Here is a 55,317-nt window from a genome sequence, read left to right on the forward strand (position 1 = left end):
ACCTCGCGCGCGCCCCCACACCTGCGGCCGCTCGGCGCCGCCCGCGCGGGCGGCGCGGCGCCCCCGCGCGCCCCCCCCCCCCCCCGCCGCCGCCCCCCCCCCCCCCCGCCCCCCCCGCACGGCGTGGGGGCGGTGCTCAAGGCGCTGGGCTGATCAGCGGGCCTGAAGCCGACGGGCCCGAAGCCAGAGGCTCTGATCAGTCGGCGGACGGACTGGTCCAGTCGGCCGGCACCTGGGCCAGCCGGACCCGCTGCGGGTGGTCGCCGACCGGGACGGACACCTTCTTCTGGCCGGTGGCGAAGTCGATGGCCGTGACCTGGTCGGTACCGCTCTCCGAGACGATGCAGGACTTGCCGTCACCGCTGACCGTGGCCCAGTAGGGCTTGGACGCGGTGACCAGCGGGCCCTCCTGGAGGGTGGTGCGGTTCACGACCGTGGCGTAGTCGTCCATCGTGCCCGCGACACACAGCTTGCTGCCGTCGGGGCTCATCGAAATACCGTGGTGGCGCGAGTCGTTGACGAAGGTGGTGCGGTCGTCGCTGGTCGCCGGGTTCTTCGGCAGGGTCTTGGTGCGGGTGATCTTGTCGGTGGCCAGGTCGTATTCGAAGAAGCCGTTGAAGAACGACACCTGGAAGTACAGCTTCGACTCGTCCGGCGAGAACACGGCAGGCCGGACCGCGTCGGAGTAGTCCGTCAGACCGATCGCGTCCAGCTTCGGACGCATGTCGATCACCTTGGCCTGCTGGTACGTCGTCGCGTCGACGACGGTGATGCGCCGGTCGCCCTTCGTCCAGTCCAGCCACGGGGCGTCGGTCTGCGTGTTCACGTCGCCGATCGCCATGTTGTAGATGTACTTGCCGTCCTTGGTGAAGATGTTCTCGTGCGGCTTGTCGCCGGTCGCGAACTTGCCGAGCTGCTTGCCGGTCTCGATGTCCAGCACATGCACGGTGTTGGAGGTCGAGGCCGACACCGCGACCCGTCTGCCGTCGGGGGAGACGGCCATGTGGTCGGCGCGGTAACCGGACACGGGGAAGCGCCAGTTGATGTCTCCGGTGGCCAGGTCGATGGACACGACGTCGGCGAAGCTCGGCCGGGAGACCACCATCGAGGTGCCGTCGGGCGTGGAGTACATGTCGTCCACGAACTGGTCGTGGCCCTCGCCGACGCTGTTGCGGATCGCCATGAAGTAGATCCACTTGATCGGATCGGCGTTGATCTCCGCCATCCGCTCGTCCTTGTCGGGGACGACGTCGATACGGCCGATCTTCGCGAAGTCGCCGGAGGACTTGATGACGTCGGCGGTGCCGTCCCAGTTGTTGCCGACGAACAGCACCTCACGCAGGGCGGCGGAGGAGCCGGCGGCGGTGGCGGTGGTCGCGGGCGCGGTGACGGTCAGGGCGAGCGCGGCGGCTACGGAGCACAGGTGCCTGGGTCTGATGGCAGGCATGACTGCTCCCTTTCTCTGGGTGGGCGTCATGAGTGGGGCATGCCAAAGGGGGAACCGTGAATCTGAACACCAGTGCTTTCAGAATCAACTTACTGAAAAGTAAGGAAGGAGTGCCCTTCTCCACAAGACCGCGGACACGACAAAATTGGCCGTCGGGTCGGCGAAGTGCTGGGAGGACAGTGTGGCGGGCAGGATCAAGGCGCCCACCGGCCGCTACGGCGGCAAGTCGGCCGAGGAACGACAGGCCGAGCGGCGGCGCCGCTTCCTGGACGCGGCGCTCCAGATGTTCGGCGACGGTCCCGGCTACCGGAGTACGACGGTCGCGGCGCTGAGCGAGGCCGCGGGCCTGTCGACCCGTCAGTTCTACGAGGAGTTCCGCACCCTTGAGGACGTCTTGGCCGCCCTGCACCTCCAGGTCAACGGGTGGGCGCAGGAGGCCGTCCTGGCGGTGGCGGCCGACGCGACCGATCTGCCCCTCGCCGAACGGGCCACCGCGATCTTCCGCGCGTACGCCGCGAACGTCACGTCCGACCCGCGCCGCATCCGCATCACCTTCGTGGAGATCGTCGGCGTCAGTGCGCGCATGGAGCAGCAGCGCCTCGCCCGGCGCGCCCAGTGGATCGACCTCGTGTGCGCCGAGGTGGCGGCCGCCGTCGCCCGCGGGGAGGCGGCGCCCCGCGACTACCGCCTCGCCGTGACCGCGTTCATCGGCAGTGTCAACGGGCTGCTGCACGACTGGAGCGCGGGGTGGGTGGACGCGACCTTGGACGAGGTCGTCGACGAACTCGTCCGCCTGCTTCTCGGCATCATCCTTCAGCCGTCCGATCCGCGGATCGCCGGGGCCTGACGAGGAAGGGTCAGTCCTCGCCGCTCCCCTCGTCGCCGCCGCTGTCGGCCACGCTGCTGACGACCTTGAAGTCCTTGTCGAGATGGACGTCCGTCCGCTTGCCGTTGTCGAGCGTGACCTCGACCTCGTAGTACGCGTCCTCGTCGCCGACCTCGGTACCCGTGACCTTGCCGCCACCGGTGTGGTCCAGCGCGGCGGCGCTCGCCTTCTGGAGCGCGCTGCCCGTGATGGGCGGCTCGGAGTCGTCCCCGCCGGCGGTGGCCACGGCGAGTCCGGTGCCGCCGCCGATGAGCGCGGCCGAGATCACGCCCGCGACGATCCACTTGCCCTTGCGCTTCATGTCCGCTCCCTGTGCCCGCGCGGTGCGGTGCCGCCCTGTCGTACGGTCCGACCTGTGGTTCCAGGATGCGACGCGCCCGCTGAACGCATGCTGAACGAAGCTGAACGGGGATTCAGCCGAGCCGGTTCACCGCGTCGACGACGGGCGCAGCGCCGTCCTCGGCACGCAGGGCGTCGGCAAGTGCCCGGGCGCGACGGCGGTACGACGGGTCGCCGGTCGCCTGCCGCAGGGCCGCCGCCAGTGCCTGGGCCGAGAACCTCCGCAGCGGCACGGCCCGGGGCGCCACGCCGAGCGCGACCAGCCGGCCGCCCCAGAACCCCTCGTCGAACTGGATCGGCACGGGAACCGCCGGCACCCCGGCACGCAGCCCGGCCGCGGTCGTGCCCGCGCCGCAGTGGTGGACCACGGCGGCCATCCGCGGGAACAGGGCGGAGTGCGGTACGTCGTCGATGGTCAGGATGTCGTCGCCGGTGGCCTCCAGGCCGCCCCAGCCCCGCTGGACCACCCCGCGCAGCCCCGCCCGGCGCAGCGCGCCCACGACCTCGGCGCTCAGCCCCGCCGGATCCGGCACGGTCGCACTGCCCAGGCCCACGAAGACCGGCGGCGGTCCCGCGTCCAGGAAGTCCCGCAGCTCGGCCGGGAGCCGGGCCTCACCGTCGTACGGCCACCAGTAGCCCGCCACCTCCAGGTCCGGCCGCCAGTCGCGCGGGCGGGGCACCACCAGGGGGCTGAAACCGTGGAGCACGCGGCGCTTTCGCGTGCCCGGTGCGCTGCGGCGGGACAGTCCGAGCCTCGCCCGTACATCCGGTACGACCGCCGAGAAGACGATCTCGACGGCCAGGGTCACGCCGTGTCCGGCGATGTGGTTGCCGAGGCGCCCCAAGGAACGGCCGCCGAGCACCGGCGGCCCGAACTCCCGGGTGGGAGTGAGCGGTTGCAGGGGGAGTTCGATGGTGGGCAGCGAGAGGCCCTCTCCGATGGCCCGGCCCAGCGGTGCCGTGGAGGCGGACAGCAGCAGGACGTCGCTCGCCCGCGCCGCCGCCAGCATGTCGTCCGTCATCCGCCCGGCCAGTTCCCGCGCCAGGGCCACCACGCGCACCAGCTTGCCCACTCCGGTCGTGCTCCGGTGCAGACTCCGCCCGCGCGCGGACTCCAGCTCCGCCCGGGGATCCACCGGGAGCGGATGGAAGCGCACACCCGACGCCGCCACCAGCGGCTCGAAGCGGCCGTGCGTGACCAGGGTGACCTCGTGTCCGGCCCGGGCGAGGGCGTGTCCTAGGCCGGTGTAGGGGGCCACGTCGCCCCGGGAGCCCGCCGTCATGATCGCTACGCGCACTCGGCCAGTATGGCGGCGCGCACCGTGCCGCGCCCCAACGGATCGTGGGAAGGGATCACTTCAGGTCTGTCCCGTCCGTTGACTTCACCCCCTCGCGGCTCTAATTTCAGCGCCAAACGTTCGATGTTGCGAATGGCGTTCGAAATATCGGACCTCTCGTGCTTAGGAGCCGCATGTACCCCCCGCCCCGTATGAATCTCGTACGCCGCTGCAGATCCGCGGTCATACGCGCCCTCGTCCTCGCGCTCACCGCGTCGGCCGCCCTGCTGTTCACGGGACCGGCCCCGGCGCAGGCGGCGACGACGGCCCGTCAGATACCGGTGCCCGCCGCGCCCATGGGCTGGGCGTCCTGGAACGCGTTCGCCGCGAAGGTCGACCACAACGTCATCAAGCGGCAGGTCGACGCGTTCGTGGCGGCGGGTCTGCCCGCGGCCGGCTACCGGTACATCAACATCGACGAGGGCTGGTGGCAGGGCACCCGCGACAGCGCCGGCAACATCACCGTCGACGAGACGGAGTGGCCGGGCGGCATGAAGGCCATCGCGGACTACATCCACAGCAAGGGCCTCAAGGCCGGTATCTACACCGACGCCGGCAAGGACGGCTGCGGCTACTACTTCCCGACCGGCCGCCCCGCCGCACCGGGCTCGGGCAGCGAAGGCCACTACGAGCGGGACATGACGCAGTTCTCGAAGTGGGGCTTCGACTTCGTGAAGGTCGACTGGTGCGGCGGTGACGCCGAGAAGCTCGACCCGAGGACGACCTACCAGGCGATCAGCGACGCGGTGGCCGCCGCGACCGCCACCACCGGCCGCCCGCTCGCCCTCTCCCTGTGCAACTGGGGCTACTCCAACCCGTGGAACTGGGCGCCGGGCATGGGCCCGATGTGGCGCACCAACACGGACATCTTCTTCCACGGCGGCACCCCCTCGTACAGCAATGTGCTGACCGCCTTCGACCGCAACCTCCACCCCACGGCCCAGCACACCGGCTACTACAACGACGCCGACATGATGGTCGCCGGAATGCCCGGGCTGACCGCCGCCCAGAACCGCAGCCACATGAACCTGTGGGCGATCTCCGGCGCCCCGCTCCTCACCGGCCTCGACCTCACCACCCTCACCGCCGAGACGACGAGCATCCTCACCAACCCCGAGGTCATCGCCGTCGACCAGGACCCGCGCGGCCTCCAGGGCGTCGAGGTCGCCGAGGACACCTCCGGGCTCCAGGTGTACGGCAAGGTCCTCTCCGGCAGCGGCAACCGTGCCGTCGTCCTGCTCAACCGCACGTCGACCACCCAGAACATGACCGTCCGCTGGTCCGACCTCGGCCTGACGAACGCCTCCGCGACCGTCCGTGACCTGTGGGCCCGGCAGAACGTCGCCACCACCGGCACGAGTTACACCACCAGCGTCCCGGCGGGAGGCTCCGTGATGCTCACCGTCACCGGGGGCACCGAGCAGTCGGCGAGCACCTACAACGGCACGGCGAGCTTCTCCGGAGTCGTCGCCGGCAGCGCCGGTCTGAAGACGGTCGAGGTCTCCTACACCAACAACACCTCCGCCGCCCGGACCGCGACCCTGACGGTCAACGGCCAGACCTCCACCAAGGTCTCCTTCCCGCCGACCGGCGCCGGCCCGGGCAACATCTCCGTCAACGTCTCCCTCGCCAAGGGCAACACCAACACGATCTCCTTCTCTGGCGCCCCGACCCTCGAAGGGATCGTCGTACGGCCGCTGCCCGGCAGGAACGGCACGCTGATCACGGGCACCGCGTCCGGCCGCTGCGTCGACATCAACGACAACACCATCGCCAACGGCACCGACGCCCAGCTGTGGGACTGCGGCGGCGGCCAGAACCAGGTGTGGCAGTACAACAGCTCCCGCAAGGAGCTGGTGGTGTACGGCAACAAGTGCCTCGACGCCTACAACCTCGGCACCACCAACGGCACCCGTGTCGTCATCTGGGACTGCAACGGCCAGAACAACCAGAAGTGGAACCTGAACAGCGACGGCACCCTCACCAACGTCAACTCCGGGCTCTGCCTCGACGCGTACGGCGCGGCCACGGCCAACGGCACCAAGCTGGTGCTGTGGACCTGCAACGGCCAGGGCAACCAGAAGTGGACGGTGAGCTAGCTCAGCAGGACCGGGCGAGGCCCACGACAAGGACACCGAAGGCCAGGGCGCAGGCCAGCAGCCAGCCGGCCAGCAGCCGGTGCCGCAGCCGGCGGTACATCGCCTCGTACTCGTCCCGCAGTCTCCCGGCACGCTCCGCACTGTGCTGCCAGGAGGCGCGGGCGAGTGCGAGGTACTCCGCCTCGAACCGCCGCTCCACCTCACCCCGCTGAGCATCCGTCAGCCAGTGCAGCGGGGCGCTGAACCGCTCGGCCGCCGTCCGGCCTTCCTCGCGGGTCGCGGCGAGCAGCAGATGCCCCTCGATGTCGTTCAGGAACTTGTCCGTGATGCTCACAGCGTGGTCAACTCCCTCTCCGTCTCGGGCGCGTGATGCAGGTCGAACGCCGGGGATTCGGACCGGATCCGCGGCAGCGTGCGGAAGTTGTGGCGCGGCGGCGGGCAGGACGTCGCCCATTCCAGGGAGCGGCCATAGCCCCACGGGTCGTCCGCCTCGACCTTCTCGCCGTATTTCGCGGTCTTCCAGACGTTGTAGAAGAACGGCAGAAGGGACAGCCCCAGCACGAACGAGAAGACCGTCGACAGTGAGTTGAGCGTCGTCAGCCCCTCCACCGCCAGATAGTCGGGAATCCGGCGCTGCATGCCGTTCACACCCAGCCAGTGCTGGACGAGGAACGTGCCGTGGAAGCCGATGAACAGCGTCCAGAAGGTCATCTTGCCGAGGCGTTCGTCGAGCATCTTGCCGGTGAACTTCGGCCACCAGAAGTGGAAGCCGGAGAACATCGCGAACACGACGGTGCCGAAGATGACGTAATGGAAATGGGCGACGACGAAATAGGTGTCGGAGGTCGGGAAGTCCAGTGGCGGTGAGGCCAGCATGACGCCGGTCAGGCCGCCGAAGACGAAGGTGATCAGGAATCCGAAGGCCCAGAGCATGGGGGTTTCGAAACTCAGGGAGCCGTTCCACATGGTGCCGATCCAGTTGAAGAACTTCACACCGGTCGGTACGGCGATGAGGAACGTCATGAAGGCGAAGAACGGCAGGAGAACGCCTCCGGTGACGTACATGTGGTGCGCCCACACCGTGACGGACAGACCCGCGATGGCGATGGTCGCCGCGATCAGACCCATGTAGCCGAACATCGGCTTGCGGGAGAAGACCGGGATGACCTCGGAAATGATGCCGAAGAACGGCAGCGCGATGATGTACACCTCTGGATGGCCGAAGAACCAGAAGAGGTGCTGCCACAGCAACGCCCCGCCATTGGCGGCGTCAAAGACCTGCGCACCGAACTTGCGGTCCGCCTCCAGCGCGAACAGCGCCGCCGCGAGGACGGGGAAGGCCAGCAGGACCAGCACCCCGGTCAGCAGCACGTTCCAGGTGAAGATCGGCATGCGGAACATGGTCATGCCCGGCGCACGCATGCAGATGATGGTGGTGATGAAGTTGACCGAGCCGAGGATGGTGCCGAAGCCGGAGAAGGCCAGACCCATGATCCACATGTCGGCGCCTATACCCGGACTGCGGACCGCGTCCGACAGTGGGCTGTAGGCGAACCAGCCGAAGTCGGCCGCACCCTCCGGCGTCAGAAAGCCGCCCACCGCGATGAGCGAGCCGAACAGATACAGCCAGTAGGCCAACATGTTCAGCCGGGGAAAGGCCACATCCGGCGCGCCGATCTGCAGCGGCATGATCCAGTTCGCGAAGCCGGCGAACAGCGGCGTCGCGAACATCAGCAGCATGATCGTGCCGTGCATCGTGAACGCCTGGTTGAACTGCTCGTTCGACATGATCTGCAGACCCGGACGGGCCAGCTCGGCACGCATCAGCAGCGCCATCACACCACCGAGGCAGAAGAACGCGAACGACGTGACCAGGTAGAGCGTGCCGATGGTCTTGTGATCCGTGGTGGTCAGCCACTGGACGGCCTTGAAGTCTTTGATCCTCTTCACGCCCCGCCTGTGTCCGCGGCCCACCCGCACGTCACACTCGACCGACGCGACAAGAATCACGGAAGCGGGTGTGACGATCCGGCGGGTGCCGGACACGAACGGAACATGAGCAACGACGAGATCTTCGCCGCTGCCTATCGCGAGCACTACTGGGCGGTCAGCCGCTACGTCGCGCGGCGACTGGACGGGCATACGAGTGAGGTCGAGGAAGTGGTGGCGGAGGTGTTCACCGTCGCCTGGCGGCGTCGGGACGACCTCCCGGACGCCGCGCTGCCCTGGCTGTACGGCGTGGCACGCAACTGCCTGGCGAACGCGGTACGCGGCTACGGGCGCCGTCGGCGACTGGTCGACAGGCTCGGCAACGACGACGCGGCGCACGGCCGGCACATCGAGGTCGGCCCCGACGCGGAGACACCGGGCGCCTGGGTGCACGAGGCGCTCGCCCGGCTCTCCCCGGCGGACCGGGAGGTGCTGCGCCTGACGGCGTGGGAGGAGCTCGGCATCGACGAGATCGCCGTCGTCCTCGGCTGCGGCAGCCGGGCCGCCTCGATGCGGCTGCACCGGGCCCGTCGGCGCCTGAGAGCCGAGATCGACCGCATGAGCCCAGCGACCGCAGCGAAGGAACACGGCCATGGCTGACGAACTCGAACTCCTGCGCCGCGCCAACCCGGTGCCGGCCGACGGACCGCACTTCGGCGACGGACCGCTGGACCACAGCGCCGAACGCCACCTCGACCGGCTGCTGCGGGACCGCCCCACCGCGCCCCGCCGCCCTGCCCGAACCCGACTGGCCTGGGGCCTCGCCGCCTCGGCCGTGGTCGCCGCGCTCGTGTCGGCACTGCTGCTCACCGGCCAGACCACCGCGCCCGCGGTCGCCGCACCCCGCCCGCTGGTCGTGCGGGCCGACTCCACCCCGGTGTCCCTGAAGACACTGGCCGAACGCGCGCGAGCCGACGCGAAGGACGGTGCGCCCGGGCTCCGCAAGGGCACGCACGTGCAGTCGTGGAGCATGGGGATGAGCGAGGACAAGCCGCCGATCACCCTCCCCGAGGAGCGCATCGTCCGCTGGAACGCCGACGACAGCCACACGGAGATCGTCGTGGCGACCGACCCGCGTCATCCGGGCCGGCCGGTCCTCGTCGAGGGGGGCGGTGAACCGCGGGTCGTCGACGACGGCCATGTCCTCAGCAGGCAGACGTACCCGCCGAGCTGGAGCGACGCCCCGCCCGCGGCACCGCCGCCGCACGACGCGGTACGACTGAGCGCGTATCTGGAAGAAGCGGTGCGTGCCTATCTGTCGGACCACAGCAAGCCGTTGAGCACGTCCGAACTCCTCGATGCGACCGAGATCCTGCTCGACCACTGGACCCTCGGTGCCCGCGAGTCCGCCGCGCTCACCCGGCTCCTGGCCGACACCGAGGGACTGCGGCCCGTCGGCCGGGTGACGGACCGGCTGGGGCGGAGCGGGCAGGCGTACGTGTACGAGACATCCGGCACCCGCCGCATGCTGATCATGGACCCCGGCACCGGCGCCGTCCTCGGCCTGGAGACGACCTTCACCCGGGCCGATCCCGAGTACGGCGTCAAGACGGGCGACGTGATGTCGTACAGCGCCTGGATGCGCTGATCACACCCCGAACTGCCGGGCCGCCGCCCCCACCGTCTGCTCCAGCAGCATGGCGATCGTCATCGCGGCCGCCAAGTCCCCCAGGGCGCCGAAGAGTTGCTCGGTGGTGGTGTCGGCCGGCAGCGGCACATGGCGCGAGGTGATCCCGGCCGTGCGACCTGCGGGCGCGGTCGCGAGACTGGGGTGTCCCGGGACCGGGCCGGCGGGAAATCGAGGCGACGGCTCGGGCGTCGGCTGTTAGCGTCGGATTCATGAAGGTCATCAGGCATACCCGCACCGCAGCCGCGCGAGCGACCAGCTCCTCGGCTGCCGACGCCTGATCCCATTCCTCCCGGCGGCCGGAAACGGACCGTCGGTGTGCGGACTTCGCTTTCACTTTCGTCGCATCTGTTCCGCGGCTCGTTCCGGTCCCCGTGACCCGACGACCCGAAGGAACACCGCGATGACCACCACGCCGAGCGGCGACCAGATCGTCCGCACTTTCATCGACTTCTTCCGCGAGCGCGGACACGAACTCATCACCGGCGGCACACTCCTGCCGCCGTCCTCCGACCCGGTGCTGTTCACCACCTCCGGCATGCACCCGCTCACGCCCCACCTGGAAGGGCGCCCGCATCCACAGGGGCGGCGGCTGGTCAACGTCCAGCGCTGTCTGCGCACCAGTGACCTCGACGAGGTGGGCGACCGGACCCATCTGACGGTGTTCGAGATGCTCGGCTCCTGGTCCTTGGGCGACTACGACCATTCACAGAGCCTGCGTTGGGGATACGAGCTGCTGCGCGACGGGTTCGGGGTGCCGTCGGAGCGGTTGTACGTCACGGTCTTCGGGGGAGACGACGAGGTCGGTCCCGACAGGGAATCCCTGCGCACCTGGCGGGAGTTGGGGCTGCCCGTCGAGCCGACCCGGGACGAGAACTGGTGGTCCCACGGCCCCGTCGGCCTCTGCGGCCCCGATTCCGAGATCTTCGTCTGGACCGGCGGCCCGGGCACCCCACCCCAGGGCACTCCCACCACCGACCCCAGGTGGGTGGAGGTGTGGAACCACGTGAGCATGCGCCATCGCCGGCTCGGGGACGGCGGCCTGCAGCCCCTCCGGCAGCCCAATGTCGACACCGGCATGGGACTGGAGCGGCTCGTGACCGTTCTGCAGGGCCACGACTCCGTCTACGACAGCGACCTCTTCGAACCCTGGACGAGGATCCTGCCGCCACTGTGGGACCTGGACGGCAGGTCACGGCGACTCGTCTGCGACCACCTGCGGTCCGCCATCGTCGTCATCGGCGACGGCGTACGGCCCACCAACACCGGACGCGGCTACGTCCTGCGCCGGCTGATCCGCCGCGCCCTCACCACCCTGTGGCGCGACGATCCCTCCCGCACCCTCTCCGACCTGCCCGAGGAGGTCCTCCGGCACACGCTGGACCACTTCCGTCAGTCCCGCGGGACAGGGCTGGTGCGCGAGGTGCTCCTGGACGAGGAACGGCGGTTCGGCAGGCTCCTGGAACGGGGGCGGCGGGTGCTCGGGAGGCCGGAGTTCGAGGGCCCGTTGAGCGACGAGGACTACCACTACCTCCATGACACCCACGGACTGCCCCGCGACCTCGTCACGACGCTGAGAACGCCTTGATCATGGAGAAGGTCCAGGTCAGCCGACAGGTGGCCTGGACCTTCGGCCGGTCCTTTCCTACTCGTCCCATGCCTCGATCAAGATCTGCCGGGATATCTTGCCGTCGCGCAGCGTGATCATCGACTCGGACAGGACGCGCACCCCGTCCGAGTACTGACAGGACTCGCTGTAGGCCGCGCGGTCCCCCTGGATGACGCACCCCTCCAGTTTGTGCGTCATGTCGCGGCTGTAGACGTCGAGGAGCATCTCGGCGATCTCGTTCCGGCCGTGCAGCACCTTGGGATGGCTGGGCTGGGCGTTGCGGTTCACGACACGCAGTTCCGCGTCGTCCGCGTACAGCGACAGAAGTGTCTCCGGGGTGTGTCCTTCGATGCCCCGGCGCAGTGTCTCGGTGTCGAACGAGGGGCTAGTGGCGGTGCCCATGGTGACCTCCTCCGAGGCCCGCGGCAGGACGGGAGACGGCCGCGAGGACCTCTCCTGAAGAGCCTCCTCCGCCCCGCCGGACTCGGCAAGCGCAGTGGGGCCACTGGGCCTGACGGGTGAGCGCCGCCGGGCGGCCGTGTCCGGCGGCGGCCCGCCCGCGTTGCTGAAGGCATGATCTCAACACGACGTATCGCAGCCGCCGTTGGTCTGGCTGCCGGTCTCACCGGCCTCGCCGCCCCGCTCGCGAACGCGCACCCCGTGGACACCCGGACCGCGGGCGCCCGGCTGAACCCGATCACCACGCTCGACCAGCTCGCCCAGACCGGTATCCCCGAGCAGCACAAGCACCGGGTCCCGCGGGTGTCGCAGCAGTTGGGCGGCCCGCTCAACCAGATCAAGGGGCTGGCTCCGGCGCCGCTGGGCCGCCGATAGACCCCGACGCACCGCAAGGGCCGCCCGGATCGTGCCGGGCGGCCCTTCGTGTGTGCCGAGAGTGATCTGTTCCCTACCCGGCGGAGTCGGCGGGCGCCGACAGGAAGTGGAAGCCCGGCCTCGGGTGCATCAGGAAGTCGTGGTGGGAGATGTTCCACGCATAAGCGCCCGCGAGCGCGAACAGCACCCGGTCCCCGGCCCTGAGCCCGGACGCCGGCACCCGGCGGGCCAGCACATCCTTGGGGGTGCACAGCTGACCGGCCAGCGTGACCTGCTCGCCGGCCGCGACCGGGCGCGGCCAGGGGTGCGGCCAGGCGTCGACCGGCAGTACGGAACAGGGCTGGTCGTGGCCCTTCGTCGCCGGGGTCCGCAGATGGTGGGTGCCGCCCCGCACCACGGCGAACCCCTCGCCGTGGCTGTGCTTCACGTCCAGCACCTCGGTGGCGTACCAGCCGCAGTACGCCGTCAGCGCCCGGCCCGGCTCGATCCGCAGGGTCAGCTCCGGGTGCTCCTCGCTCAGACGGGCCAGCCCGCGGCCGTACGCCGCCCAGTCGAAGCGGCGCTCCGGGGTGCCGTAGTCGACGTGCATACCGCCGCCGACGTTCACCTCGGCGAGCGGCACACCGAGGCCCGTAGCCCAGGCCACGATCGACTCCGCCACCGCGACCTGCTCGGCCGCCTCCAGGCCGCTGGCCAAGTGGGCGTGGATGCCCCGCAGTTCGAGCTGCGGATACGTCCCGTCCGTGAGGGCGCGCACCACCTCGGCGGCCTGCGCCGGGTCCATCCCGAAGGGCGTCGGACGCCCTCCCATCGCCAGCGAGCTGCCCGCCAACGACCCATCCGCCACCGGCAGGTTGACCCGCGGCAGCACCGCGACCCGCCGGTCCGGCGCCACCCGACGCGCCGACTCGGCCAGCATGCGCAGCTCGTACGCGCTCTCCACGTGGAAGCGCTCGACTCCCGTCTCCAGTGCGGCCGTCACCTCGTCCGGCGTCTTGCCGGGACCGCCGAAGGCGAGCGGACGGCCCGGTACCGCCTTGGCGACGTGGGCGAGTTCGCCGCCGGAGGAGACCTCGTAGCCGTCGACGTAGGGGCCGAGCGCGGCGAGGATCTCCGGCTCCGGGTTGGCCTTCGCGGCGTAGTACAGCTCGACGCGCGAGGGCAGTGCGGCCCGCACCTCGGCGGCGTGGTCGCGTAGAGCCGCCAAGTCGTAGATGTACGCGGGGAGTTCGGCGGAAGGAAGGGACAGTGCGCGTTCGCGGACCGCGGGTGTCGGCTCGGTCATCGGGTGCCTCCGGTCGTGTCACGCAGGGCCTGGGCCCTGGTCAGGCCGCCGCCCAGGACGTCCTCGGCGAGCGGGGACGGCAGCCGGACGTAGCCGGCCTCGCGGTCGGCCTTGCGCTCCCAGCGGGTGAGCAGGTTGGCCTTGGCGGGCAGCGGTACCCCGGCGAGCAGGGCCGCCATCCGGGGCGGGCAGCCGAACCGCTCGCTGTACGACTCCAGCGTGGTGCGCACCCGTGCCCAGAGCGCGGCCTCCGCGCCGGGGTGCAGGTCGGCGAGGGCGGCGAGCAGTTCGGCCACGTGATTGACCAGCAGGCAGTAGACGACCCGGTCCCAGCCGCGCTGGGCGTCGTACGTCATCGGTGCCGCGACCTCGGGCGGCAGCGCGGCGAGCGTGTCGGCGTGGTGGTCGGGGACCAGCTTGGTGCCCTCCAGGTCGCGGAAGAGGACCTGGGCGGGCCTGCCGTCGTCGTCGACGCAGATCAGAACGTTCTGGAGGTGGGGTTCCAGGACGAGGCCGTGGTCGAAGTACGCGGCGAGGACGGGCGGAAGGAGGAGGTCGAGATACGCCGACCACCAGTCCAGGGCGCTCTGCTCGTCGGCGCCGTCCAGGAGCCGGGAGATGTGGGCGGCGCCGGTCGGGTACTCGTCGGCGACGGCGGCCGCCAGCAGGGGAGTGGTGCCCGGCGCGAGACGCTGCGGCAGGCCCTCGCGGACGATGACGCCGAAGCCCTCGAACAGCGCGCGGTCCGGCGTCCCGTCCGGGCCGGGCAGGGCCAGCGTGCGGTAGGCGGGCTCGCGCAGCACCGCGCTGCCGGGGAAGCGTTCGGCCAGATCGGCAAGGGCCGGGGCCAAAACGTGGGTGAGTGCGACGGCGCCCGACAGCTCGTAACTGCTGTTCTTGCGCAGGCAGTTGGTGATCCGCACGTTCAGGCTGAACTTCAGGAAGCTCTCACCGTCGTACAGGGTGCGCACCGACGCGGTGGCGGCGAAGGGGCGCCCGCCCGGGCCGAGGTCGATGACGTCGCCGCCGTCGAGGGCGGCGCGCAGCAGCGGGTGCTCGCTGAGCGTCTCGTACTGCCAGGGGTGCGCGGGGAGCAGCCGGTAGCCCTCGGGGACGTCCGTGCGCTGGCCGTCCAGTCCGTGCAGGGCCGACGGATCGGCGTGTTCCTCGGCGACGAGGTGGGCGCGCACGGCGAGATGCCGCAGCGGGAAGGAGGCGCCGACCTCCGGGGCGTACGCGGACCAGGCGCGCGGATCGCCGGTGCGGGCCTTGGGCGTGGGGTGGAAGCGGTGGCCGAAGAGGAGGGACTGCTCGGAGGAGAGGTAGGCGGAGAGCCGGTCACCCGCGGCCGAGGCTGCGGCCGAGGCCGAAGGCGATGCCGGGTCCGAGGCCGCTCGCATGGCCGCCAGCGAGGTCGCCACGGCCTCGTGGCTGGACGCGATCTGCTCCAGGAACTCCTCGTTGCGCACGCCCGTCCGCAGCGACAGTTCGTCGTGCGTGTACTCGGCGAGGCGCCGCCAGTCGACCTCGCTCCAGCCGCCGTCGCGCTGTTCGCTCACCGGCCCGGTGAACCGGTGTGCCCCCAGCAGCGAGGTCCGGCGCAGTGAGACACGGAGCAGGACCCCGCGCCGCGGCAGACGCAGCAGCAGTCGGCCGTCGGTGACCACGGTCTGGTGCTCGGGGCCGGACACCTCGCGCAGCAGGCAGTTGAGGAGGGTGTGGGCCACGGCCTCGTCGGCGGTGGGCAGGTTCGCGAGGGCGTTCGGGGTGCCGCCCTGCTCGGGCGGGGTCGAGAGCTGGGGGGCGCTGCCGAGCGAGTCGGTCAGGGAGGGCATCAGCGGCTCCGGCGGGTGCGGTGGTTCAGTGTGGGGAGGAGGGTCGCGAACACGGTGACGGCGGCAGCGGCGCCGCCTATGAGCACGGGTGCGTCCGGTCCGAAGCGGGCGCTGCCCGCCGCCGCGGCCAGACCGGCGGCGACCGCGCCGGCCTTGGAGAAGAATTCGAGCGAACCGAACATGCCGCCCGGCGCACGGCCCCTGGCGCAGTCGGCGGCCAGCACCGACAGGCACACCAGGCCCAGGGTGAGTCCCACGCCCAGCAGCAGTCGCACCGCGATCAGCGAGGTCAGCGAACCGGCGACGCCGTGTCCGGCGAGTCCGAGCGCGATACAGGTGAAGCCGAGTGCGATCCCGGCCCGCGGCCGGTCCCGGAAGGCGGCGTGCACCGCCAGCGCCGCCACCAGATAGACCAGGTGGGGCAGGGCGAAGAGCACACCGGACAGTGCCGACGAGGTCCCCGGGACCCGGTCGTCCACGAGCTGGATCAGATACGGGAAGGAGATGACCGTGGAGAACACGAAGGCGAACTCCATGGCGTACAGCACCTTCAGCGAGACCACCGGAACCACTTCGTCGACCGTTTCCGGCTCGGCCTTCGGCCGCTCGGCGGGCTCCGGTTCGGGCAGCGCCGCCAGCAGCAGGGCGGCCGTCAGCGGCAGTACGGCGAGCAGCGCGTACTGGCGGTGCGGGGACAGCCAGCCCGACAGCGAACCGACCACTATCGGTGCGACGACCAGTGCCGCCCGCGCGCTGCCCTGCATCAGGGTGAGCGCCCTGGACAGAGCGGGGCCCTCCAGGGCTGCGCCCAGATAGCCGTTGGACGCGGCGAACGTGCCGCCCAGGATGCCCTGCAGCACCAGCGCCACCGTGAACGTGGCCATCGAGTCCGCCCAGCCGGCGAGCAGGAAGGACACGGCGAGCCCCAACTGGGCGCGCAGCAGCAGCCGTTTACGGCCGAACCGGTCCGCGAGCCGCCCCCACAGCGGGGCGCCGAGCGCGCCGAAGACGGTCGGTACGATGTAGAGCACCCCCGCCCAGCGGGCCTGGCGGTCGCCCAGCTCCGGCAGGATCTCGGTGAGATACGGCGGCAGCCCCAGCGCCGCGAACGACGCCACGAAGTAGCAGCCGGCCACCGCCTGCACCTGCCCGCGCCCGAACCCGGTGCGCGGTATGCGCAGCGCCTGTGCGCTCATGCCGGACCACCGCCGGGCAGCAGGTAGTTGGGGCCGGTCGTGTAGTGCTTGTTGATGTCGGCCGCGCCCGAGCGCTCCTTGGACAGCAGCGTCCCGGCCGTCACCATCGTCTTCACCGGCAGCCGCGGCGCGTCCAGGACGCGGGCGCGCAGCACGGCACCGGCGTCGCCGCCGAGCCGGTCCACGGCCTCCGAGAGCCGGTCGCGGATCAGGTCCAGGAGGGCCGCGCGATGCTTCGGCAGCCCGAACGCGTAGGACCCCGCGCACAGATGGACGGTGATGGTCGCGAACACGTCCGCCACCGCCGCGTCGTCCGTGCCGAAGATCCGTGCGTCGTCGAAGCCCCACGGCCCGGGCAGCAGGGCGGACAGCCGCTCGGCGTTGATGCGCGGCCCGTCGTTGTCCTTGAACAGCAGCCGTACCTCGCCCGGCCGCAGCACCACTGAGATGTTCTGCTGGTGCGACTCCAGCGCGATGCCGTACCCGAACAGCGTGGTCTGCCAGTCGAACAGCAGCGTCAGACAGGCGTCCAGCAGGGCGAGCGGATCACCGCCGTGGAAGCGGTCGGCCAACTGCTCCACGACCAGCCGTCCGTCGGGCGCCTCGGCGAGGAGCGCCGCCAGCGGAACGACGGTCGCGTCGTCGAGCCCGGCCGGGTAGCGGCGGCACAGGACCGCCAGCAGCTCATGACCGGCGTGGGCGTACGTCGTCTCGTCGGCGTGCAGGATCGTGTCCCGGAAGCGGGGCTCACGGTCGATCACCGCCTCCAGCAGCCGCTGCCCCGCCGCGCCGTCGACCAGGGTGCCGGGCTTGACGGTCCGCTTGTTGCGCAGGCCCAACGTCGCGGTGGCGAGGGGCAGTTTGAGATGGAGGGCCGGATCCGCGACCGTGGCGACGGTACGCATCGACAGGGTCGGTATGACGTCCAGCCACGTACCGTCGGCGAGTACGGCGCCGTCCGGAAGGCCGGCCGCCGACAGGGCCGCGACCGTCAACGGGTGGACGGGCAGGGCCACATGAGTGTCCCGCAACCCGTCCAGACCCAGCGTCGCCGGAGTGGGCCAGATCTCCGGGAGCGTGCCGGTCAGGGTGACCGTCTCCCGGGGCAGGGCGAGCCAGCGCAGCACGAAACGCGGGTGGAACTCCGGGGCGTACGCCCGCAGTTGCTCCTCGGTCAGCCCGGAGCGGCCGCGCGCGGTCGGGTAGACGGGGTGGTCGAGTCGGGCGGCGAGCGTGTCGTACACCAGACTGCCGCCGACACCGGTCCCCGGCGCGAGCGACTCCAGGACCTCCGCCCGCGTCGCCGCATGCAGCCGTACGGTCGCCAGCGTCTGCCGGCACTCCTCGGCGAACGCGTCGAAGCCGTCCCGGTCCACGGGCTCGGCCAGCTCACGCAGCGTCCCGAGCACGGTGTCGTACGACGTCAGCCCGGTCCCGTCCGTCTCACGCACGAGCAGCGGCAGCCGGGCGGCGTACTCGCACTGGTAGCCGTCCTCCTCGACGGGCAGCAGCAGCGCGTCGCCGTCGGGCGTGGGCAGCCGCAGCCAGGTGCCGTCGGGTCGGCGTACCGGCGCGCTGCGGGTGCGCAGCCCGACGACGTCCTCGCGCAGCAGGGCGCTCAGCACACGGCTGAGCAGCTCCGCCTCGCAGGTGTCCGGCACGACGGGGGCGGTCACGGCTGGATCTCCCACTGCCGTTCGGCCAGGAAGGCCGCCACCGCCCGGTCCACCGTGCGCTGGTCGGTGCCGGTGGCGCGCAGCACCCCGAGATAGTCCCGGTTGGTCATGTACAGCTCGTGCCGCTCGCCCACCACCCGCAGCGGACGGTACGTCAGATGCACACCGTCGACGTCCAGATCGGCCGCGGCGGGGGCGCCCACCAGCGTGCCCGCGCGGTCGGCGCACGGGTACTCCAGGCGTGCCGCGCCGTCGCGGCGGGCGCCCAGGTCGGCCGGGAGCGGCTTGCCCAGATGGGTGCGCAGGATGTGCTCGAAGAGCGGGATCCGAAGCAGCCGGGCCAGCAGCAGATCGCACTGGTCGCCGATGGCACGGTAGTTGACCTCGATGATCCGCGCCCGCCCGTCGTGCACCACGAACTCGGTGTGACACGCGCCGAACCCGACGCCCAGCGCGTCCAGCTGCGCCAGGACCTGCGCGACGACCGGCTCGGGGTGGGCGGGGACGAAGGTGAGGCGTTCCTCGATGAAGTACGGCGGCGGCGACAGCTCGGTGTGGAAGCCGCCCAGCACATGGCGGACGTGCCCGTCGCCGAGGGTCTCCAGGGTGTACAGCTCGCCGGGGAGGTACTCCTCGACGACGAGTACGGCATCCGGGCGGCGCTCCAGGATCTCCTTGGCGTGGGCCACGAGTTCCTCGGCCCCCTCGACGAGGACGACGTCCTCGCTGGCCACGCCCTCACGCGGCTTGAGTACACAGGGGTACGGGGTGCCGGCGGGCGCGACCGGTTCGGTGAGCTCGGCGGACCACACCGTGTCCACGCCGGCCGCGGCGAGACGGCGGCGCATCTCGGCCTTGTCCTTGCAGCGCAGGGTGGCCCGCCAGTCCTTGCCGGGGAGTTCGAAGTAGGCGGCGGCCAGGGCGGCCTGGGTCTGCAGGTGGTCGCTGTTGGTGAAGACGGCGTCCGGCTTGTGATGCGTCGAGATGCGGGTGATCACGGCCCGGAAGTCCCGCACGTCGCACTCCAGGACCTCGATGTCCGGGTGGGCGCGGCGGTGCGCGTCGGGCTGGTCGGTGAGGACGGTGACGTCCAGGCCCAGGCGGGCGGCGGCGGGCAGGAAGCCCTCGGTGACGGCGTCGGTCGGGTTGAGGGCGAGCAGATACAGGCGCATGGCAGACAGACAACTTCCGCTGGCGGGTGGGGGGTTGGGGCGGACCGGACCGGTCGGGCACGGCCCGCCCCGAGAGGTGAGCGGCAGCTACTTCGCCGGGAGCTCCACGCCGGTGGCCTTCGCCACGTCCTTGAGCATCTCCTCGGCGGCCTGGACACCGATACCGGACATCCACGTCTCGTCCGGGACCTCGAAGACCTTGCCGTCCTTCACCGCCGGCAGGCTCTTCCAGACCGGGTTGGAGACGACCTGCTTCTTCTGGGTCTTGTCCTCGGCGTCGGCCGCGGTGACGAAGACCAGGTCGGCGTCGGCCTGGTCGATCTCCTCGGGGCTGACGTCCTTCATCGTGACCTCGGGGTCGGTCGAGACCTGCGACTTCGGGCGCTGGAAGCCGATGTCGTCCAGCACGACACCGCTGTAGGAGTTGGACTGGTACAGGCGGGTCGGACCGGCGATGAAGCGGACCACGGACGCCGTCGGCATCTTGCCGCCGTCCTTCTTCTTGACGGCCTCACCGAGCGCCTTGGCCTGCGTCTCGTACTCCGTCAGCTTGGCCGCGGCCTCCTTCTCCAGGCCCAGCGCCTCGGCGTGGACCTTGAGGTTCTCCTTCCAGACACCGCCGGTGGTCTCGGTGAACACGGTCGGGGCGATCGCGCTGAGCTTGTCGTAGACCTTCTCGTGCCGGACCTTGGACGACAGGATCAGATCGGGCTTGAGCGAGGCGATCTTCTCCAGGTTGGGCTCCAGCAGCGGGCCGACGTCGACGGTGTCCTTCAACTCGCCGTCCAGGTAGGTCGGGAAGCCGCCCGAGGTCTTGAAGTGCGGGGCGACCGCGCCGACCGGGTCGATGCCGAGCAGGGTGACGTCGTCCAGCTCACCGGTGTCGAGCACGACGACCCGCTTCGGCTGGGACTGGATCTTCACGTCGCCCATCACGGTCTTGAGGGTGCGCGGGAAGGCGGAGCCGTTCTTGGCGGCCTGGGCCGTGTCACCGTCCTTGGCGGAGTCCTCGCCGCCACAGGCGGCCAGGACGGCAGTACCGAGCACGACGGCGAGCAGCACGGCGATCAGCCGGCCGATTCCGCGCAGGGGAGATCGGTTGAACATGGGGGGTCTTTCTGTGAGTGGGGACGGATCAGGCGGTCGCGGCGGTGTGCCGCACCGCGCTGCTCTTGGGGACGACCAGCGGGGTGCCGGTCTCCGGGTCGGGAATCACCCGGCAGTCGACGTCGAACACGGACTTGACCAGCTCCGCGTCGAGGACGTCGGCCGGGGCGCCGGCGGCGGCGAGGCGGCCGTCCTTGAGGACCACCATGTGGTCCGCGTAGCGGGCGGCCTGTCCGAGGTCGTGCAGCACCATCACCACGGTGCGGCCCGCCTCGGCGTGCAGGGCGGCGACCAGGTCGAGGACGTCGAGCTGGTGCCGCAGATCGAGGAAGGTGGTGGGCTCGTCGAGCAGCAGCAGCTCGGTGTCCTGCGCCAACGCCAGCGCGATCCAGGCGCGCTGCCGCTGACCGCCCGACAGCTGGTCCACGGCCTGGTCGCGCAGGGCCGCCGTGCCGGTGCGCTCCAGGGCCTCGTCCACGGCCTTCTGGTCGGCGGCGGACCAGGGGCTCAGCAGCCGCTGGTGCGGGTACCGGCCGAGGCGTACCAGCGCTTCGACGGTGATCGCCTCCGGAGTGACCGGCTGCTGCGGAAGCAGACCCATACGGCGGGCCAGCGTCCGCGCGGACATCCGGTGGATGTCGGCCCCGTCGAGCGTGACGGTCCCGGCGGCCGGGGCGAGAAGCCGGCTCAGCCCCCGCAACAGGGTCGACTTCCCACAGGCGTTGGGCCCGACGATGGCCGTGACGGCACCGCCCGGCAGCGTCAGATCAAGCCCACCGACCACGGTCCGGTCGCCGTAGCGCAGATCGAGCCCCTGGGTGGAGAGCTGGTTGGCGGTGGCGGTCATGGGCGGCTCCTGGGGCCGGTGAGGGGCATGTGCGGCTTCTGGGGGCGGTCGGGGACATGCGCGGTTCTTGAGGGCCGGGGGCGGGTTTTGTGCGGGGCGCAAAGCTGACGGGGCGAAGTCATCTGCGGTTCGGTCATGCCGTTAAGGGGCGCGGGGAACTGCGCGACAAGCCACGACGGCGCCGCACCCGCCAGACGACCGATCGCGGCACCCCCCGAGGAGCGCACCGTCATCCGCGGCTCCTTTGAACGGGCGAGCTCTGCCGAAGCATCAGCACCAGCAGCCAGGGCGCACCCAGCGTGGCCGTAACCGCTCCGACCGGCAGCCCCTCGATCGGCAGCAGGTGCTGCACGACCAGGTCGGAGGCGAGCAGCAGCACCGCCCCGGTGAGCCCGGCCAACGCCAGCGACGCGGCGGTCGGCGGCCCGGTGACGAACCGCACCACATGCGGCACGGCCAGCGCCACGAACGTCACCGGCCCGGCGAGCGCCGCCGCCAGCGAGGCCAACACGACCGCGAGGACGAGCAGTTGGAGCCGGGCCCGGGAGGTACGCAGCCCGAGCGCGCCCGCCGAGTCGTCCCCGAGGTCGAGCACGGCCAGCTGACGGTTCATCACCAGCGCGGCGGCGAGCGCCGGCACCATGGCGCCGCCCGCTCCCCACACCTCGGTCCAGGTCCGCCCGTACACCGAACCGGTGGTCCACTGCAGCGCGGATCCGGCGAGCTCGGCCGGGAAGCGCACGATCATCAGGTTCACGGCGGCGGCGAGTCCGGCCTGTACGGCGAGGCCGGTGAGCACAAGCCGGGTCACCGCGAGCCCGGAGCCCCAGGCGAACACACCCAGCAGCAGGGCCGCGAGCAGCCCGCCGCCGACGGCCCCGAGCGGGATCAGCGACTGGGAGGCCCCGGCGGCGATCAGCGCGACCGCCCCGAGGGAGGCACCGCCCGCGATGCCCATGACGTCCGGCGAGGCGAGCGGATTGCGGAACAGCCGCTGCAGCACACAGCCCGCCGCACCCAGCCCGGCACCGGCGACGATCGCGGCCACCGACCGGGGCGCCCGGAACTGCTGGATCACCAGCACGTCGCCCGGATCGCCGAGCCCGACCAGCGCACGCAGCGCCGTGGTCGCGGGCATCGGGATCTCACCCGTCGTCAGGGACACGGTGAGCAGCATGAACAGCAGGGCCAGACCGGCCGCGGCGAACAGCAGGACGCGGCGCCGGACCCGGGCCCGGGCCGTGGACTTGGCCTGTACGGAGACGACCGCGGCGCTCATCGGGCCACCCTCCGGGCCAGCAGCGCCAGCAGCGGCGCGCCCAGGAACGCGGTGACGATGCCGACCTCCAGCTCCGAGGGACGGATCACCATCCGCCCGAGTACATCGGCCGCGAGCAGCAGCAGGGGACCGGCGATCAGACAGCCGGGCACCAGCAGCCGGTGGTCGCCGCCGAGCAGCGGCCGTACGAGATGGGGGGCGGCGAGCCCGACGAAGGCGACCGGACCGGCGACCGCGACCGCCGACCCGGCGAGCAGGACGACCGCGATGCCGCCCGCCAGCCGGATCCGGGCCACCGGAACGCCGAGCGCCTGGGCCGAATCGTCGCCCAGGGCAAGGGCGTTGAGGGCGGGGGAGACGGCCAGCGCGACGACCAGACCGAGCAACAGGGTCGGCAGGACCGGCCACAGCACGTCGAGGGTGCGGCCGGAGAGCGACCCGGCCAGCCAGAAGCGGGCCTCGTCCAGGGTGCGCTGGTTCATCAGCATCACCGCCGACGTCCAGGACAGCAGCACGAGTTGGAGGACGGTGCCGCCGAGCGCCAGCCGTACGGCGTCGATGTCCCCGGCGCGCCGGGCGAGCGCCTGCGCGAACAGGGCGGCGCCGGCCGCACCGGCGAACGCGAACCACACGTACTGGGCGGGGCTGTTGAGCTTGAGCGCGAAGATGGCGACGACGACCGCGAAACCGGCGCCCGCGTTGATGCCGAGCGTCGTCGGCGAGGCGAGCGGATTGCGGGTGATGCCCTGGGCGACGGCCCCGGCGACCCCGAGTGCGGCGCCGACCGCGAGCCCGATGACGGTCCTCGGCAGGCGCAGCCCGGTCACCACGAGGGCTTCGCGTCCGTGAGCGTTGCCGAACAGCGCGTCGGCCACCGTGCCCAGCGGCACCGGGCGGGCGCCGAGGGCGAGGCTCAGCGCGGTGCAGAGCACGAGGGCGGCGAGTCCGGCGAGGAAGAGCGGTATGTGCCTGAAGGCACGGAAGGACACACCGGTCGGTGCGCCCCGTTGGGTCGCAGTCACAAGCCGTGAGCTTAGGTTAGGCTTCCTTTATGTTTCAACTGCTGTGGGTTCACTGTGATGTGTGCGATAGATGATCACCCGCGGCGTGTCTGCCTGGCATTCTGAGCCTGATCGTGAGTGTAAGGTAAGCCTTACCTAGCCTGCATTCGCTGAAACCTTCGCACAGGAGCACCGATGTCCGTGGCCCCGACGACACCGTCGACCGGCGCCGTCGCGCATACGCTCGGTGATGTCTATGCACGGCTCACCGACCTCTGCGACGTCCTGTCCGTGCGGGTCGCCGAGCCCGGTGCCCGGGGCCCGCGGGATGGGGTGTCGGCAGCGGAACTGGTGAAGGACGAGGCCGTGCTCGACGCCTTCGTGGCGGCGGAGGCGGCCCGGATTCACGATCGCTACGGGACCGTCGTGCGCCGTCATGTCGCCGCCTCGCGCGCGCTGCACGACTACGCCTGGTCGGTCTCGCTGCTCATGAGCGGCGCCTGGTACCTCGAACGCCGAGTGCCCCGGATCCGGCCCGAGGACCTGCGACTGGACCTCGCCACGGCCGAGTTCACCGTGACGCCCGGCAGCGACCTCGCCTGCCTGGCCGACGATCCGGCGGCCGCCCTGCCCGGTGTATTGACGGTCCCTCATGAAGAGGCTCTGCGCGCCGAGTTGAGGGCCGCCGTCGCCGATCACATGAGTCCGCTGCTGGAGGCCATGGGCCCCGTCGCGCGCCGTGGCTCACGGGCCCTGTGGGGCATGGTCTCCGACGACCTGGTCTCCGGCATCTGGTACCTCGGCCGCACGCTGGGCCGCGAGGACGAGGCCGTGCGGGCGGCGACCCGACTGCTGCCGACCGCGGTGGCCCCGTACCCGAGCGGCGCCGACTTCCGTCACCTCACCACGGACGACGGCCGCCGGCACCCGACCCGCACCCGCGCCGGCTGCTGCATGTACTACACGATCCGCCCGGACGAGGCGTGCGCCACCTGCCCCCGCACCTGCGACGCGGAGCGGCTGCGCAGGCTCCAGGGCTGAGACGACCGAGACGGTCCGGACGGCCGGGGTCACCGGGGCAGCCGAGGCGGTCGAGCGGGTGCGAGGGCCGGTGACGGCTCGGCTCACTCGGCCGTCGCCAGGAACTGCGTCGCCGCCAGCTCCGCGTAGAGCGGGTCCTCGGCCACGAGTTCGCGATGGGTTCCCACCGCGCGCACCTGTCCCGCGTCCATCACCACGATCCGGTCCGCCATCGTCACCGTCGACAGCCGGTGCGCGACGACCAGCACCGTGGTCGTACGGGCGACATCGGCGACGGTGTCCCGCAGCGCCGCCTCGTTCACCGCGTCCAGCTGCGAGGTGGCCTCGTCGAGCAGCAGCAGCCGGGGGCGGCGCAGCAGGGCTCGGGCGATCGCGACGCGCTGCCGCTCCCCGCCGGACAGCTTGGTGCCGCGGTGCCCGACGAGCGTGTCCACACCACCGGGCAGCCGGGCGACCAGGCCGTCGAGGCGGGTCGTCTTGAGCACGCGGGTGACGGCGTCGTCGTCCGCGTCGGGGTTGCCCAGCAGCAGGTTGTCCCGCAGCGAACCCGACAGGACCGGCGCGTCCTGCTCCACATAGCCGATGGCGGACCGCAGTTGGGGGAGATCCCAGTCCGCCAGGTCCCGCCCGTCGAGGGTGATGGTCCCGGCCTCGGGGTCGTAGAAGCGCTCGATCAAGGAGAAGACGGTGGTCTTGCCCGCACCCGACGGGCCCACGAACGCGGTCATGCCCTGCGCGGGCACGGCGAACGTCACGCCGTGGTGGACGTACGGCAGGTCGTCGGCGTAGCGGAAGCGGACGTCGGCGAAGGCCAGCGCGGCGGGCTCCGCCCCGGCAGTGGGCAACGGCGCGGGCGCGGCGGCCGGTTCGGCGGGCAGCCGCAGCGCCTCCTGGATCCGGGCGAGCGCCGCCGAACCCGTCTGGTACTGCGTGATCGCTCCCACGACCTGCTGGATCGGCGACATCAGATAGAAGACGTACAGCAGGAAGGCGACCAGCGTGCCGACGTCGATCGCCCCGGTCGCCACCCGCGCCCCGCCCACCGCGAGCACCGTGATGAAGGCGATCTGCATGGCGAGCCCGGCCGTGTTGCCCGCGGCGGCCGACCACTTGGCGGCCCGCACGCTCTGCCGCCACGACTCCTCGGCGGCGTCGTGCAGGGTCCGCTCCTCCCGGTGCTCGGCCCCGGACGCCTTCACGGTGCGCAGCGCGCCCAGTATCCGCTCCAGCGAGGCCCCCATCACCCCGACCGCGTCCTGCGCCTGACGGCTGGCCCGGTTGATGCGCGGCACGATCACGCCGAGGACCGTTCCGGCGGCCAGGATCACGGCGAGCGTGACCAGCAGCAGCACCGGCTCCACCAGACCCATCATCACGACCGTCGCGACCAGCGTGAGCCCGCCCGTGCCGAGGCCCACCAGCGAGTCGGTGGTGACCTCGCGCAGCAGGGTGGTGTCCGAGGTGATACGGGCCATCAGATCGCCCGGTTCGCTGCGGTCCACGGCGGTGATGCGCAGCCGCAGCAGATACGACGACAGGGCCCGCCGCGCGCCGAGCACCACCGACTCGGCGGTGCGCCGCAGCACGTACGAGCCCAGCGCGCCCACCGCCGCGTTGGCCACGACCAGCCCGGACATGAGCAGCAGCGCACCGGTGATGGCCCGGTCATGGGACAGGTCGTCGATCAGTCCGCGCGCGACCAAGGGGAGGAGCAGCCCGGTGGCGCCGGTGACGAGCGACAGTACGGCGCCCACCAGCAGCGCCCATCGATGCGGCCGTACATATCCGAGCAGCAACCGCCACGAGGGCTGGGCGGTCGGCGTCTGGGCTGTGCTCACGGCGCTCCTCGGGAGTCGGGCGGAGCCTCAGGCTACGTCGGCACCGCCCCGCGGGGCTCCTCGGTTTCCACCCCGGACAGCCGGGCCATGACCTCATGCGTCGACTCGCACACCCGCACCCGCTCCAGATCACCGGCCCGCAGGAAACCCTCGTCACGCGCGTGCGTCAGAAAGGCCAGCAGCGGACGGTAGTAGCCGAACAGGTCGAGCAGCAGACACGCCTTGCGGTGCAGGCCCAGCTGCGCCCACGACAGGGCCTCGAACAGCTCCTCGGCCGTGCCCAGACCGCCCGGCAACGTCACGAAGGCGTCGCCCAGCTCGGCCATCCGTGCCTTGCGCTCATGCATGTCCGCGACGACCTGGAGCTCGGTGAGCCCCGTATGCGTGATCTCGTACGGCAGCAGGGCGCGCGGTACGACCCCGGTCACCGCGCCCCCGGCCGCCAGGGCACCGTCGGCGACCGCGCCCATGAGACCGGTGCGGGCACCGCCGTAGACCAGCCGCACGCCCGCCCCGGCCAGGGCGCTCCCGAGCTCGGCGGCGGTGTGCAGATGACCGGGGAGACGGCCGGGAGAGGCGCCGCAGAAGACCGTCACCGCGCTCACGGAGATGCCTGCGGTCGCGTCCGCCTCGGCCGGTCCGGTTCCGGAGGTCAGGCCCACAGCCCGTACCCCCTGGTCAGGATGTGGTGCGGGTCGTAGCGGTCCTTGGCGCGGACGAGTTCCGGCCAGTCGGGGCCGAAGTGGGCGCGCCAGTCGTCGGGCGTCATGGGCAGCGCCGAGACCGGGTGGAGGACGCCGCCGACGGCCGTGGCCCGCTCGTACAGTGCGCGGTTGGCCGCCACCAACCGCCGTACGACGCCCGGCCGGTCGGGCGGTGCCGTGCGCATCAGGGAGAGCAGGCAGAGGAGTTCGCCCGCGGGCCTGCGCAGCAGCGGGGCGTGCAGGGCGCGGCCGGACAGCGGGCGGAGCTGGACCGTTCCGCAGGTGCGCAGACCGCGCTGGGCGTCCTCGGCGAGCAGGGCCGGGACGAAGGAGGCCACGGCCTGCTCGGGGAGCAGCAGCGTGAGCCAGGGGTGCGGGCGGTGCCACTCGCCCGTGGCGCGCAGCAGACGCTCGTCGCGGTCGAGGCGGTGCAGATACTCGGCGTACGACAGGTCCGCGATCTCCTCGGTGTCGCGGTCGTGGTCGAGGTCGCCGACCAACAGCTCGTCGTCAGCGGGCGGTTGGCCGCAGCGCGGCGGGTCGGTGTGCGGCGCGACCGCCTCGATCATGTACTGCCAGCCGCCGCCGAGTGCCGGTCGCGCCTGCCCCGTGACATGGCTGAAGCGGGCGTCGCGGGCCAGCCGCCGCTGGTCGGTGAGGTAGGTGGCGGGGGAGTCGTGGTAGAGGCGGTAGCGGCGCACCCGGGCCGGGGCGGGCACCAGGGCGAGGGTGGCGCCGACGATCAGCGCGCACTGGCCGAGGCCCGCCAGGACGGCGCGGAACAGGTCCGGACGCCGGTCGGGCGCGCAGGTCAGATGCTCCCCGGTGCCCGTGACGACCTCCACCTCCCGCACCCGGTCGGCGACCAGCCCGTGCCGGTGGCTGGAGCCGCCGAAGCCGCCGGTGCTCAGCACCCCGCCGACGCTGCCGCCGAGATGGTCGGGCAGCACCGGGGGCGTGAGCCCCTCGGCGAGGGCGGCCCGTACGACATCGCGCCACGTCGCACCGGCCCCGGCGATCAGCGTCCGCTCGCGCGGCACACAGCGCACCTCGTTCAGCGCGGTCATGTCGACGACGTAACCGCCGTGCGCCTGCCCCTGCCCGTACAGCGCCTGTCCGCCGCCGCGGGCGGACACCGGCAGCCCGTGCGGACCGGTGAAGCGGAGGATTTCCTGGACGGCCGCGGCGGACGGGGCCGTGCGGACGCCGAGCGGACGCGAATCGACGATGTGGCCGAAATCGACGGCCGCTTCCTGCACGACCGGAGTTCCGTTCATGCCACACGCTCCAGCACACCGAAGCCCGGAACCGATTCCGGGACCGCACCCTCGAAGATTTCGCCGAACACCCGATGCTGGAGAAAGCCGTGCTCCGCGTGCCGTTCGGCGATCAGCGCTGTGATCCGTTCGAGTACATGCTCGGGGATGGGTTGCTCGTCGATGCTCCCGACGTCGAGGGAATACTTCGCGCAGCATTCGAGAACGGCCTCGAATCCGTTGACCGAGGCCGCCAGGAACCGTCGGCGCGGATCGCGCCAGAGCGTGGCCAGTTCATGGAGGAGGCCGGGACCGCAGGCGCCCGGGGTGAGCATCTCTTGGGCCCGGCGGGTCAGGGCGGCGACGTACTCGTCGCGCGCGGGCAGCGGGAGCAGACGGACCGTCAGCCGCCAGGACAGCTCGGACCGGCGCTCGCACAGCTCCCGCAGCAGCGAGATCGAGCCACCCTCGACGATCACCAGCGGGTGCGTGGAGGCCAGCCGTTCCACCAGCGCGACCAGCGCGTCCGTCGCCTCGGCCGCGGGCAGGTCGCCGTCGGCGAACGTCCGGTCGCCGAGCCAGTGCCGGTGCACGCCGGGTACGTCGGCCCCGGCGCGGGCGCTGGTGGTGGCCAGGTCGGTGAAGCACTGCAGACGGTCCGCGACGACCATCGGGGCACCGGTCGCCCGGGCCAGCTCGGTGGCCGCCGCGCTCTTGCCGACCCCGGTCGGACCGGCGATCAGATGGACCAACGGGCGGGCGGCGGGATGCGTTTCACTTTCGGCCATGGCGGGACTCCCCTTCCGCTGGGTGTGCCGGAAAGCGCGCTTTTCACGCTACGCACCCGAGCCCCACGTACTCACCCAGCGATGTGCCCGGATCGGGCAAAGAGACAGCCATAACCCTGAGGGCTTGTTAAAGATTAAAGCGTGTGGCGGTGAAGCGCTTAACCACGGGCACTCAATGGGGATGTGAGGGGCAGTCAGGCCTTCGTGCCGGACCGTTTTCTCAACGAATTCTTGACGTGTGCGATGAACCCGTCCCCGGGAGGATTCCCCATGAACTCCGACATGCTGCTGGCCGCCGCCGAAGCCCTTCCCGAACCCCGCGCCCACGCGCCCGCGAAGCCCGCCACCGTCCTCGTCGGCTACGGCGCCGTCGAGGAGCTGACCCGCTTCGCCACCGACCCCCGCTGGGCCGTGCATGTCCCCGGCCACCCCGTCGAGGTCCGCCGCGCCATCGAGCACGCCGTACGGCGCGGCGAGCGGGCGTATGTACATGTCTGCGGCGGCTCCAACGCCGAACCGCGCGGTGTGACCGAGGGCTTCGAGCTGGTCCGCGAAGGGCTGGACGGCGTGGTCGCCGCGGTCGGCGCCACCCTCGACCCCGTGCTGCGGGCCACGGCGGGGCTCGACCTGACCGTGCTCTACGCGGCCACCGTCCGGCCGTTCGACCAGGTCGGCCTGCGTACGGCCGTGCTGGCCGCCGACCATGCCGACGTGGTGCTCGTCGAGCCCGGCCAGCCCGGACTGTCGGCCCGGCATGTCGCCGAGACGCTGGTCCACGTGCCGCACCGGCTGCTGGCCCTCGGCGGCGCGGACGGCACGGACGGCCCGGACGAGGCCGCGCTCGCCCGGGCCGTCCGGGACTTCCTCAGGTGACCGAGGGGCGCCCCGCCCCGCGCTGAGCCAGCGCGGCAAGGGTCGCGTCCAGGTCGGCGGGGCGCGGGCGGTTGTGCGGCAGCTTCGACAGCAGCGCGGCCATGCCGCAGGTGTTGGTGAGCGCCGAAAACACCAGGCCGCTCGCGATCCCCGCGGAGAGCAACTGCCAGGCCGGGTGCAGCAGCCCGAGGGCCAGACCGGCCAGGACGACCGTGCCCGCGGTGAGGCGCACCTGGCGCTCCATCGCCCACACCGGGCGCCCGCCCGACGCCGGCCGGTCCAGCGGGTGCCCGCGCCCCGCCCAGTCCTGGGTGCCGCCCGTCAGGGTCATGGCCCGGATGTCGTGCTCGGCGAGGGTGTGGCACGCGTTCGCCGAGCGGGCGCCGGAGGTGCAGACCACCAGGAGTTCGCCGGACAGCTGCCGGAGTGCGGGCAGTGCCCTGTCGAGCTGGTGCAGGGGGATGTTCAGGGCCTCGGGCAGATGCCCGGCGGCGTACTCGCCCGGCGTGCGCACGTCGATGACGGTCAGCCCGGGCAGCCGGGTGCGGGCCTCGTCGGCGTCGATGGCGGGGGAGTTGAGCCGTGGGTTCATGGGGAGTGAGATCCTTTCGGGGGAGGGGGTAAAATACCCCTACGGGTATGGAGAGGAGTGATCGTGGAGCTGCAGTTCGAGGGCGATGACCTCAAGTCGGTGCTGAACCGTCTGCGCCGGGCGCAGGGGCAGATCTCCGGAGTGATCAAGATGATCGAGGAGGGCCGTGACTGCGAGGACGTCGTCACTCAGCTCGCCGCCGCCTCCCGGGCCCTGGACCGGGCCGGGTTCGCGATCATCGCGACCGGGCTGCAGCAGTGCCTCACCGACGCCGAGCGGGGGCAGCGGGACGGTGAGACGAAGGAGCAGATGAAGGCACGGCTGGAGAAGCTGTTCCTGTCGCTGGCGTAGTCGGCGCGGGCGGCACCGTCCCGGGCGTCATACGACGGCGTCGGCCAGCATGAACAGCGCCACCGCCAGCAGGGCGCAGGCGAAGATCCGCTGCAGCGTGCCGCCGGAGACCTTCTGGGCGAGGCGCTTGCCGTCCCAGGCGCCGAGCACCGCGGCCGCGGCGAACGGCGCGACGGCCGTCCAGTCGACCGGCGCCGCCGAGCTCGCCCGGGCCGCCAGCGCCACCAGCGAGTTGACGGTGATGACCAGCAGACTCGTGCCCACGGCGGCCCGCATCCGCAGCCCCACCACGTTCACCAGCGCCGGTACGGCGAGAAAGCCGCCGCCCACCCCGAGCACCCCGGTCACCGCACCCAGCCCCGCTCCGGCCCGGACGACCCGGCCGGAACGCACCGGCACCTCCTCGTGCCGTACGGCCGCGGACGGCCGGAGCATACGCACCGCGGCGACCGCGGCGATCACCGCGAACGCGCCGGTCAGCACTCCCGGAGGCAGCCGTCCGGACACCGCCCCGCCGACGGCGGCGGGCACCAGGCCGGCCGCGGCGAACAGTGCCCCGGCCCGCCAGCGCACCGTGCCCTCGCGGGCGTGCGCGACGAGCGCGGTCAGTGAGGTGACGGCGACGACGACCAGGCTCGCGGTGGCGGCCGCGGCGGGCGTGAAGCCGAGCAGATACATCAACGCGGGCACGGCCAGCACACTGCCGCCACCCCCCAGCGCCCCGAGCGCGAGCCCGGTGACGGCACCGGCGAGCAGACCGAGGACCAGGGCGCTCACCGGGGGTGGCCCGGGGCGTGGCACCTGGCGAGGTGGCCCGGGGCGTGGGCCCCGGAGAGGCGGCCCGCGCGCAGGGCTCGGGTGCGACCGGGGTGAAGGGCCGGGGTGGGCGCGACCAGTGACTCCCGTGCCTTCCCGTGGGCCTCACACACCACCGTGCGCCCCCGACTCCGCCACCACGGGAAGGCCCGCCTCGGCCCAGGCCCGCATCCCCCCGATGACGTCCACGACGTCCGCGCCGCGCGCCGTGAGCAGGGCGGCGGCCGCCCGGGAGCGCTTGCCGGAGCGGCAGATCGCGACGACCGACCGGCCCTGCGCTACCGGCGGCAGCAGCTCACCCGACGTCAGTGCGGACAGCGGCGCCAGCACGGCGCCCGGAGCGTGCCCCGCGGCCCACTCGTCGGGCTCGCGCACATCCACGAGCACGGAATCCGCCTCCGCCAGCCGGTGTGCCTCGGCCGCGGTGACGCGCGCCATGGGGAGCCCGGCGGCCTGTGCCGCCGCGAACCCGTCGTCGACGGCGACGACGTCGCGTCCCGCAGCGTCCAGCAGTGAGGCGGCGATGGCGGCCCGCATGCCGCCGGCGCAGTGCACCCACACGGTGCCGTCGGGTATCTCGGCGAGCCGGTCGCGCAGCTGGTGCAGCGGTATGTGCACCGAGCCCCTTAGGTGACCGGCGTCGCGCTCGGAGTCGCGGCGCACGTCCAGGACCACCGCATGGTCCTGTGCGGCCAGTTCGGCGAAGGTGCCGCGCGGGAAGGAGCGCGGCCGCTCACCCCGGCGGGTCCAGTCGGCGGGGGAGCCGGTCGCGGCTGCGGCCGGCCGGTCGATGCCGACCCGCACCAGTTCCCGTTGGGCGTCGGCCAGTTGGGCCGGAGTCTCGGCGAGCAGCGTGACCGGCTTGCCCCACGGCAGCAGCCAGGCCAGATAGGTGGCGAGCTGCCCCTCCGCCTCGAAGTTGAACGAACCGGCGACATGCCCCTCGGCGAACGCCACCCGGTTGCGCAGATCCACCACCCACTCCCCGGCGGCGAGCCGCGCCGCGATCTCCTCGGCGTCGGCCGGGCGCGGCGGCGTCAGGTCCACCGGCGCGGGACCCCGCGCGTTCGCCGGACCCATGTGCGCGTAGTACGCCGGGACGTCGTCGAGCCCCGCGAGCAGGTCGGCGACGAACGCGTCGACGTCCTTCACCAGGGCGTCGTTGACGGCACGCTCACGCCCGATCGTCGTCGTCGCCCCGCCCGCGGCCTGTGTGGCGGAGCAGAAGCTGCCGAAGCCGTGGGTGGGCAGCACCGCCGTCTCGTCGGGCAGTTCGGCGGCCAGCCGCTGCGCGGAGTCGTACTGCGCCCGCGCCAGCCGCCCCGTCAGCCGGGGCTCGACCAGATCGGGCCGCCCCACCGTGCCGATCAGCAGGGAACCCCCGGTGAACACGGCCACCGAGCGCCCGCTCTCCTCCAGGACGTACGAGGTGTGGTGCGGGGTGTGCCCGGGAGTGGCCAGGGCGCGCAGCACCAGACCGTCCGTGATCTCCGTACGGTCCCCGTCGGCGACCGGCACCCGGTCGAACCCGACCTGCGCGGCGGCCGGCACCAGGTAGACGGCGCCCGTGAGCCGGGCCAGCTCCAGACCGCCGGTCACGTAGTCGTTGTGGACGTGCGTCTCGGCGACGTGTGTGATGCGCACGCCCCGCCGCGCGGCGGCCGCGATCACCCGGTCGATGTCCCTGGGCGGATCGACCACCACGGCGCTGTGCGCGTCCCCCGCCAGATAGCTGCGGTTGCCGAGCCCCGGCACGTCGATGGTGTCGACGAAGTACACGGCAGTGCTCCTCTCCTGGTCCTCTCGTGCACCCCCCGGATGCATTACCCCCGGGGGTATATGCCAAAGATAGCAGCAGTACCCCGGGGGGTATTCCGGGATGGTGATCGAAAGGCGCGGATCGATGGCCGGAAAGGTGACGTGAAGAGCTCGGATCCAGCCCTTTACTGATCAGTCACATCTAGGGTCGGGAGTGGAACGAGAGCCGCCGAGGGAAGGGTGGAGCACCATGGCGCAGGAAGTTCGCGGCGTGATCGCACCGGGCAAGGACGAGTCGGTGCGGGTGGAGACGATCGTGGTGCCCGACCCGGGGCCGGGCGAGGCCGTGGTGAAGGTGCAGGCGTGCGGTGTGTGCCACACCGACCTGCACTACAAGCAGGGCGGCATCAGCGACGACTTCCCGTTCCTGCTGGGGCACGAGGCCGCGGGTGTCGTGGAATCGGTGGGGGAGGGCGTCACCGATGTGGCGCCCGGCGACTTCGTCATCCTCAACTGGCGCGCGGTGTGCGGCCAGTGCCGGGCCTGTCTGCGCGGCCGCCCCTGGTACTGCTTCGACACCCACAACGCCCGGCAGAGGATGACCCTCGCATCGACCGGACAGGAACTGTCCCCGGCGCTCGGCATCGGCGCCTTCGCGGAGAAGACGCTGGTCGCGGCCGGGCAGTGCACCAAGGTCGACGCGTCGGTGGCGCCGCAGGTCGCCGGCCTGCTGGGCTGCGGCGTGATGGCCGGAATCGGTGCGGCGATCAACACCGGCAACGTCGGCCGCGGCGACACCGTCGCGGTGATCGGCTGCGGTGGCGTCGGGGACGCCGCGATCGCCGGGTCACGCCTGGCCGGAGCGGCGAGGATCATCGCGGTGGACATCGACGACCGCAAACTCACCACGGCCCGCACCATGGGCGCCACGCACACGGTCAACTCCCGGGAGAACGACGCGGTCGAGGCGATCCGCGAGCTGACCGGCGGCTTCGGCGCCGACGTCGTCATCGAGGCCGTCGGCCGCCCGGAGACGTACAAACAGGCCTTCTACGCCCGCGACCTCGCCGGCACGGTCGTCCTGGTCGGCGTGCCGACCCCGGAGATGAAGCTGGAACTGCCGCTGCTGGACGTCTTCGGCCGCGGCGGCGCGCTGAAGTCCTCCTGGTACGGCGACTGCCTGCCGAGCCGCGACTTCCCGATGCTCATCGACCTGCACCTGCAGGGGCGTCTGGACCTGGCCTCCTTCGTCACCGAGACCATCGCGCTGGACGAGGTGGAGAAGGCGTTCGAGCGGATGCACCACGGTGACGTGCTGCGCTCGGTGGTGATGCTGTGATGGCTGCCCGCATCGAACGCCTCGTCACTTCCGGCCAGTTCACGCTGGACGGCGGCACCTGGGACGTCGACAACAACGTGTGGCTCGTCGGCGACGACCACGAGGTGATCGTCATCGACGCCGCCCATGACGCCGACGCCATCGCCGAGGCCGTCGGCGACCGGCGCCTCACCGCGATCGTGTGCACCCACGCCCACAACGACCACATCGACGCCGCGCCCGCCCTGGCCGACCGGACCGGCGCCACGATCTGGCTCCACCCCGACGACCTGCCGCTGTGGAAGCAGACCCACCCCGGCCGCGACCCAGACGCCCACCTCGTGGACGGGCAGATCATCGAGGCCGCGGGCGCCGACCTGACCGTCCTGCACACCCCGGGCCACGCACCGGGCGCGGTGTGCCTGTACGACTCCGGCCTGGGCGCCGTCTTCACCGGCGACACCCTGTTCCAGGGCGGTCCGGGCGCCACGGGCCGGTCGTACTCCCACTTCCCGACGATCATCGACTCGATCCGCGCCCGCCTGCTCGGCCTCCCGCCCGAGACCAAGGTCCTCACCGGCCACGGTGACCCGACCACCATCGGCGCCGAGGCTCCGCACCTGCAGGAGTGGATCGACCGCGGCCACTGAGCCCGGCCCCGCCGCGACCGGAAAACCCGTGGTCAGGGGCGGGACGCGACCGTACGATCACGCCCCATGACCACCAACACGCTCGTGACCCTGCATGACGTACGCGTCCTGCGCTGCGCTCCCGACGGCCCGCCCCTGGACGGCGAGAGCGCGGCGCTCGATCTCATCGGCGACGCCTTCGGGCAGGACGCCGCGCTGATCGCCGTGCCGGTGGAGCGGGTCGGGGACGAGTTCTTCCGGCTGCGGTCGGGCGTCGCGGGCGCGGTCATGCAGAAGTTCGCGAACTACCGGCTGCGCCTCGTCCTCGTCGGCGACATCTCCCACCACATCGCCGAGAGCACCGCCCTGCGCGACTTCGTCCACGAGACCAACAACGGCCGCGACATCTGGTTCCTGCCGACCTACGACGCACTCGACGCGCGGCTGCGCCCGGCCGGGTGACCCCGGAACACGGCCGGTAAAAGACGACAGAAGATGTCCGGCTTACCCGGCACCCTCGAAGACGACATCGCTCGCAGAGGGTCGGGAGGCCGGACATGTCACAGCCGCTCAAGGGCAGGGTCGCACTGGTGGCCGGGGCGACACGGGGAGCCGGACGCGGTATCGCCGTGGAACTCGGCGCGGCCGGCGCCTCCGTCTACGTCACGGGACGCAGCACCCGCACTCGCCGCTCGGAATACGACCGCCCCGAGACGATCGAGGACACCGCCGACCTGGTCACCGAGGCAGGCGGCGACGGCATCGCCGTACCCACCGACCACCTCGACCCGGCGCAGGTCCGCGCACTCGTCGACCGCATCGCGGACGAACAGAGCCGCCTCGACGTCCTCGTCAACGACATCTGGGGCGGCGAGAAGCTCTTCGCCTGGGACAGCCCCGTCTGGGAGCACGACCTCGACAAGGGACTCCGGCTGCTCCGCCTCGCGGTCGAGACCCACGCCATCACCAGCCACCACGCCCTGCCGCTGCTCCTGCGCCACCCCGGCGGACTGGTGGTCGAGATGACCGACGGCACCGCGCAGTACAACGGCGCCCACTACCGCAACTCCTTCTTCTACGACCTCGCCAAGGCGTCCGTGCTGCGCATGGCCTTCTCCCTCGGCCATGAACTCGGACCACGCGGCGCCACCGCCGTCGCGCTCACCCCGGGCTGGCTGCGCTCGGAGATGATGCTGGAGGCCTTCGGCGTGCGCGAGGACAACTGGCGCGACGCCCTCGAACGCGTCCCGCACTTCGCCATCTCCGAGACCCCGCGCTATGTCGGCCGCGCCGTCGCCGCCCTCGCCGCCGACCCCGAGGTGGCCCGCTGGAACGGCGAGTCCCTCTCCGGCGGACAGCTCGCGCAGGTCTACGGCTTCACCGACCTCGACGGCAGCCGCCCCGACGCCTGGCGGTACCTCGTCGAGGTCCAGGACGCGGGGAAGCCGGCCGACACCACGGGCTACCGCTGAGAAGACACCTGGTCGTTCGCGTGGACCGACCACCGCGCGGAGTGGCCCGGCGGGAGGCCCAGGTCGTCCCGCACCGCCGCGTAGTAGCCCTCACGCCCGGCGCGCTGCCGCTCCAGCAGCGACTGCCAGGCTTCCGGATCCCGTCGGCCGTCGCGTACGAACCGCTCCATCTCCATCGCCACCACCACCCAGGCCCGTGCCCTGTCCACCACCTCGGGGCTGCCCAGCATGATCAACGCCTCACCCGAGGGATCCCGGCCGGTGGTCGCGTCCGCCAGCAGCGGTGTGGCCTCCTCCAGGGACAGGGGATCCGGGTGCGGGTCGTTGCCCAGCCCGGCGGCGACCCGGTATGTCACCGTGACCGTCTTCTTCACCGACCGCGCGTAGTCGGCGTACACCGCCAGCCGCCGCTCCTCCCAACGCGCCGTCTGCTCCCGCCGGAACCGCATCCGGTCGCCCCGCACGACCACCAGATACGAACCGATCGCGCCGATCACGACGCCGAGGAGCGCGGGGAGTTGCTGAAGGAACGCGGACATGGACGCACGGTACCCGCCCGGTGATCATCTCGACACCTGCGTTCCCGCCGGACCGACCACGGACTGCGGGTCCGGTGTCAACTTCTTGTCCAGTCACGGCACTTGGGGACGGTCGAAACGGTCCGGTCGTGCCCTTGTTCGGTCGGCACGGGTCAGTCCCAGAGAGTTCCTCCCGGCGTGCCGACGGCGTGCGTACGGTCCCGGCACCGAGGCGGGTCGCCAGCACCGGCCCGCGCAGTCAACGGCATGCAATGGGAGGCGCTGTGGCGAGTGTGGAAGTGTCGATGAAGGAGATGATGGCGGGGATCGAGGGAGCTCTGGGAGCCGCTGTCGTCGACTACACCAGCGGAATGGCGCTGGGCACGCTCGGGGGGAGCAAGGACCTGGACCTGACCGTCGCCGCGGCCGGCAACACGGATGTCATCCGGGCCAAGGTCCGCACCATGGAGCAGTTGGGCCTCAAGGGCCGGATCGAGGACATCCTGATCACGCTGGACCGCCAGTACCACCTGATCCGCCTGGTGAAGGGTCGTACGGGTAACGGGCTGTTCCTCTACCTCGTCCTCGACAAGGCCCGCTCGAACCTGGCGATGGCCCGTCACCAACTCAAGACCGTGGAGGAGGCGATCGAGATCTAGCCCGCCCGAGGACACCTGTGACCACGCCTGCCCTACATGTGAAGACTTCTTCAAGTCACCACATCAGCATGGTTCCAATGTGGGTTCCTGCCGGGCCCGGGGCGTGGAGGATCGGCTTTCCGTAGGCGGCCTGTCGGTTGCGGCGGTGTCCCCGGACGCCGCCGCACCGCAGGCGGTCGCAGTCCCACCCCTTCCGACCAGGAGCGAGCATCCATGCAGGCCCCCCTCTACCAGGTCAAGGCGGAGTTCTTCCGCATGCTCGGCCACCCCGTGCGCATCCGGGTGCTGGAACTCCTCCAGCACGGCCCGGTGCCCGTACGGGACCTGCTGGCCGACATCGAGATCGAGCCGTCCAGCCTGTCGCAGCAGCTGGCCGTCCTGAGACGCTCCGGCATCATCGTGTCGATACGGGAGGGCTCCACCGTCCGCTACGCGCTCGCCGGCGGAGACGTCGCCGAACTCCTGCGTGCCGCCCGCCGTATCCTCACCGAGCTCCTCACCGGCCAGAACCAGCTCCTCACCGAACTGCAACAGGCCGACACCCCGGCCGCCCTGGACCGCACCGGGTGAGACCGCACGAGGGCACCGCCACTACGGTTCGGTCCATGACGGTCACGACGCGCTTCGCGGGGTACGGAGTTCTGATCACCGGCGCGGCCCGCGGCATCGGGGCCGCCACCGCACGCCGTTTCGCCGAGGAAGGCGCGCGCGTCCTGGTGACCGACAGGGACGGACCCGAGGCCGAGGAGACCGCGGCCGAGCTGCGGGACCTGGGGCTCGCGGCGCAGGCGCTGGCCTGCGACGTCGCCGACCGCGCGTCCGTCGAGGCGGCCGTCGCCCACGCCGTCGACGCGTTCGGCTCGCTCGACGTGCTGGTCAACAGCGCGGCCTCCTGCACACCCGACACCCCGCTCTTCGAGGACGGCCCGGACGAGGAGTGGGCCCGCGACCTCGACATCACCCTGACCGGTACCTACCGCTGCTGCCGCGCCGCACTGCCGCACCTGGCGGCCACCGGCCGCGGCGCCGTCGTGAGCATCGGCTCGGTCAACGGCCTCCAGGACTTCGGCAACCACGCCTACAGCGCCGCCAAGGCCGGCCTCGGCTCCCTCACCCGCACCCTCGCCGGGCACGCCGCCGCCCGCGGGGTCCGGGTGAACCTGGTGGTGCCGGGCACGGTGCGCACCTCGGCGTGGGAGGGGCGGGAGGCGGACCTCGACGCGGTCCGGGGGCTGTATCCCCTCGGCCGGGTCGGCGAGCCCGAGGACATCGCCGCCGCGGTCGCCTTCCTGGCGTCCCGCGACGCGGCCTGGATCACCGGTACGACGCTCACCGTCGACGGCGGACTTACAGCGGTGAACGCGGGGTTCCGCGAGGGGATACAGGGGACACAGCGGCGGCGAGCCACCTGAGCAGACGCACAGGTCGGCTCCCCGCCGGACAGGGCGGGGAGCCTGTGACGCGTACGGCCGCTTCCGGTGGCTACCGCGGCGCGACCGCGTCCTTGTTGCTGTTCGTGCCGTTGGCGCGGATCCGGTCCCGTACCAGCGAGATCCCGATGACCAGTGCGGCGACGAGCACCGAGAGCAGCACCTGACTGCGGCCACCGCCCTCGCTGTCGTCGGTGAGCATGTAGACGAGCACGAACGAGATCATCGCGATCGTCGCCCATGTCAGATACGGGAACAGCCACATCCGGACGACGAGCTTCTCCGGGCTCTCGCGCAGGATGATCCCTCGCATCCTCAGCTGCGAGAAGCAGATGACCAGCCACACGAAGAGGGCGACCGCACCCGAGGAGTTCAGCAGGAACTGGAAGACGGTGTCCTTCCACAGGTAGTTGAAGACGACCGCGACGAAGCCGAAGGCCACCGAGGCCAGGATCGCCGCCTGCGGCACGCCGCGGGAGTTCGTGCGGACGAAGGCCTGAGGGGCGTCGCCGCGCTGGCCGAGGGAGAAGGCCATGCGGGAGGCGGTGTACAGGCCGGAGTTGAGACAGGACAGCACGGCCGTCAGCACGACGACGTTCATGATCTGCCCGGCGTGCGGGATACCGATCGAGTCCAGGGCCGCCACGTACGAGCCGTGCTTCTCGATCGAGGGGTCGTTCCACGGCAGCAGCGAGACCACGACCAGGATCGAGCCGACGTAGAACACGCCCACCCGCCAGATCACGCTGCGGGTGGCCTTGGCTACGGCACGCCGTGCGTCCGGGGCCTCACCGGCGGCGAGGGTGACGATCTCGCTGCCCATGAAGGAGAAGACGACCAGCAGGATGCCGGTGAGGATCGTGCCGGGCCCGTTGGGCAGGAAACCGCCGTGCTCGGTCAGATTGCCGAAGCCGGTCGCGGCGTGGTCGGAGCCGGGCAGCACACCGAAGATCGCCAGGCCGCCGAGGACGATGAAGCCCGAGATGGCGACGACCTTGATGCCCGCGAACCAGAACTCGAACTCGCCGAAGGAGCCGACCGAGGCCAGGTTCGTGGCGGTGAGCACCACCATCACGATCAGCGCCCAGGCCCACTGCGGTACGGCTGGTACCCACCCTTCCAGGATCACGGCACCCGCGGTGGCCTCCACGGCGAGCACGACGACCCAGAAGAACCAGTACAGCCAGCCGATCGAGAACCCGGCCCAGCGACCGAGCGCCCGGTCGGCGTAGGCGGAGAAGGAGCCGGAGGACGGGTTGGCCGCGGCCATCTCGCCGAGCATCCGCATGACGAAGACGACCAGCGCGCCGACCAGCACGTACGACACCAGGATGCCGGGTCCTGCGGCGGCGATACCGGATGCGGAACCCACGAAGAGACCGGCGCCGATCACCCCGCCGATGGCGATCATCGACAGATGGCGGTTCTTGAGGCCGGCCCGTAGACCTGCCTGCTCCGGAGGCTGACCACCTGCGGGTGGAGCGGTGTCTGGGGCGAGAGAACCGGGGGGACGTGTAGTCATGTCGACATCCGTTGAGTGGTTGGGAGAGCTGTGCGGGGAGCGGGCGCCCGGGGCAGCGTTCACGGCATGGGGTGAGCCGTGTCACTTGCTGAAATGGATTTGCGCAAGCGTATGAGGGGCCATGGGGCGACGTGTTTGTGAAAGACGAACAAACTCGCCCGCAATGCCTGTGGGACCGGACAATGCGGAGTCGGCGTCGGGCGGCAGGCCTCAGGCGTTCGGCGGCAGCCGCAGCTGGAGCATGGCCAGCAGACGCTGGTCGGGACGGCTCAGATCGAGACCGGTCAGCTCCTCGGCCCGGCGAATGCGGTAGCGCAGCGTGTTGGGGTGCACATGCAGCTGGGCGGCGGCCTCCCGGACGTCACCGAGGGCGTTGAGGTAGGCCAGCAGGGACTCGGCCAGCCGGCCCTGGTGCCGGTTGTCGTGCGCCACCAGGGCGGTCAGCCGTGGATCCCGTATCTCGGGGTGGGCGGCGAACAGCGTCAGCATCTCGCTGATGAGCACCTCCGCCTGGATGTCGGGCAGCGCGGCGACCGCGGTGGGAAGGCCGGCGCTCATCATGGCGTCGAGGATGCGGTCGGCCTCCCTGCGTGACTCGGGGACGTCGCCGAGTGCGGGCACCAGGCAGCCGATCGAGCCGCGCAGCGGCAGGCCCAGGTGGCGGCGCGCGGCGTCGGTGATCTCCTGGCCCCAGCCGCGCAGCGTGTCCGTGTCGATACTGCGCGGCAGCTGGGGCAGGAGCACATAGATACGGGGGTCGAGCTGGGTGACCAACGCGCTGCGGTGGCGTGCGGCGATGTGCACCGAGATCAGGTTGGTGACCTCGGTGTGGGTCAGCTCCGGTGCCGCGCCGACATGGCTGGTCTCCGGCGCGGCGACGACCTCCGCGGTCCCGTACGAGAAGCCCAGGACGGCGGCCGGCAGGGTGGCGTCGAATCCCAGGTGCGTGGCGAGCGGCTGCGGCCCGGTGCTTCCCTCCAGCAGTCCGGCCAGCAGGGTCCGGGTGAGCGTCAGGTCCTCGGACAGTTCCCGGCGGCGCCGTACCAGGTGGTGTGCGGCGACCCGGGCGGCGCCCAGAAGTACCTGCTCCGAGTGGTCGGACAGGGGCGTCGAGCCCTCCTGCACCCAGATGGTGCCCAGCTGCCGGTCCCCGGACCTGATGGCCACCGCGAGCCGGCGGCGGATTCCCAGCTCCGGGTGGCTGTCGATGCCGATGACCTGGTCGCTGGAGTGCAGGTGCTGGAAGACGCCCCACGCGCGCAGCTTCGCCAGGTACGCCTCCGGTCCCTGCCAGCCGAGGATGGAGCGCCGCCGCAGGTCGTCGATCTCGTCGGAGTCGGTGGAGCGGGAGTAGGCCAGCACCCGGTTGGCGACGTCCTCGACGCTGACGATGCCGTTGGTGAGGATGGCCGTGGTCTGGGCGAGGGAGAACAGGTCGCCCTCGCCCGCCCCTTCACCGGGGTGTCCCGGAGGGGCGTCGTCCAGGGCGGCGCAGGCCAGCGCGTTCACCTGCTCCCAGCGCGCCTCACCGCGCAGTGAGAGCAGGGCCACCCCGGCCTCGGCGGCCGTCTCGCTGAGGGTCCCGGCCTGACCGGGACCGTCCAGCTTGACCACGACGGCGGCGGCGCCGTCACGAGCGGCGGCCCGCAGCGCGGGAAGGGCGGCCCGGCCACGGGCCCCGATGACGAGGACCAGCTCGCCCGGCCGGGCGGTCGGAGGGTCCTCGGGGTCGAGCAGGGCAACCCCCAGGATCTCGACGTCGAGCCCGGCGGGAGCGGCCTGCACCTCCACCAGGGAGTCACCCAGGGTCATCAGCAATTGGCGCAGGCTGACGCCGGCTGGGGGCGGTGACACCGCGGCCGGATCCATGAACGCCGCCTCTGCTGGGAACCATGGCGGACCCTGATGCTATCCGCCCGGGCGAGACGGTCCCCAGGGGGCGGGACACCCGTCGGCGAGCGTGGACCAGTGAGCCATTTGCGCAGGTCGACGGGGACCGGGTCGGCCGCGTAGTCACAAGTTCACCATTCGGTCACAGACCGAACAGCTCGGACAACCGATCCCGGGGTGCACGGGTCTAGCCAGCAGAGACCCAGACAGCACCAGGGAAAGGCCAGGCCATGGGGGACATACGCAGACGGCGCGCCGTCGCACTCGGCATCACCGGAGGACTCGTCGCACCGCTCGCGCTCACGCTCGCCGCCAGTCCGGCGCAGGCGGCGCCGAGCTGTACGACGCAGACCGGGCCGTATCAGAAGCAGGTGGAGAAGTTCCTCGGCCGAGCGGTCGACGGCAAGCAGTCCGCGGGCGACTGCAAGGCCATCCAGGCCTTCCAGACCAAGCACGGCATCACCCCGAACGCCGGCTACGCGGGTCCCGTCACCTGGGGCGTGATGGACCTCATGAACAAGCAGAAGGCCGTCGGCAACAACCCCAACAAGGACGGCAAGTGCCCCACCAACAAGGGCCGCATCGCCTGTGTGAACCTCACGCTCCAGCTGAGCTGGATCCAGGACGGCAGCAGGCTCGTGTACGGCCCGGTCCCGGTCCGCACCGGCCGTAACGGCTACGAGACCCGCACCGGCCTGAAGAAGATCTACTGGCGCAACATCGACCACGTGTCGACCATCTACAACGTGCCCATGCCCTACGCCCAGTTCTTCGACGGCGGCCAGGCCTTCCACTCGGTCGGCGTCAGCATGTGGAACCCGCCGGGCTCGCACGGCTGCGTCAACATGACCAAGACCAACGCCAAGAAGTACTGGTCGCTGCTGAAGAACGGCGACGACGTCTTCGTGTACGGCCGCAAGCCGGGCACCTGAGTCAGGACAGGCACCCGGCTCGCGAGTCGATGCCGGGGAGACGTCACGCCCCGGGGGCGTCCCCGAAGTCCGGGATCTGCAGCCTGACCCCGCCCTGCCGCGCCGACTCGTGCGCGATGATGCCCGGCAGGGTGTAGCGGGCCGCCACCCACGCGTTCACCGACGGCAGGGTGCGGGAGTTGACCGCGGTCACGAAGTCGTCGACCAGGAAGTGGTGGCTGCCTTCGTGGCCGTTGTGCAGGTTGTCGAACTCCCTCGGCAGCCGGGCGCGGTCGTGCACCGGCGCCGAACCCGAGGTGAAGGCGGCCCGCAGCTCCGGCGCGATGTGCTGGAGTGACGGATCGTCAGGAGACAGGGTGGGCTTGGGCTCCAGCAGCTCGCTGATGTCCTTCACACCCTTCTTGTCCTGCCACATGGCCACGGTCGCGAGCTGCTCCATGCTGGCCTCGGTGCCGAAGAACCGGAACCGCGACTCCCGTATGTGCGAGGGGTAGCCGACCCGCCGGAACTCGTTGGTGCGGAACGAGCCGCCGCCCGCGACCTCGAACAGCGCGGTCGCGTTGGACACGTCGTTGTCGAACTGGCTGACACCCCTGTCGAAGACGCCGTCCCCCCGGTCGTCCACGACCCCGATCGCCGAGACGCTGACGGCGTGCGTCTGCCAGGCGCCGAGCACCCCACCCACCGAGTGCGTCGGGTAGAGCAGCGGGGGATAGGAGGCGGTCGCCTTCCAGCTCTCGCCGCCGCTGTACTGGTACGCCTCGTAGAACCCCAGATCCATGTCGTGGACGTAGTCGCCCTCGGCGTAGAAGAGCCGCCCGAAGGCGCCCTCGGCGATCTGGTTGCGGGCGTGCACGGTCGCCGGGTTGTACTGGCTGGTCTCACCCATCATGTACGTCAGCCCGGTCGCCCGGACCGCCTCGATGACCGCCGCGATCTCCTCGGTGGTGATCGCCATCGGGACGGCGGAGTAGACGTGCTTGCCGGCGTTCAGGCCCTGGACCACCAGCGGGCCGTGGGTCCAGCGCTGGGTGAAGATCGCGACCGCGTCGACGGCCTTCGACTCCAGCATGGCCTCGTACGACGGGAAGGTGCCGGCCAGCCCCTGCGCTTCGGCGAGCTGCTCGGCCCGCTCGGGCAGCAGATCGGTGACATACACGTCGCTGACACCGGGGTGGGCCTGGAACAGCGTGGCGAACTGGCCGGAGAACTGGCCGGCGCCGACGATGCCGAGGGAGAACGTCATGTAAGGCATGCCCTTCACTGGTCGAGAGATCACTGCGAGAGGATCAGATTGATCTGGTCGTTGGTCTGGTCGAGGCTGCTGACGGACTTGCCGTTGCCGTAGATGTCCTCCATCGCCGGCATCATCAGGGCGGTCACGTCGGCCGCGTAGTTGGTGATCGGGTAGGAGAAGGTCCGGGAGTCCTTCTTGTCGGCCACGGGTTCGGTGAACGCGGTGACGTCGATGCCCTTCTTCTCGTAGGCGGCGATGGCGGCCTCGGTGCCCGCCGGGGTGGCGGGGAAGACGACACCGGCCTTGCCCACGACGCTCTGGCACTCGTCCGAGGCCAGGTACGCCACCCACTTACGGGCGTCGGCCTTGTTCTTGGACGCCTTCGAGATCGAGTCGGCGAGGCCGTTCATCATGGTGGCGCGCTTGCCGGTCGGCCCGACGGGCGTGAGCGCGCTCTTGATGTCGAGGCCCTTGAAGCCGTCGTAGCTGGAGATCATCCAGGCCCCGTCGAGGGCGGCCGCAGCTTTGCCGGCGGCGACCTGGGTGTTGGCCTGGTTCGACTGGATGTTGTAGTCGGAGAAGGGGGCCATGTACCCCTTCTTCGCCAGGCCGAAGTACCAGTCGATCACCGACTGGAAGGTCTTGCTGCCGTACTGGTACTCGGTGCCCCAGCGTGCCTTCTCCGTGTAGCTCCATCCGGCGGAGGCGGTGAAGGGGCTCCATTGGGTCTGGCCGTCGCCGAAGCCGCCGCCGTTGGTGGCCAGCCCGTACACCTTGACGTTGTTCTTGTCGAAGCCCGGCTCGTCACCCCGTCGGCCCTTGGCGTCGACGGTGAGATGGGCGATCGCCTTCTCGAAGGTCCCGCCGTCCTTCGGGTTCCAGGCCAGGGAGTTGAGCTGCCCGGCACCGAGCCCGGCGTCCTTGGCCATCTTGGCGTTGTAGAAGAGCGCGACGGTGTCCCAGTCCTTCGGGGTGCCGTAGCGGTGGCCGTCCTGGCCGATCCAGTTGGCGGCCAGGCCCGGCTGGTAGGCGGAGTCCTCGATGCCCAGGTCGTCCAGCGGCTCCAGCACCTTCAGATCGGCGAACTGGCCGAACTTCTGGATGTGGTCGGTGAACACGTCCGGCTGGGTGCCCGCGATGAACCCGGCGGTGAGCTTGGTCCAGTAGTCGCTCCAGCCCAACTGGGTGATCTTCACCTTCAGCCCGGGGTTCGCCTTCTCGAACCCCTTCGCACAGGCCTGATAGGCGGGCAGCTGGTTGGTGTCCCACAGCCAGTACGTCACCGTGTTCGACGACGCCCCGGTCGAGTCGCCCTGCGCACAGCCCGATGCCAGGGACAGCGTGAGCGCTCCGGCCAGCGCGGTCAGCGTACGAAGTCGCATCTTCCAGTCCCTCACTTGATCCCGGTGAAGCCGATGGTGCTGACGATGCGGCGGGCGAAGCAGGCGAACAGCACCAGCATCGGCAGCGCGGCGATGAGCGTCGCCGCCGTGAGCCCCGACCAGTCGACGCCGGTGGCGGGGGTCTGCGCCCGGAAGATCGCCAGGGCCACGGTCAGCACCCGCGAGCTGTCGCTGTAGGAGACCATCAGCGGCCAGAAGTAGTCGTTCCACGACGTGATGTACGTCAGCACCGACAGTGTGATGACCGGTGTGGACGCCATGGGCAGGATCAGCCGGAAGAAGATCCGCACCTTCCCGGCGCCGTCGAGCAGCGCCGCCTCCTCCACCTCGTGCGGGATGTTCATGAAGAACTGCCGCAGGAAGAACACCGCGAACGGCGTCATGAACAGGCTCGGCAGCGCGATGCCCAACAGGCTGTCCACCAGGTGGAGTTCCTTGATGAGCACGAAGTTCGGCAGCAGCGTGAAGACGGTCGGCACCATCAGCCCGGCCAGGAACAGCGCGAACACCTTGTCCCGGCCGCGCCAGCGCAGTCGGGCGAAGGCGTACGCGGCCATCGCGGAGAAGAGGATCTGGCAGCCGGTGATCAGGGTCGAGACGATCACCGAGTTGAGCAGATAGCGCCAGAAGTCCAGCCCGCCGCCGGCGCCTCCCTGGGCGACGGCCTCCTGGGCGGACTGCAGGCCCAGGGCCCGTTCGAATCCGCTGGTGCTCAGATCGACGGGGAGAAGATCGGCAGGGGCGGAGTTGAGGCCCGCGTTGGTGGACAGCGCGGTGCGCAGGATCCAGTAGAACGGCAGCAGGGTGATCAGGACGATCAGCGCCATCACGGTCCAGGCGAGGGCCCGGCCGGGGGAGAACCTGCGGCGCTGCGGTCGTACGGTCGGGGTGGGTGCGGTCACGGCGGCCATGTCGATGTCTCCTTCCCTCAGCCGAGATCCGTCTGGCCGGCCCGGGTGAGCCGGTACTGCAGGACGGTGATCGCGCTCAGCACGACCAGCAGCGCGACGGACATCGCGGAGGCGTAGCCGAACTGGAAGCGGCCGAAGGCGGAACCGTAGATGTAGTACTGGAGCACGTTGGTCGCGTTCGCGGGACCGCCCGCGGTCGTCACGGCGACCGTGTCGAAGACCTGGAACGAACCGATCACCGTCATGATCAGCACGACCGCGAGGACCGGGCGGAGCAGCGGCATCGTGATCCGCCAGAACATCCGCCACTCGCTCGCGCCGTCGACCTTGGCCGCCTCGTACATGTCGCCGGGTATCGCCTGGAGGCCGGCGAACAGCAGCAGCGCGGTGTAGCCGACGTGCCGCCACACGTTGATCAGGGCGATGGTGGGGATGGCCCAGGTCTCGTCGTTGAGGAACGCGATCCGGTCGACGCCGAGCGCGCTGATGATCTCGTTGCCGATGCCCAGCTGGGTGTCCAGGATCCACAGCCAGACCAGGCCCGCGACCACGTTCGACATCAGATACGGCGTGAGGACGATGCCGCGCAGCAGCGCCGACTGCGTCAGCCGGTGCAGCAGTACGGCGATGGCGAGTGCCGCCACCGTCTGCACGCCGATGTTGATGAGCACGTACTCGACGGTGACCGCCAACGAGTCCCAGAAGATCGGGTCGTGGACCATCCGCACGTAGTTGTCCAGGCCCACCCACTCCGCCGGCGTCAGCAGGTTGAAGCGGGTGAAGCTCAGGTAGATGCCGCGCAGCGTCGGCCAGAGCAGGAAGACGACGTAGCCCAGCATCGCGGGGGCGATGAACGCCGCGGCGAGCCGCCCGTCCCCCTGGTTCTCGCGGGGCGTCGGCCGCCGCGTCCTCGACTTCGTCCCGGTCCCGGCCCCCGTGGCGTCGCCCAATGGCAGACGCGACGGAGGGCTGCTGGAGGCGATGGTCATCGGGAGACTCCCTCGTCTGCGGCTCGCTCGTCCTCGGCCACTTACTTTTGTGGCGAAAGAATCCAGCCGTCAAGAGGTGCGGGAACATCTTCTGTGGGCCGCTCCGGTCCGCCTACAATGATCTGGTTGGTTTCATGAAGAAAAAAATCATGTGGGAGCCTGACGACCATGACCGCACTAGCCGCCAGCTGGCTTCCGCTCAGCCCCGGTGAACGCTCCGTGGCGATCGAGGTGCTCCTCGGCGGCCCCCTGTCGCGCACCGAACTGGCCCGGCGGCTCGACCTGTCCGCGGGCAGCCTCACCCGGCTGACCAAACCGCTGATCGAGTCCGGTCTGCTCGTCGAGGTCCCCGAAGCGGGCGCCCCGGCCGTGGTGCGGCAGGGGCGCCCGTCCCAGCCGCTGGACGTCGTCGCCGAATCCCGCTCCTTCGTCGGCTTCAAGATCACCGAGGACATGGTCTACGGCGTCGTGACCACCCTCAGAAGCGAGATCGTCGCCCGCCACGACCGCCCTCTGACCACGCACGATCCCGCCGGAGTCGTGGCACTGCTGGGGGAGATGACCGACCGGCTCGCCGGTGACCACCCCCGCCTCGCCGGGATCGGCATCGGTGTGGGCGGTCTCGTCGAGGACCGTGCCGTGGTGGGCGAGTCCCCCTTTCTGCACTGGAGCGACGTCCCGCTGGCCGAGCTGGTCGAGGAGCGCACGGGGCTGCCGGTCGTCCTGGAGAACGACGTGGCCGCCCTGGTCGAGGCCGAGACCTGGTTCGGTGCGGGCCGCGGCCTCGACCGCTTCGTCGTCCTCACCATCGGCGCCGGCATCGGCTACGGCCTCGTCCTCGGCGGAAAGCGGGTGCCGTACGCCGAGGAGGACCGCGGTTTCGGGCGGCACTGGATCGTGAACCCCAACGGACCGCTCACCCCCGACGGGGCGCGTGGCAGTGCCGTCTCACTGCTGACCATCCCCAACATCCGGTACCAGGTGCAGGCCGCCACCGGCCGGGACCGGACATATGAGGAGATCCTGGAGCTGGCCGCGGCGGGGGAGCCGCTGCCCGCCCGGGTGATCGAGGAGGCGGCCCGCGCGCTGGGCACCCTGGTCGCCCAGATCGGCAACTTCGTACTGCCGCAGAAGATCCTGCTCGCCGGAGAGGGGGTGGGGCTCATGGACGTCGCCGGCAAGACCGTGACCGAGACCATCCGCGCCCATCGGCATCCCCTCGCGGCGCCGATCGACCTGGAGACCAAGGTGTCCGACTTTCACGACTGGGCGCGGGGCGCCGCCGTACTGGCGATCCAGGTGCTGGTGCTGGGGGCGGCGGACGCCTGAACTCGGCGATCTGCGTTGACAGATGGACGTGATCAGCAACACGTCCGGTATGCCGGGTTTATGCGACCTTACTCACAGCGCCTTCACCTCTGGCGCCGTATGCTTCACAGCATGTCCACCACTGTTGAAATCGCCTCCGATCGATCGGCTGACGAGGTCAACGAGGAGATCCGGGCGCTGTGGCGCCGGTCGGGCGGGACACTGAGCGGCGAGCAGCGCGAGGAGTACCAGCGGCTCGTTCTGGAGTGGGCCGCAGCGGCCCCGCAGTCGGAGAAGGCGGCCTGACCGGGCGCCCCCGGCGCAGCCCTCAGCCCCCGCCTCGAAAACCTTCCTCGGCCTGCCCTCGGCCCTCATCTATGATCGCCTCGCCCCAGCGCGAGGCGATCGCCAGTTCGCGTGCCGGGTCCACCCTCGCGTGCCGGGTCCACCCGGAGCAGATGGCTGCCGCACGGCTGCCGTGAGTGCCGCGTCGGCCACTCCGTCCATGCCGCCCACGCAGTCCCAGGGGGGTGCCGGACCGCTCCCGCTCTCCGGCACCTTCCCGTCGTACAGCGCCGCCGAGCGACCGTCAGCCCCACGTCGCCGAGTAGTAGCGCCGGTACGCCTTGCGGTCCTGTTCCGCGCGGATGAAGCGGGTCGCCACCAGGGCGACCAGGCTGCCGGCGACCACCAGCAGGCCGGGGCCGACGTTCTTCGGGTCGGCGAGGCGGGCCAGCAGGGTCTCGGCGGACGTGCCGGCGATCGGGGCCGATGAACCGGGGGAGGCGTCGCCGGGGGCGATCGCGCTCTGGGTCGGGGACGTGGACGGGGCGGCGCCCTGCTGGCCCGCGCCGTTTCCCGCCGCGACCAGCAGCTTGACGTTCAGCGCGGTCAGCGCCTTGGTCACGGGCTGGAAGAACGTCGTACCGCCCGCTTTGCAGTCGCCGCTGCCGCCCGACGTCACGCCCAGCGCGATCCCCTCGGAGAACATCGGACCGCCGCTGTCCCCGGGTTCGGCGCACACGTTCGTCTCGATGAGCCCGGTGACCGTGCCCTCGGGGTAGTTGACCGTGGCGTTGACCGCCGTCACCTCGCCGTTGCGCAGCCCGCTGGTGCTGCCGCTGCGGAACACCCGCTGCCCGACGGCGGGATCCGCGGCGCCGGTGATCCGCACGCCCTTGCCCTGACCGATGGACACCACGTCGGCGCCGGCGCCCGCGTCCCCGCTCGCGTACTGCACCAGGGAGAAGTCACCGCCGGGGAAGCTCTGCTGCACGGTCTGCCCGATCTGCCGGCTGCCCTGGTTGTCGGCGAACCAGATGGAACCGTTCGGCCCGCAGTGCCCGGCCGTGAGGATGAAGTCGCGCTGTCCGTCGGTGACGTTGAAGCCGGCCGAGCAGCGCCCGGCGGTGGACAGCAGCGGCAGCGCGCCGTTGAGCCGCGTCGTGAACGTGCCCTCGGTGCGCTCCATCCGCACGAAGCCGCCGATGCCGCCCGCGACGTCCGTCATCCGGGACCAGTCGGCGGACGAGACGGTGCTGTCGCCCTGTACGACCACCTGGTTGGAGCGGTAGTCCATGACCCACGCCGTGCCGGGCACCCGGGGTGCCGAACGCAGCGTCGACGTCGCCGACTTGAACTCGTCCATGCTGTGGTCGACCATCTTCGCCTCGGCGCCGGCCTTGCGCACCTCGGCCGCCGCCTGCTCGTCGGTGACGGCGACGACCGCCTTCCCGTCGGCCCCGATCCAGGTGCCCGCCGTACGGGACGTGCCCAGCCGTGCGACGAGATCGCTGCCGGTGCCGGCCGCCGTGGCGGCGTAGGTGCGCGGGACGGCGGAGGGGTCCGGTGGTTCGCTCGCCACGGCGCGTGTGACCATCGTCCCCCCGAGGAGGAGTCCGCCGACGGCCGCCAGCCGTGTCACTCGCCGGACGAGACGTCGTCGTGCGTGCCTCATGCATGGCTCCCGAACCAGTACAGCGCGGCATCAAGGCCGCGGGGCCCTCCCGGAGTTGAGCACCCTCACTCCATACGTGGCCCGGCCCGCCCGTGTTCACCGCACAGGTGATCCTTCTCGCGACGGCTCCGCTCCGAGCACGGCCCAGCTGCGCTCCTCACCCCATATGGATGCCGGATCCACATACGGGCGCAGCAGCGTGGTGAGCACCGGATCGCCGTGCCCGTTCAGCTCGTCGGAGGCGATCTTGCGGGCGATCCCGGCGAGGAAGTCCGCCAGCTGCACCCGGGGGTCGAGTCGCGAGTGCACCAGCCGCAGCCCGCCGAAGCCGATCCCGGCCCGCCGGGCCGTCTCCTCGATCCAGGCGACACGGTCCGGCGTCAGCATGTTCTGCCGGTCGTGCACGAGACACACGGACCGTCCCCCCGCACTCCAGTGCGCGGCCGTTCTGACGATGGAGGGCAGCAGGGGATTGAGGACGGGAATGAGGGGCGGTCCGTCCAGCAGCCGGGCCCGATAGGAATCGGCGAGCGACCGGGATGCCGCGAGCTGCCGTAGCGTTTCCGCCAGTTCCGTACGGCAATGCGCGCGCCGCAGCACGCCCACCGTCCGGAAGAATGCGTCGATGGGCTCCTCGGGCGCACCGCCGTTCCTGACCCGCAGCAATTGGTTGGCGGCCGTCAGGAATTCCCGCCAGAGTCCGTCGCCGAAATCCCGCCGCCCGGCCCGGTACAGGCCGAGCGCCTCGGTACCGTCGCCGAGCAGCAGGTCGACGGCCCGGTCCACGACGAAGTACGCCTTCTCGACCAGATGCACCTGGGCGTTCCCGTGGATGGGCCCGGCGGGCGCGAGCAGCCATTCCAGTACCGCCCGGTGTTTCTCCCGCAGCAGATGGTTCGCCTTGTACTCCTCCGCGGGCGAGCGAATACGGTCCCGGATCTCCTGCACATACGCGCCGGCCGAATCCATGGGCATCCGCACACTGGCATGGGCGAACACATCGGTGTTCCCGCCGGTGAGATTCTCACCGTCCGACCCCGACTCGTCGCAGGCCACTTCCAGGAATGGGCCGACTGTCCCAGGCCACTCCCCGTCCTCGCCGTTCCCGGCCACCGCACAGCCCCCTATCTTGTGCTCCATGACCAGGATCCCGCACGAGACGTCCGGTGAACCAAATCCTTTTCGCGCCCTCACCCTCGACCGCCTGCGACGCCGTACGAGCATGAAGTGGCGCGCCTACCCCGAGGACGTCCTGCCGCTGTGGGTGGCCGAGATGGACGTACCGGTGGCCGAACCCGTCGTCCGCGCCCTCACCGAGGCCCTCGCGCTGGGCGACACCGGCTACCCGGCGGGCACCGGCTACGCCGAGGCGCTGGCCGGGTTCGCCGACAAGCGGTGGGGCTGGGACGGGCTCGCCGTGGAGCGGACGGCGATCGTGCCCGATGTGATGCTCGGTGTGGTCGAGATGCTCAAACTGGTCACCGGGCCCGGCGATCCGGTCGTCGTGAATTCCCCCGTGTATCCGCCGTTCTACCAGTTCGTCGAGCACATGGACCGGCAGGTGATCGAGGCCCCGCTCGGCGCCGACCTGCGCATCGACCTCGATGTGCTGGAGGGGGCCTTCCGGCGGGCGACCGAGGGCGGCCGTCGTGCCGCCTTCCTGCTGTGCAGCCCCCACAACCCGACCGGCACCCTGCACACCGCCGACGAACTGTCCGCCGTGGCCGCCCTCGCCGACCGCCACGGCGTGCGCGTCGTCGCCGACGAGATCCACGCCCCGCTCGCCGCGGGCGGCGCCGAGTTCGTGCCGTATCTGAGCGTCCCGGGCGCCGAGAGCGGGCTGTCGCTGATGTCGGCGTCGAAGGCGTGGAACCTGGCCGGCCTCAAGGCGGCCCTCGCCATCGCGGGCCCCGCGTCGGCCGCCGACCTGGCCCGGCTGCCCGAGGAGGTCAGCCACGGACCAAGCCACCTCGGCGTCATCGCCCACAGCGCCGCCCTGCGCGACGGCACCGGCTGGCTCGACGCCCTGCTGGCCGGCCTCGACGACAACCGGCGCCTCCTTGTCGACCTTCTCGCCGAACACCTCCCCGCGATCACCTACCGGCCGGGCGAGGCCACCTATCTCGCCTGGCTCGACTGCCGCGCCCTCGGCCTCGACGAGGACCCGGCGGACGTCTTCCTGCACCGCGGCCGGGTCGCCCTGAACTCCGGCATCCCGTTCGGCACCGGCGGCGCGGGGCACGTACGGCTGAACCTGGCGACATCGCCCGAGCTGATCGCGGAAGGGGTACGGCGGATGGTGACGGCACTCGGCTGACCCCGGCCGGCCCGGGCCCAGCACTTCGGTGCGAGCGTTTCGGTCCGGAGTCACCTCAGGGGCGTGAATTCCGGCAGGGTGAGGGCCGAGTGAGCCGGCCGTCCCGCCGCGGCGGGCATGGTGCTGAGCTTGCGCAGCATGTCGTTGCGCTGCTCCAGGGCCCGAGCGGTGGTGGGGAAGAGCGTGGCGTCGCCCTCGCCGATCTGGTCCTGGTTCACGGTCACGAACTCTCGGGTGTGGCGTTCGTAGGCGGCGAAGCCCGCGGCGGCGTCCCGGTGGGCCAGGGAACCGGCGAGCATGTACGCGCCGACGAGCGCGAGACTGGAGCCTTGCCCGGTGAGGAACGAGGGTGCGTACGCGGCGTCGCCCACCAGCGCGACCCGGCCGCTGGACCAGCGGGGCATGCGGATCTGGCTGACCACGTCGACGAACAGGTCCTCCGCGTCACGCAGGGCGGCGATCATGCCCGGGACTTCCCATCCCGCGTCGGCGAAGGCCCCGGCGACCAGGTCTCGTTGGGCTTCCGGGTCGCGGAACGCGTCGAAGGGCGGTTCCGGGCGGGCGAAGTTCAGGAAGGCGTGCACTTCGTCGTCGTCCCCCACGGCGTACAGGGCCGCGGCTCTGCCCGGGGTGTTCCACATCGTGATCTCGCGGGAGAGACCGAGGGTGTTGCGCATGGTAAACCCGGCGAAGCAGTACCCGAGATAGCGGTGGAACCGCTCCTCGGGGCCGAACACCAACGCCCGGGTACGCGAGTGCGGGCCGTCCGCACCGAACACCATGTCGAACCTGCGCCTGCCGCCCCCGCGGAAGGTGACGTCGACCCCGTGGCCGGACTGGTCGAGGGTGTCGATGGAGTCGTTGAACAAGAACTCCACGTCGTCACGGACCGCCGAATAGAGGGCCTCGGTGAGATCCCCGCGCCGCACCTCAAGGTCCCGTCCCGCGACACTGCCGGCGACGGAATGCGGGGTGACCGAGGCCACCTCGCCGCCGTCCCCGTCGAGGAAGGTGAAACGGCGCAGGTCGATGTGCGCGTCCCGCAGCCGGGGCAGGATCCCCATCCTGCGAACGACCTCCAGGGCGGTGCCGCGTACGTCGACGGGGTAGCCACCGCTGCGCAATGCGGGCGCCTTCTCCACCACCGTGACCGCGTATCCGTAGCGGTGCAGCCAGAACGCGAGGGCGGGACCCGCGATGCCGGCCCCCGATATCAGGACCTCACGGCGGGGCGTGGGCCGGA

At 71.1% G+C, this 55,317-nt stretch carries 53 protein-coding genes and 1 pseudogene (1 of these 54 only partly in view); 20 read left to right on the forward strand and 34 right to left on the reverse strand.

What is annotated here, in order from left to right; all coding sequences use genetic code 11:
- Positions 1 to 196: 196 nt before the first annotated feature.
- Positions 197 to 1,447 carry a YncE family protein gene (locus tag ACFWYS_RS41355; RefSeq protein ID WP_384781229.1) on the reverse strand — a complete coding sequence of 417 codons (1,251 nt, stop codon included), beginning with the start codon at positions 1,445 to 1,447 and terminating at the stop codon, positions 197 to 199.
- A gap of 181 nt (positions 1,448 to 1,628) precedes the next feature.
- Between ACFWYS_RS41355 and ACFWYS_RS41360 the strand changes: the two genes are divergently transcribed.
- Positions 1,629 to 2,294 (forward strand): TetR/AcrR family transcriptional regulator, encoded by a 666-nt coding sequence (locus ACFWYS_RS41360; protein ID WP_384781230.1) that lies wholly within the window; start codon positions 1,629 to 1,631, stop codon positions 2,292 to 2,294.
- A gap of 10 nt (positions 2,295 to 2,304) precedes the next feature.
- Here the strand turns inward: ACFWYS_RS41360 and ACFWYS_RS41365 are convergent, their stop codons facing one another.
- Both ACFWYS_RS41365 and ACFWYS_RS41370 read right to left on the reverse strand, forming a co-directional pair.
- A complete protein-coding gene (locus ACFWYS_RS41365; RefSeq protein WP_384781232.1) occupies positions 2,305 to 2,634 on the reverse strand; it encodes a hypothetical protein in 330 nt (109 codons plus the stop codon).
- A 112-nt stretch (positions 2,635 to 2,746) separates the two neighbouring features.
- A complete protein-coding gene (locus tag ACFWYS_RS41370) occupies positions 2,747 to 3,955 on the reverse strand; it encodes a glycosyltransferase (RefSeq protein WP_384781322.1) in 1,209 nt (402 codons plus the stop codon).
- 188 nt (positions 3,956 to 4,143) lie between these two features.
- Between ACFWYS_RS41370 and ACFWYS_RS41375 the strand changes: the two genes are divergently transcribed.
- A complete protein-coding gene (locus ACFWYS_RS41375; RefSeq protein WP_384781234.1) occupies positions 4,144 to 6,108 on the forward strand; it encodes an RICIN domain-containing protein in 1,965 nt (654 codons plus the stop codon).
- A 1-nt stretch (position 6,109) separates the two neighbouring features.
- On the opposite strand, the gene ACFWYS_RS41380 is transcribed toward ACFWYS_RS41375, so the two are convergent.
- Both ACFWYS_RS41380 and ctaD read right to left on the reverse strand, forming a co-directional pair.
- The gene (locus ACFWYS_RS41380) at positions 6,110 to 6,442 is read right to left on the reverse strand and encodes a hypothetical protein (RefSeq protein ID WP_384781236.1); all 333 of its coding nucleotides are present in this window, start codon (positions 6,440 to 6,442) and stop codon (positions 6,110 to 6,112) included.
- On the reverse strand, positions 6,439 to 8,058 hold the full coding sequence (gene ctaD, locus ACFWYS_RS41385; RefSeq protein WP_384781238.1) for a cytochrome c oxidase subunit I: 1,620 nt from the start codon (positions 8,056 to 8,058) through the stop codon (positions 6,439 to 6,441). The genes ACFWYS_RS41380 and ctaD overlap by 4 nt, the downstream gene beginning before the upstream one ends.
- A 105-nt stretch (positions 8,059 to 8,163) precedes the next feature.
- Here ctaD and ACFWYS_RS41390 point away from each other — a divergent pair, with 105 nt between their 5' ends.
- The gene (locus ACFWYS_RS41390; protein WP_384781240.1) at positions 8,164 to 8,697 is read left to right on the forward strand and encodes an RNA polymerase sigma factor; all 534 of its coding nucleotides are present in this window, start codon (positions 8,164 to 8,166) and stop codon (positions 8,695 to 8,697) included.
- A complete protein-coding gene (locus ACFWYS_RS41395) occupies positions 8,690 to 9,685 on the forward strand; it encodes a CU044_5270 family protein (protein WP_384781242.1) in 996 nt (331 codons plus the stop codon). The genes ACFWYS_RS41390 and ACFWYS_RS41395 overlap by 8 nt, the downstream gene beginning before the upstream one ends.
- Here the strand turns inward: ACFWYS_RS41395 and ACFWYS_RS41400 are convergent, their stop codons facing one another.
- On the reverse strand, positions 9,686 to 9,814 hold the full coding sequence (locus tag ACFWYS_RS41400) for a hypothetical protein (RefSeq protein WP_384781244.1): 129 nt from the start codon (positions 9,812 to 9,814) through the stop codon (positions 9,686 to 9,688). It lies immediately after the preceding gene.
- 313 nt (positions 9,815 to 10,127) lie between these two features.
- Between ACFWYS_RS41400 and ACFWYS_RS41405 the strand changes: the two genes are divergently transcribed.
- Positions 10,128 to 11,312: an alanine--tRNA ligase-related protein gene (locus tag ACFWYS_RS41405; RefSeq protein ID WP_384781245.1), complete on the forward strand. Its 1,185-nt coding sequence runs from the start codon at positions 10,128 to 10,130 to the stop codon at positions 11,310 to 11,312.
- A 57-nt stretch (positions 11,313 to 11,369) separates the two neighbouring features.
- On the opposite strand, the gene ACFWYS_RS41410 is transcribed toward ACFWYS_RS41405, so the two are convergent.
- Positions 11,370 to 11,735: a nuclear transport factor 2 family protein gene (locus tag ACFWYS_RS41410; RefSeq protein WP_384781247.1), complete on the reverse strand. Its 366-nt coding sequence runs from the start codon at positions 11,733 to 11,735 to the stop codon at positions 11,370 to 11,372.
- Positions 11,736 to 11,906: 171 nt separating this feature from the next.
- On the opposite strand from ACFWYS_RS41410, the gene ACFWYS_RS41415 reads away from it, so the two are divergent.
- Positions 11,907 to 12,167: a hypothetical protein gene (locus tag ACFWYS_RS41415; RefSeq protein ID WP_384781249.1), complete on the forward strand. Its 261-nt coding sequence runs from the start codon at positions 11,907 to 11,909 to the stop codon at positions 12,165 to 12,167.
- A 73-nt stretch (positions 12,168 to 12,240) separates the two neighbouring features.
- Here ACFWYS_RS41415 and ACFWYS_RS41420 read toward each other — a convergent pair whose 3' ends face one another.
- The 9 genes from ACFWYS_RS41420 to ACFWYS_RS41460 form a co-directional block, all read right to left on the reverse strand.
- Positions 12,241 to 13,452, reverse strand: coding sequence for a type III PLP-dependent enzyme (locus ACFWYS_RS41420; RefSeq protein WP_384781251.1), 1,212 nt, complete (start codon positions 13,450 to 13,452; stop codon positions 12,241 to 12,243).
- On the reverse strand, positions 13,449 to 15,287 hold the full coding sequence (locus tag ACFWYS_RS41425) for an IucA/IucC family protein (protein ID WP_384781253.1): 1,839 nt from the start codon (positions 15,285 to 15,287) through the stop codon (positions 13,449 to 13,451). The genes ACFWYS_RS41420 and ACFWYS_RS41425 overlap by 4 nt, the downstream gene beginning before the upstream one ends.
- A complete protein-coding gene (locus ACFWYS_RS41430; protein ID WP_384781255.1) occupies positions 15,287 to 16,483 on the reverse strand; it encodes an MFS transporter in 1,197 nt (398 codons plus the stop codon). The genes ACFWYS_RS41425 and ACFWYS_RS41430 overlap by 1 nt, the downstream gene beginning before the upstream one ends.
- Positions 16,480 to 18,159, reverse strand: a complete 1,680-nt coding sequence (locus ACFWYS_RS41435) for an IucA/IucC family protein (protein ID WP_384781257.1) — start codon at positions 18,157 to 18,159, stop codon at positions 16,480 to 16,482. Before ACFWYS_RS41435 ends, ACFWYS_RS41430 begins: the two co-directional genes overlap by 4 nt.
- Positions 18,156 to 19,331 (reverse strand): acetyl-CoA carboxylase biotin carboxylase subunit family protein, encoded by a 1,176-nt coding sequence (locus ACFWYS_RS41440; RefSeq protein WP_384781259.1) that lies wholly within the window; start codon positions 19,329 to 19,331, stop codon positions 18,156 to 18,158. Before ACFWYS_RS41440 ends, ACFWYS_RS41435 begins: the two co-directional genes overlap by 4 nt.
- Before the next feature lie 87 nt (positions 19,332 to 19,418).
- Positions 19,419 to 20,438, reverse strand: coding sequence for an ABC transporter substrate-binding protein (locus ACFWYS_RS41445; protein WP_384781261.1), 1,020 nt, complete (start codon positions 20,436 to 20,438; stop codon positions 19,419 to 19,421).
- A gap of 28 nt (positions 20,439 to 20,466) precedes the next feature.
- Positions 20,467 to 21,285 (reverse strand): ABC transporter ATP-binding protein, encoded by an 819-nt coding sequence (locus ACFWYS_RS41450; RefSeq protein ID WP_384781263.1) that lies wholly within the window; start codon positions 21,283 to 21,285, stop codon positions 20,467 to 20,469.
- Between the two features lie 229 nt (positions 21,286 to 21,514).
- Entirely contained in the window at positions 21,515 to 22,564 is a 1,050-nt protein-coding gene (locus ACFWYS_RS41455) for a FecCD family ABC transporter permease (RefSeq protein WP_384781265.1), read from the reverse strand.
- A complete protein-coding gene (locus ACFWYS_RS41460; RefSeq protein WP_384781324.1) occupies positions 22,561 to 23,553 on the reverse strand; it encodes a FecCD family ABC transporter permease in 993 nt (330 codons plus the stop codon). The genes ACFWYS_RS41455 and ACFWYS_RS41460 overlap by 4 nt, the downstream gene beginning before the upstream one ends.
- A 207-nt stretch (positions 23,554 to 23,760) precedes the next feature.
- Between ACFWYS_RS41460 and ACFWYS_RS41465 the strand changes: the two genes are divergently transcribed.
- Positions 23,761 to 24,606, forward strand: coding sequence for a (2Fe-2S)-binding protein (locus ACFWYS_RS41465; protein WP_384781267.1), 846 nt, complete (start codon positions 23,761 to 23,763; stop codon positions 24,604 to 24,606).
- A gap of 83 nt (positions 24,607 to 24,689) precedes the next feature.
- Here the strand turns inward: ACFWYS_RS41465 and ACFWYS_RS41470 are convergent, their stop codons facing one another.
- Genes ACFWYS_RS41470 through ACFWYS_RS41485 form a run of 4 tightly spaced genes read right to left on the reverse strand, consistent with a single transcriptional unit; the run spans position 24,690 to position 29,192 of the window.
- Entirely contained in the window at positions 24,690 to 26,444 is a 1,755-nt protein-coding gene (locus ACFWYS_RS41470) for an ABC transporter ATP-binding protein (protein WP_384781269.1), read from the reverse strand.
- Between the two features lie 32 nt (positions 26,445 to 26,476).
- The gene (locus tag ACFWYS_RS41475; protein ID WP_384781271.1) at positions 26,477 to 27,106 is read right to left on the reverse strand and encodes a TIGR00730 family Rossman fold protein; all 630 of its coding nucleotides are present in this window, start codon (positions 27,104 to 27,106) and stop codon (positions 26,477 to 26,479) included.
- On the reverse strand, positions 27,097 to 28,425 hold the full coding sequence (locus ACFWYS_RS41480; RefSeq protein ID WP_384781273.1) for an FAD-binding protein: 1,329 nt from the start codon (positions 28,423 to 28,425) through the stop codon (positions 27,097 to 27,099). Before ACFWYS_RS41480 ends, ACFWYS_RS41475 begins: the two co-directional genes overlap by 10 nt.
- A complete protein-coding gene (locus tag ACFWYS_RS41485; protein WP_384781274.1) occupies positions 28,422 to 29,192 on the reverse strand; it encodes an isopentenyl transferase family protein in 771 nt (256 codons plus the stop codon). The genes ACFWYS_RS41480 and ACFWYS_RS41485 overlap by 4 nt, the downstream gene beginning before the upstream one ends.
- A gap of 270 nt (positions 29,193 to 29,462) precedes the next feature.
- On the opposite strand from ACFWYS_RS41485, the gene ACFWYS_RS41490 reads away from it, so the two are divergent.
- Positions 29,463 to 30,065, forward strand: a complete 603-nt coding sequence (locus ACFWYS_RS41490; protein WP_384781276.1) for a transketolase — start codon at positions 29,463 to 29,465, stop codon at positions 30,063 to 30,065.
- Here the strand turns inward: ACFWYS_RS41490 and ACFWYS_RS41495 are convergent.
- Positions 30,058 to 30,657, reverse strand: coding sequence for a rhodanese-like domain-containing protein (locus ACFWYS_RS41495; RefSeq protein ID WP_384781278.1), 600 nt, complete (start codon positions 30,655 to 30,657; stop codon positions 30,058 to 30,060). The genes ACFWYS_RS41490 and ACFWYS_RS41495 overlap by 8 nt on opposite strands.
- Positions 30,658 to 30,720: 63 nt before the next feature.
- Between ACFWYS_RS41495 and ACFWYS_RS41500 the strand changes: the two genes are divergently transcribed.
- On the forward strand, positions 30,721 to 31,008 hold the full coding sequence (locus ACFWYS_RS41500; protein WP_384781280.1) for a metal-sensitive transcriptional regulator: 288 nt from the start codon (positions 30,721 to 30,723) through the stop codon (positions 31,006 to 31,008).
- 27 nt (positions 31,009 to 31,035) lie between these two features.
- On the opposite strand, the gene ACFWYS_RS41505 is transcribed toward ACFWYS_RS41500, so the two are convergent.
- The 3 genes and pseudogenes from ACFWYS_RS41505 to ACFWYS_RS41515 all read right to left on the reverse strand — a co-directional run.
- On the reverse strand, positions 31,036 to 31,785 hold the full coding sequence (locus ACFWYS_RS41505) for a sulfite exporter TauE/SafE family protein (protein ID WP_384781282.1): 750 nt from the start codon (positions 31,783 to 31,785) through the stop codon (positions 31,036 to 31,038).
- Between the two features lie 144 nt (positions 31,786 to 31,929).
- The gene (locus ACFWYS_RS41510) at positions 31,930 to 32,262 is read right to left on the reverse strand and encodes a rhodanese-like domain-containing protein (RefSeq protein ID WP_384781326.1); all 333 of its coding nucleotides are present in this window, start codon (positions 32,260 to 32,262) and stop codon (positions 31,930 to 31,932) included.
- Positions 32,260 to 33,603, reverse strand: a pseudogene (locus ACFWYS_RS41515) (rhodanese-like domain-containing protein); the annotation flags it as partial. The pseudogene ACFWYS_RS41515 and the gene ACFWYS_RS41510, both read right to left, overlap by 3 nt.
- A gap of 229 nt (positions 33,604 to 33,832) precedes the next feature.
- Between ACFWYS_RS41515 and ACFWYS_RS41520 the strand changes: the two are divergent.
- The 4 genes from ACFWYS_RS41520 to ACFWYS_RS41535 all read left to right on the forward strand — a co-directional run bounded on the left by ACFWYS_RS41520 (position 33,833) and on the right by ACFWYS_RS41535 (position 37,001).
- The gene (locus ACFWYS_RS41520; protein WP_384781284.1) at positions 33,833 to 34,921 is read left to right on the forward strand and encodes an S-(hydroxymethyl)mycothiol dehydrogenase; all 1,089 of its coding nucleotides are present in this window, start codon (positions 33,833 to 33,835) and stop codon (positions 34,919 to 34,921) included.
- The gene (locus ACFWYS_RS41525) at positions 34,921 to 35,550 is read left to right on the forward strand and encodes an MBL fold metallo-hydrolase (protein WP_384781286.1); all 630 of its coding nucleotides are present in this window, start codon (positions 34,921 to 34,923) and stop codon (positions 35,548 to 35,550) included. Before ACFWYS_RS41520 ends, ACFWYS_RS41525 begins: the two co-directional genes overlap by 1 nt.
- Positions 35,551 to 35,616: 66 nt before the next feature.
- Complete coding sequence (locus ACFWYS_RS41530) at positions 35,617 to 35,991, forward strand: DUF4180 domain-containing protein (RefSeq protein WP_384781288.1); 375 nt, start codon at positions 35,617 to 35,619, stop codon at positions 35,989 to 35,991.
- Between the two features lie 95 nt (positions 35,992 to 36,086).
- On the forward strand, positions 36,087 to 37,001 hold the full coding sequence (locus ACFWYS_RS41535; protein ID WP_384781290.1) for an SDR family oxidoreductase: 915 nt from the start codon (positions 36,087 to 36,089) through the stop codon (positions 36,999 to 37,001).
- Here the strand turns inward: ACFWYS_RS41535 and ACFWYS_RS41540 are convergent.
- Positions 36,992 to 37,540 carry a hypothetical protein gene (locus tag ACFWYS_RS41540; protein WP_384781291.1) on the reverse strand — a complete coding sequence of 183 codons (549 nt, stop codon included), beginning with the start codon at positions 37,538 to 37,540 and terminating at the stop codon, positions 36,992 to 36,994. The genes ACFWYS_RS41535 and ACFWYS_RS41540 overlap by 10 nt on opposite strands.
- Before the next feature lie 263 nt (positions 37,541 to 37,803).
- Here ACFWYS_RS41540 and ACFWYS_RS41545 point away from each other — a divergent pair, with 263 nt between their 5' ends.
- The 3 genes from ACFWYS_RS41545 (at position 37,804) to ACFWYS_RS41555 (ending at position 39,590) form a co-directional block, all read left to right on the forward strand.
- A complete protein-coding gene (locus tag ACFWYS_RS41545) occupies positions 37,804 to 38,178 on the forward strand; it encodes a hypothetical protein (RefSeq protein ID WP_384781293.1) in 375 nt (124 codons plus the stop codon).
- Positions 38,179 to 38,391: 213 nt separating this feature from the next.
- Positions 38,392 to 38,748: an ArsR/SmtB family transcription factor gene (locus tag ACFWYS_RS41550; protein WP_384781294.1), complete on the forward strand. Its 357-nt coding sequence runs from the start codon at positions 38,392 to 38,394 to the stop codon at positions 38,746 to 38,748.
- A 35-nt stretch (positions 38,749 to 38,783) separates the two neighbouring features.
- Positions 38,784 to 39,590 (forward strand): SDR family NAD(P)-dependent oxidoreductase, encoded by an 807-nt coding sequence (locus ACFWYS_RS41555; protein WP_384781297.1) that lies wholly within the window; start codon positions 38,784 to 38,786, stop codon positions 39,588 to 39,590.
- A gap of 70 nt (positions 39,591 to 39,660) precedes the next feature.
- Here ACFWYS_RS41555 and ACFWYS_RS41560 read toward each other — a convergent pair whose 3' ends face one another.
- Positions 39,661 to 41,130: an amino acid permease gene (locus ACFWYS_RS41560; RefSeq protein ID WP_384781298.1), complete on the reverse strand. Its 1,470-nt coding sequence runs from the start codon at positions 41,128 to 41,130 to the stop codon at positions 39,661 to 39,663.
- Positions 41,131 to 41,340: 210 nt separating this feature from the next.
- A complete protein-coding gene (locus ACFWYS_RS41565) occupies positions 41,341 to 42,942 on the reverse strand; it encodes a PucR family transcriptional regulator (RefSeq protein WP_384781328.1) in 1,602 nt (533 codons plus the stop codon).
- Between the two features lie 308 nt (positions 42,943 to 43,250).
- Here ACFWYS_RS41565 and ACFWYS_RS41570 point away from each other — a divergent pair, with 308 nt between their 5' ends.
- Entirely contained in the window at positions 43,251 to 43,952 is a 702-nt protein-coding gene (locus ACFWYS_RS41570; RefSeq protein ID WP_384781300.1) for a L,D-transpeptidase family protein, read from the forward strand.
- Between the two features lie 43 nt (positions 43,953 to 43,995).
- Here ACFWYS_RS41570 and ACFWYS_RS41575 read toward each other — a convergent pair whose 3' ends face one another.
- Genes ACFWYS_RS41575 through ACFWYS_RS41590 form a run of 4 tightly spaced genes read right to left on the reverse strand, consistent with a single transcriptional unit; the run spans position 43,996 to position 48,492 of the window.
- Positions 43,996 to 45,198, reverse strand: coding sequence for a Gfo/Idh/MocA family protein (locus ACFWYS_RS41575; protein ID WP_384781301.1), 1,203 nt, complete (start codon positions 45,196 to 45,198; stop codon positions 43,996 to 43,998).
- Positions 45,199 to 45,227: 29 nt separating this feature from the next.
- The gene (locus ACFWYS_RS41580; protein ID WP_384781303.1) at positions 45,228 to 46,571 is read right to left on the reverse strand and encodes an ABC transporter substrate-binding protein; all 1,344 of its coding nucleotides are present in this window, start codon (positions 46,569 to 46,571) and stop codon (positions 45,228 to 45,230) included.
- An 11-nt stretch (positions 46,572 to 46,582) separates the two neighbouring features.
- Positions 46,583 to 47,503, reverse strand: a complete 921-nt coding sequence (locus ACFWYS_RS41585; RefSeq protein WP_384781305.1) for a carbohydrate ABC transporter permease — start codon at positions 47,501 to 47,503, stop codon at positions 46,583 to 46,585.
- Between the two features lie 17 nt (positions 47,504 to 47,520).
- On the reverse strand, positions 47,521 to 48,492 hold the full coding sequence (locus ACFWYS_RS41590; protein WP_384781307.1) for a carbohydrate ABC transporter permease: 972 nt from the start codon (positions 48,490 to 48,492) through the stop codon (positions 47,521 to 47,523).
- A gap of 168 nt (positions 48,493 to 48,660) precedes the next feature.
- Between ACFWYS_RS41590 and ACFWYS_RS41595 the strand changes: the two genes are divergently transcribed.
- Both ACFWYS_RS41595 and ACFWYS_RS41600 read left to right on the forward strand, forming a co-directional pair.
- Entirely contained in the window at positions 48,661 to 49,821 is a 1,161-nt protein-coding gene (locus ACFWYS_RS41595) for an ROK family protein (protein ID WP_384781309.1), read from the forward strand.
- A gap of 99 nt (positions 49,822 to 49,920) precedes the next feature.
- Positions 49,921 to 50,106, forward strand: coding sequence for a hypothetical protein (locus ACFWYS_RS41600; protein ID WP_384781311.1), 186 nt, complete (start codon positions 49,921 to 49,923; stop codon positions 50,104 to 50,106).
- Between the two features lie 283 nt (positions 50,107 to 50,389).
- On the opposite strand, the gene ACFWYS_RS41605 is transcribed toward ACFWYS_RS41600, so the two are convergent.
- A complete protein-coding gene (locus ACFWYS_RS41605) occupies positions 50,390 to 51,757 on the reverse strand; it encodes a S1 family peptidase (RefSeq protein ID WP_384781312.1) in 1,368 nt (455 codons plus the stop codon).
- Between the two features lie 96 nt (positions 51,758 to 51,853).
- Complete coding sequence (locus ACFWYS_RS41610; protein ID WP_384781329.1) at positions 51,854 to 52,870, reverse strand: hypothetical protein; 1,017 nt, start codon at positions 52,868 to 52,870, stop codon at positions 51,854 to 51,856.
- A 25-nt stretch (positions 52,871 to 52,895) separates the two neighbouring features.
- On the opposite strand from ACFWYS_RS41610, the gene ACFWYS_RS41615 reads away from it, so the two are divergent.
- Positions 52,896 to 54,074 (forward strand): MalY/PatB family protein, encoded by a 1,179-nt coding sequence (locus ACFWYS_RS41615; protein WP_384781314.1) that lies wholly within the window; start codon positions 52,896 to 52,898, stop codon positions 54,072 to 54,074.
- A 50-nt stretch (positions 54,075 to 54,124) separates the two neighbouring features.
- On the opposite strand, the gene ACFWYS_RS41620 is transcribed toward ACFWYS_RS41615, so the two are convergent.
- Positions 54,125 to 55,317, reverse strand: partial view of an FAD-dependent monooxygenase gene (locus ACFWYS_RS41620; RefSeq protein WP_384781316.1) — the 3' portion only. It continues 28 nt past the right edge of the window; only the last 1,193 of its 1,221 coding nucleotides appear in the window; the start codon falls outside the window, past its right edge; its stop codon occupies positions 54,125 to 54,127.

Source organism: Streptomyces sp. NPDC059010, assembly GCF_042740355.1.
Taxonomy (GTDB): domain Bacteria; phylum Actinomycetota; class Actinomycetes; order Streptomycetales; family Streptomycetaceae; genus Streptomyces.

Bases quoted from the DNA above. Each gene is read 5' to 3' on its own strand.
- ACFWYS_RS41355 (WP_384781229.1), bottom strand. From the start codon at position 1,447: ATGCCTGCCATCAGACCCAGGCACCTGTGCTCCGTAGCCGCCGCGCTC.
- ACFWYS_RS41365 (WP_384781232.1), bottom strand. From the start codon at position 2,634: ATGAAGCGCAAGGGCAAGTGGATCGTCGCGGGCGTGATCTCGGCCGCG.
- ACFWYS_RS41370 (WP_384781322.1), bottom strand. From the start codon at position 3,955: ATGACGGCGGGCTCCCGGGGCGACGTGGCCCCCTACACCGGCCTAGGA.
- ACFWYS_RS41375 (WP_384781234.1), top strand. From the start codon at position 4,144: ATGTACCCCCCGCCCCGTATGAATCTCGTACGCCGCTGCAGATCCGCG.
- ACFWYS_RS41390 (WP_384781240.1), top strand. From the start codon at position 8,164: ATGAGCAACGACGAGATCTTCGCCGCTGCCTATCGCGAGCACTACTGG.
- ACFWYS_RS41395 (WP_384781242.1), top strand. From the start codon at position 8,690: ATGGCTGACGAACTCGAACTCCTGCGCCGCGCCAACCCGGTGCCGGCC.
- ACFWYS_RS41405 (WP_384781245.1), top strand. From the start codon at position 10,128: ATGACCACCACGCCGAGCGGCGACCAGATCGTCCGCACTTTCATCGAC.
- ACFWYS_RS41410 (WP_384781247.1), bottom strand. From the start codon at position 11,735: ATGGGCACCGCCACTAGCCCCTCGTTCGACACCGAGACACTGCGCCGG.
- ACFWYS_RS41415 (WP_384781249.1), top strand. From the start codon at position 11,907: ATGATCTCAACACGACGTATCGCAGCCGCCGTTGGTCTGGCTGCCGGT.
- ACFWYS_RS41420 (WP_384781251.1), bottom strand. From the start codon at position 13,452: ATGACCGAGCCGACACCCGCGGTCCGCGAACGCGCACTGTCCCTTCCT.
- ACFWYS_RS41425 (WP_384781253.1), bottom strand. From the start codon at position 15,287: ATGCCCTCCCTGACCGACTCGCTCGGCAGCGCCCCCCAGCTCTCGACC.
- ACFWYS_RS41430 (WP_384781255.1), bottom strand. From the start codon at position 16,483: ATGAGCGCACAGGCGCTGCGCATACCGCGCACCGGGTTCGGGCGCGGG.
- ACFWYS_RS41440 (WP_384781259.1), bottom strand. From the start codon at position 19,331: ATGCGCCTGTATCTGCTCGCCCTCAACCCGACCGACGCCGTCACCGAG.
- ACFWYS_RS41445 (WP_384781261.1), bottom strand. From the start codon at position 20,438: ATGTTCAACCGATCTCCCCTGCGCGGAATCGGCCGGCTGATCGCCGTG.
- ACFWYS_RS41450 (WP_384781263.1), bottom strand. From the start codon at position 21,285: ATGACCGCCACCGCCAACCAGCTCTCCACCCAGGGGCTCGATCTGCGC.
- ACFWYS_RS41455 (WP_384781265.1), bottom strand. From the start codon at position 22,564: ATGAGCGCCGCGGTCGTCTCCGTACAGGCCAAGTCCACGGCCCGGGCC.
- ACFWYS_RS41465 (WP_384781267.1), top strand. From the start codon at position 23,761: ATGTCCGTGGCCCCGACGACACCGTCGACCGGCGCCGTCGCGCATACG.
- ACFWYS_RS41480 (WP_384781273.1), bottom strand. From the start codon at position 28,425: ATGAACGGAACTCCGGTCGTGCAGGAAGCGGCCGTCGATTTCGGCCAC.
- ACFWYS_RS41485 (WP_384781274.1), bottom strand. From the start codon at position 29,192: ATGGCCGAAAGTGAAACGCATCCCGCCGCCCGCCCGTTGGTCCATCTG.
- ACFWYS_RS41490 (WP_384781276.1), top strand. From the start codon at position 29,463: ATGAACTCCGACATGCTGCTGGCCGCCGCCGAAGCCCTTCCCGAACCC.
- ACFWYS_RS41495 (WP_384781278.1), bottom strand. From the start codon at position 30,657: ATGAACCCACGGCTCAACTCCCCCGCCATCGACGCCGACGAGGCCCGC.
- ACFWYS_RS41510 (WP_384781326.1), bottom strand. From the start codon at position 32,262: ATGGCGCGCGTCACCGCGGCCGAGGCACACCGGCTGGCGGAGGCGGAT.
- ACFWYS_RS41520 (WP_384781284.1), top strand. From the start codon at position 33,833: ATGGCGCAGGAAGTTCGCGGCGTGATCGCACCGGGCAAGGACGAGTCG.
- ACFWYS_RS41525 (WP_384781286.1), top strand. From the start codon at position 34,921: ATGGCTGCCCGCATCGAACGCCTCGTCACTTCCGGCCAGTTCACGCTG.
- ACFWYS_RS41530 (WP_384781288.1), top strand. From the start codon at position 35,617: ATGACCACCAACACGCTCGTGACCCTGCATGACGTACGCGTCCTGCGC.
- ACFWYS_RS41535 (WP_384781290.1), top strand. From the start codon at position 36,087: ATGTCACAGCCGCTCAAGGGCAGGGTCGCACTGGTGGCCGGGGCGACA.
- ACFWYS_RS41540 (WP_384781291.1), bottom strand. From the start codon at position 37,540: ATGTCCGCGTTCCTTCAGCAACTCCCCGCGCTCCTCGGCGTCGTGATC.
- ACFWYS_RS41550 (WP_384781294.1), top strand. From the start codon at position 38,392: ATGCAGGCCCCCCTCTACCAGGTCAAGGCGGAGTTCTTCCGCATGCTC.
- ACFWYS_RS41555 (WP_384781297.1), top strand. From the start codon at position 38,784: ATGACGGTCACGACGCGCTTCGCGGGGTACGGAGTTCTGATCACCGGC.
- ACFWYS_RS41560 (WP_384781298.1), bottom strand. From the start codon at position 41,130: ATGACTACACGTCCCCCCGGTTCTCTCGCCCCAGACACCGCTCCACCC.
- ACFWYS_RS41565 (WP_384781328.1), bottom strand. From the start codon at position 42,942: ATGACCCTGGGTGACTCCCTGGTGGAGGTGCAGGCCGCTCCCGCCGGG.
- ACFWYS_RS41570 (WP_384781300.1), top strand. From the start codon at position 43,251: ATGGGGGACATACGCAGACGGCGCGCCGTCGCACTCGGCATCACCGGA.
- ACFWYS_RS41575 (WP_384781301.1), bottom strand. From the start codon at position 45,198: ATGACGTTCTCCCTCGGCATCGTCGGCGCCGGCCAGTTCTCCGGCCAG.
- ACFWYS_RS41580 (WP_384781303.1), bottom strand. From the start codon at position 46,571: ATGCGACTTCGTACGCTGACCGCGCTGGCCGGAGCGCTCACGCTGTCC.
- ACFWYS_RS41585 (WP_384781305.1), bottom strand. From the start codon at position 47,503: ATGGCCGCCGTGACCGCACCCACCCCGACCGTACGACCGCAGCGCCGC.
- ACFWYS_RS41590 (WP_384781307.1), bottom strand. From the start codon at position 48,492: ATGACCATCGCCTCCAGCAGCCCTCCGTCGCGTCTGCCATTGGGCGAC.
- ACFWYS_RS41595 (WP_384781309.1), top strand. From the start codon at position 48,661: ATGACCGCACTAGCCGCCAGCTGGCTTCCGCTCAGCCCCGGTGAACGC.
- ACFWYS_RS41600 (WP_384781311.1), top strand. From the start codon at position 49,921: ATGCTTCACAGCATGTCCACCACTGTTGAAATCGCCTCCGATCGATCG.
- ACFWYS_RS41605 (WP_384781312.1), bottom strand. From the start codon at position 51,757: ATGAGGCACGCACGACGACGTCTCGTCCGGCGAGTGACACGGCTGGCG.
- ACFWYS_RS41615 (WP_384781314.1), top strand. From the start codon at position 52,896: ATGACCAGGATCCCGCACGAGACGTCCGGTGAACCAAATCCTTTTCGC.